This window comes from Mesorhizobium kowhaii (assembly GCF_042431665.1).
Taxonomy (GTDB): domain Bacteria; phylum Pseudomonadota; class Alphaproteobacteria; order Rhizobiales; family Rhizobiaceae; genus Mesorhizobium; species Mesorhizobium kowhaii.
In genome coordinates, this window is the sequence record NZ_JBHLYT010000005.1 from 227,728 (window position 1) to 284,471 (window position 56,744).

Consider the following 56,744-nt stretch of genomic DNA (forward strand, 5'->3'; position numbering starts at 1 on the left):
ACCCTCGGCCGTCAACCCGACGATCCAGGGCCTCTACCAGTCTGTGTTCGACCAATTCATCCCGCAGAAGCCGGACCTTTCCTTCGCGCCCGGCCTGCTCACCGAATGGGGCTGGAACGACGACCGCACGAAGATCATGATGACGGTGCGCGAAGGCGTGACCTGGCATGACGGCTCGCCGTTCACGGCCGAAGACGTGGTCTGGTCGCTGCAGCGGGCGGGTGACGAAAAGACCGGCAACCCGATCCAGTTCGTCTGGAAAAACGTCAGCAATTTCAAGATCGACGGCAACAAGATCACCGGTGATGTCGTGCAGTTCGACCCGGTGTATTTCAAATGGATGTCGTTCCTGACCGGCTACATCATGCCGAAGGCCTATTACGAGAAAGTCGGCGCCGAAGGTTTTGAGAAGGCGCCGATCGGCACCGGCCCCTATATGGTGGAAAAATTCGAACGCAACGCCTTCCTGCGGCTGAAAGCCAATCCGAACTACTGGGGCGGCAAGCCGGCCTTCGAGAATGTGACGATCAAGTTCGTCGCCGATGCGGCGAGCCGCGTCGCCGAAATCGAGTCCGGCTCCTCGCAGGTGACGCTCGAAATCCCTTATGAGGAGTATGACCGCCTGATCGCCAAGGACGGGCTTGCCGGCACCTGCAAGAACGTCTCCGACATCGGCATGATCTTCTTCAACGACATCGAGGCGATGCTGGACAAGAACGTCCGCCAGGCAGCCGTGATGTCGATCGACAAGAAGCTGCTGGTCGACCGCCTGCTGCGCGGCTATGGCCAGCCGATCGACACGCTGGAGACGCCGGAATACACGGCCTACGATGCGTCGATCAAGGTCGAGCACAATCCGGAAAAGGCCAAGGAACTGCTCGCCGCCTCCGGTTATTCGCCGGAAAAGCCGGTCAAATTCACGATCCAGACGACCAAGGGCTTCAAGCCCAAGGACTATGAGATGATCCAGGCGATCGTCAGCATGTGGCGCAAGGTCGGCATCGAGGCGACGATCGAGGTCTACGAGATCGCCAAGCACTACGAGCTGCGCGCCGCCGACAAGCTGGCGCCGGCCGCCTTCTACAACTGGGGCAACGCGATCGGCGATCCGACCACCTCGACCGGCTTTGCCATGTATGGTCCGAGCCCGCATTCGGTGTGGGACAGCCAGGATTTGATCGACATGATCAACCCGCTGTGGGGCGAGAAGGACGAGGCCAAGCGCATTGCCGGCTGGAAAGCGGTCGACAAATACATCGCCGAGCAGGCCTATGTGCTGCCGCTGATCCAGTATGCGCAGCCGATCGTGCATGCCAAGGGCGTCAACGTCGTCCAGCATGTGTCCGGCGCGTTGCTGCCTGCCCTGATGACCCCGGCCTGAGAAAGGCAAGAAGGCACGCTGCCGCAAGGCGGCGTGTCGCGTTCAACTGCGCAGGCCCCCTCATCCGGCCCTTCGGGCCACCTTCTCCCCGCTGGGGAGAAGGTAATGGCTCAGCCATCAGCGGCCGGATGAGGGGGCAGTTCGTTCCATCCGTCATTGAAACGCATTAGGCTTACGCCACAATGCTTCTGCAAAGATTCCTGATCCGTCTTCTGACGATGCTGGTGACGCTGTTCGGCGTGGCCGTCGTCGTCTTTGTCGTGATCCGCGTTGCGCCGGGCGATCCGATCGCGATGATGCTGCCGCCTGGCGCCACGGATGCCGACATCGCCCGGCTGCGCGCACTCTACGGTCTCGACAAGACCATTGTGCAGCAGTTCTTCATCTGGCTGTCCGGCGTTGCCAGGGGTGATTTCGGCACCTCGATCTCGCTGCGGCAGGACGTGCTCGGTCTTGTCTTCAACCGGCTGCCGGCAACGCTGGAACTTGCCATCGTCGCGCTCATCATGGCGGTGACGATCGGCGGCACGACGGCGATCCTGGGCGCACGCGAGCGCGGCACGGCGGTCGAGGCCGGCATCGACATCGCCAGCGGGGCGGCGCTTTCCATTCCCGATTTCCTGTGGGGCCTGGTGCTGATTCTTTTGTTTGGCGTGCTGGTGCCGATCTTCGACATTTCCGGCCGGGTGTCGCCGCAGCTCGAACTGCCCTTCGTCACCCAGTTCTATCTGTTCGAGAGTATATTGCGGCTGCGCTTCAATCTCACCTGGGATCTCTTGAAGCACATGCTGATGCCGGCGGTTGCGCTGGCGCTGCCGCTCGCCGCGATCATCTCGCAGCTGTTGAAACAATCACTGAAGGAAGTGCTCGACCTCGACTATGTCGTGCTGGCGCGGGTCAAGGGTTTTTCGGAAACGCAGGTCATCCTGCGCGAGGCGCTGAAGAATGCCGCCCTGCCGACACTGACCCTGATTGGCGTGCAGTTCACCTTCCTCATCGGCGGCACGGTCATCGTCGAGCGGCTGTTTTCCTATGAAGGCCTCGGCAATATGGCGATCGATGCCGTCATCAACCGCGACCTGCCGCTGATCCAGGGCATCGTGCTGGTCTTTGCGCTGCTGTTCGTGCTGATCAACCTCACCGTCGACATGATGTCTGCGCTGCTCAATCCGAGGCTGCGCCATGGATGAAGGACGTGCTCCGAGGCGTCGTGTGTCGCCACGCTTGTGGCTGGCCGGCGGCTGGCTGCTGCTGGCGCTGCTGGCCGCGATCTTCGCGCCGCTGGTCGCGCCGCAGGATCCGCTGGCGCAGGACCTGATGCTGGAACGGCTGCCGCCATTCTGGATGAGCGGCGCCGAGCCCGGCTATTGGCTCGGCACCGACAGCCTCGGCCGCGATCTCCTGTCGCGGCTGATCTTCGGCGCCCGCATCGCATTTGTCGTCGCTTTCGCCGCTTCTATCGCGGCGTGCCTGGTCGGCTCGACACTTGGGCTGATATCAGGCTATTTCGGCGGCTGGGCCGACCGCGTCATCTCGCGCGTCGTCGACGTCTGGATGGCGTTTCCACCGGTGCTGTTCGCCATCCTTTTGGTCGCCGTGCTCGGCACCGGGCTCAGCTCCGTCATCATCGCCATCGCCGTCATCGACTGGACGCGTTTCTGCCGGGTGATCCGGGCCGAGACTATGGGCCAGTCGCGCATGGACTATGTCGAGAATGCCCGCATCGCCGGCTATGGCCGCATCGGCATCATGCTGCGCGAAGTGCTGCCCAATGTGGTGCCGTCGATCGTCGCCCTGCTGTCGCTGGAAATGGGCATCGCCGTCATCGTCGAGGCGATCCTGTCCTTCGTCAATTTGTCGATCTCGACCGACGATCCGACCTGGGGCGGCATCATCGCCGAGGGCCGGCTGTCCATCCACCAGGCCTGGTGGGTGCTGGTGTTCCCGCTGATCACGCTGATCCTCACCGTGCTGTCGTTCAGCCAGTTCGGCGAGGCGCTGAAGACGCGTTTCGACCCGGTGCTGCGATGAGCGCCTGCCTCGACATCAGCGGCTTGAGTGCCGTGCTGCCGAACGGCCAGCGCGTGCTGCGCTCGGTGTCGCTGTGCGTTCAGCCAGGCGAGGTCCGCGCGCTGGTCGGCGAGAGCGGCGCCGGCAAGACGATGATCGGCAAGGCGGTGCTCGGTGTCCTGCCGTCGAGCGTGCGCATTGTCGAAGGCGATATAAGGCTTGAGGGCGAAGACCTCGGCAGACTGCAGCCGAAGGCAAGGCGCACGCTGATCGGCGCACGCACCGCGCTGATCCCGCAGGATCCGCTGACCGCGCTTAACCCGTCACGCCGCATCGGTTCGCAGATGACCGACCGGCTGGTGCGCATCCTGGGCTGGAGTGGCGAGAGGGCCGATACCCGAATTCGCCAATTGCTGGACGAGGTGCAGATTCGCGACCCCGACCGCGTGCTGAAAAGCTATCCGCACGAGCTTTCCGGCGGCATGCGCCAACGGGTGCTGATCGCCGCCGCCTTCGCCGCCGAACCACGGCTGATCGTCGCCGACGAACCGACGACTGCGCTCGATGTGACGGTGCAGAAGCAGATCCTGCGGCTGATCGTGCAGCTGCAGCGCGAGCACGGCACAGCGATCCTGTTCGTTACCCACGATCTCGGCGTCGTCGCCAAGATCAGCCAGAAGGTCTCGGTGCTCTATGCCGGCAAGGTGGTCGAAGAGGCCGAAACTGCTGCTCTCTTCGCCGCGCCGCAGCACTCCTACACACGGGCGCTGATGGCCGCCACGCCGCGCTACACCGATCCCTTCGCCTCACTGAAGCCGGTGGACGAGGCGGTGCTGGCCGGGCTTGCCGCCGAGATCGCCGCCGCCGATCAGGCCTGGAGGCGGCCCCATGGCTGAGCCGCTGTTTTCCGTGCGCGGGCTCAAGGTCGCGCTGCCCGACATGACGCGCAAGCCGCTGATCGGTCGCGCGCCCTTGGCTGAGATCCTGAAGGGCCTGGATTTCGACCTGCCCAGGGGCTCGGTGACCGGCATCGTCGGTGAATCCGGATCGGGCAAGTCGACGCTCGGCCGCGCCCTGGTGCGTCTCCTGGAACCCAGCGCCGGCAGCATCAGCTTCGATGGCCGCGACATCACGCATCTGCCGGAGGCGGAGCTCAGACCACTGCGCCGCAACCTGCAGATGATCTTCCAGGATCCGATGTCGTCGCTCAACCCGCGCCGCACCATTGCCAGCATCATCGCCGCGCCGCTGAAGCAGAATGGCCTTGGCGACAATCTCAAGGCGCGCGTCGCCGAAGCGCTGCAGCGGGTCGGCCTGCCGCAAAGCTTCGCCAGCCGCTACCGCCACGAACTGTCGGGCGGCCAGCGCCAGCGCGTCGGCATTGCCCGCGCGCTGGCGCTGTCGCCGAAATTCGTGCTGGCCGATGAGATCGTCTCTGGCCTCGACGTGTCGACCCAGGCACAGATCCTGACCTTGCTGGAAAGACTGGCGGCCGAGATGGGCCTGACCGTCGCCTTCATCAGCCACGATCTGTCGGTGATCCGGCGGCTGTGCCGGCAAGTGATCGTCATGCGCGAAGGTGTGATCGTCGAAGCGAGCGCCACCGATGCCTTGTTCGACAAGCCACGGCAGGCCTACACGCGCGACTTGATCTCGGCGATCCCGCTGCCCGAAATCGATGCCGGCTGGCTGGACATCCCTTCCGCTGCAAAGGCGCCGACATGAACGCATATGCACGCCGAAAAGCGGGCCTCGGACGTGCGACCGGCAAATGACCAGCACCCGCCAATGGAGGAGGACTGACATGAAGATGGTACTTCGAAATGCAACGCTCGCTGTGGCGATGTTGGGCGGCGCCGGCATGGCCACCGCAAGCTCGATACCCGGCATGCGCGGCCACGACCACACCGGCATCACGGTTCCCGATATGAAGCAGGCGGTCGACTTCTTCACCGAGGTGGTCGGCTGCAAGAAGGCGATGTCGTTCGGTCCGTTCGCCGACGACAAGGGCACCTTCATGCAGGATGTTCTGGGCGTCGACCCGAAGGCTGTGATCGAGCAGATCACCATGGTTCGCTGCGGCACCGGATCGAACATCGAATTGTTCAAATACACCGCGCCCGACCAGAAGGATCTGACGCCGCGCAACAGCGACATAGGCGGCTTCCACATCGCCTTCTATGTCGATGACGTCGCCGCCGCCAAAGCCTATCTCGACGCCAAGGGCGTCAAGACGCGCATGGGGCCGATACCGGTTTCCGAAGGGCCGGCCGCCGGCCAGACCATTCTCTACTTCCAGGCACCTTGGGGTCTGCAGCTGGAAGCGATCAGTTACCCCTCGGGAATGGCTTACGAGAAAGGCGCCGAGACCGTGCTGTGGAGCCCGAAGAACCCGGAAAAATGATTGGAAGACGCGCTTGCGCCACAACACGCAAGCGCGCCTTCGTGCTATCCGGATAATCATTTCGATATGAAACTTTAAGCTTGAAATAATTTGCCTCCGGCGCGATACTAAAAACCAGCAAGCGAAGAGGAGATCGCACAAATGAAGGTTGCGGTTCTCGGCGGCGGACCAGCCGGCCTCTACTTTGCCATCTCCATGAAGCTGAGGGACGCCGCGCACGAGGTGACGGTGTTCGAACGCAACCGCGCCGACGACACGTTCGGCTGGGGCGTCGTGCTGTCGGCCGAGACGCTCGACAATTTGTCGAAGAACGATCCGGTCAGCGCCGTCTGGATCAAGAAGCATTTCGCCTATTGGGACGACATCGCCGTCATCCATGACGGCGTGCGCACGGTTTCGACCGGACACGGTTTCTGCGGCATCGGCCGCAAGCGGCTGCTGGTCCTGCTGCAGCGGCGCGCGCGCGAACTCGGCGTCAGGCTGATGTTCGAGACCGACATCGCCGACCCCAAACCCTACATGGCGACGCATGACCTGGTCGTCGCCGCCGATGGGTTGAATTCCAAAGCGCGCAACACCTTCGTCGACATCTTCAAGCCCGACATCGACACCCGCAAATGCAAGTTCGTCTGGCTCGGCACCAACCAGAAATTCGACGACGCTTTCACCTTCATCTTCGAGAAGACCGAGCATGGCTGGGTGTGGGCACACGCCTACCAGTTCGACAGCGACACGGCGACGTTCATCGTCGAGTGCAGCGAACAGACTTGGGCTGCCTTCGGCTTCGGCGCGATGTCGCAACAGGAATCGATCGCGGTCTGCGAGCGCATCTTCGCCAAGCATCTTGGCGGCCATGCGCTGATGACCAATGCCAACCACATCCGTGGCTCGGCCTGGATCAATTTCCCGCGCGTGCTGTGCGAGCGCTGGTCCTACAAGAATCTGGCGCTGATGGGCGATGCGGCGGCATCGGCGCATTTCTCGATCGGCTCGGGCACCAAACTGGCGCTGGAGAGCGCGGTGGCGCTGGCCGAGTATGTCGAGTCGGAGCCGGATCTCGACGCCGCGTTTCGCAAATATGAGGATGCCCGCCGCACCGAAGTGCTGAAGCTGCAATCGGCGGCGCGCAATTCGCTCGAATGGTTCGAGGAGGTCGAGCGCTATCTCGGCCTCGATCCGGTGCAGTTCAACTATTCGCTGCTGACCCGCTCCCAACGCATCAGCCACGAGAATTTGCGGCTGCGCGATGCCGCATGGCTGGGCGGCGCGGAGGAATGGTTCCAGCGCCAGGCGGGCGCCGGCGGCAACAGCCTGCGCCGCGCGCCGATGTTCGCACCCTTCAAGCTGCGCGACATGACACTGCAGAACCGCATCGTCGTCTCGCCGATGGCGCAGTACAAGGCTATCGACGGCTGTCCGACCGACTGGCATTTCACCCACTACGCCGAACGCGCCAAGGGTGGCGCCGGCCTTATCTATATCGAGATGACCTGCGTCAGTCCCGAGGGGCGCATCACACCAGGCTGTCCCGGGTTCTATGCGCCAGAGCATGAGGTGGCGTGGAAGCGGCTGGTCGATTTCGTCCACACCGAGACCGAGGCGAAGATCTGCGCCCAGATCGGCCATTCCGGCGCCAAGGGCTCGACCCGGCTCGGCTGGGAGGGCACGGATGTACCGCTTAGCTCAGGCAACTGGCCGGTGATGGCTGCATCGGCCGTGGCGTGGTCGCCGCAGAACCAGGTGCCGAAGGCGATGGACAGCGCCGACATGGACAAAGTGCGCGACGAATTCGTGGCCTCGGCCGAAATGGGTGATCGCTGCGGCTTCGACATGCTCGAGATCCATGCCGCGCACGGCTATCTCCTGTCGTCCTTCATCACGCCAGTCACCAACCGGCGCACCGACGCCTATGGCGGTTCGCTCGAGAACCGCATGCGCTACCCCCTCGAGATCTTCCATGCGGTGCGCGCCGCCTGGCCGGCGGAGAAGCCGATCTCGATGCGCATTTCGGCCAATGACTGGGTCGGCATCGAGGGCGTGACGCCGGCCGACGCGGTCGAGATCGCGCGGCTGCTGCATGAGGCCGGGGTCGACATCTGCGACGTCTCGGCCGGCCAGACCTCGGCATTGGCAAAGCCGGTCTACGGCCGCATGTTCCAGACGCCGTTTTCCGACCGCATCCGCAACGAGGTCGGCATGGCGACGATGGCAGTCGGCAACATCTACGAACCAGACCATGTCAATTCGATCCTGATGGCCGGCCGCGCCGATCTCGTGGCGCTGGCACGGCCGCACCTCGCCGATCCCTACTGGACGCTGCATGCCGCCGTGACACTCGGCGACCGTGGCGTCAAATGGCCAGACCCCTATCTGCCTGGGCGCGACCAGCTCTACCGGCTGGCCGAGCGCGACGCCGCGGCGGGGCTGAAAGTATGACGGCCGCCACGACGATTGCGGGCAAGCACGCGCTGGTCACCGGCGGTGGCTCCGGCGTCGGCCGGGCCATCGCGCTGGCGCTCGCAGGCGCGGGCATCGACGTGACTATCTGCGGCCGCCGCCAGGCGGAACTCGCCAAGGTGGCTGGCGAAAGCGACCGCATCTTCGGCATTGCCGCCGACGTCACCAACGAGGCGGCCATGGCGTCGCTCTATGAGACGGCGGAAGCCGCGCGCGGGCCGATCGACATCGTCGTCGCCAATGCCGGGATGGCAGGCAGCGTAGCGGCGCACAAGACCACGCTTGCCGACTGGCAGCGGACCCTCGACGTCAACCTGACCGGAGCCTTCCTGACGGTGAAGCCGGCGCTGGCCGGCATGGCGGCGCGAAAGGCGGGGCGGATCGTCTTCATCGCTTCCACGGCCGGCCTGAAAGGCTACGCCTATGTCGCGCCCTATGTCGCCGCCAAGCATGGCGTCGTCGGCCTGATGCGGGCGCTGGCGGCTGAGACGGCGAAATCCGGCGTCACCGTCAACGCGGTGTGCCCGGGTTTTGTGGAAACCGAGATGCTGGAGGAGTCCATTCAGCGTATCATCGAAAAGACCGGCCGCTCAGTCGAGCAGGCACGGTCGAGCCTCGCCTCGACCAACCCGCAAGGCCGCTTCATCCAGCCGCAAGAAATTGCCGCCGCCGTGCTGTGGCTGTGTGGCGATGCTGCGGCGTCGATCACCGGACAGGCGATTTCCATTTCAGGAGGCGAAACATGGTAGCCGGCCCCCTGCCCGCGCCGTCGGGACCCGGCAAGGACCGCTTGCGCCTCTGGATAAGGCTGCTGCGTGCCTCGCGCACGATCGAGGCCGAATTGCGCGAGCGCCTGAAGAAGGAGTTCAACACGACGCTGCCGCGCTTCGACGTGATGGCCGCACTCTATCGCGCGCCGGAAGGCATGCTGATGAGCGACCTGTCGCGCTTCCTGCTGGTGTCCAACGGCAATGTCACTGGCATTGTCGACCGGCTCGTATCGGAGGGACTTGTCGCCCGCGCGAGGCGCAATGGCGACCGCCGCACCTCGATGGTGCGGCTGACCGAGGAAGGTGTGAGGTCTTTCGGCATCATCGCCGCGGCGCATGAAGGCTGGATCGGTGAATTGCTGGGCAAGGTAAGCGAGGACGACGCGCGCCGGCTGACCGGCATGCTGACCTCGTTCCGCAGCAACTGGGAGGGACGCGAATGACCGGGATGGCCGGCCTCATGCCGAAGCATTTCCTCTGGCAGGTCGAGGGCAGGATCGCAAAGGTCCGGCTCGACCGGCCCGAGCGCAAGAACCCGCTGACCTTCGACAGCTATGCCGAGTTGCGCGACACGTTCCGCGACCTCGTCTATGCCGACGACGTCGACGCCGTGGTGTTCCTCTCCAATGGCGGCAATTTCTGCTCCGGCGGCGATGTCCACGACATCATCGGGCCGCTGGTCAAGATGGACATGAAGCAGCTTCTCGCCTTCACCCGCATGACCGGCGATTTCGTCAAGGCAATGCTGAATTGCGGCAAGCCGATCATTGCGGCGGTCGACGGTGTCGCCGTCGGCGCCGGCGCCATCATCGCCATGAGCTCCGATATCCGTATCGCCACGCCGGAAGCCAAGACGGCCTTCCTGTTCACCCGCGTCGGCCTCGCTGGCTGCGACATGGGCGCCTGCGCGATCCTGCCGCGCATCATCGGCCAGGGCCGCGCCGCTGAACTGCTCTACACCGGCCGCACCATGACGGCGGCGGAAGGCGAGCGCTGGGGTTTCTACAACCGGCTGGTCGATGCCGCCTCGCTGGAGGCCGACGCGCTCGACATGGCGGCGCGCATCGTCTCCGGCCCGACCTTCGCCCACGGCATCACCAAGACGCAGCTCAACCAGGAATGGTCGATGGGTCTCGAACAGGCGATCGAGGCGGAAGCGCAGGCGCAAGCGATCTGCATGCAGACGCGCGATTTCGAGCGCGCCTACAAGGCGTTCGTGGCCAAGGACAAGCCGGTGTTCGAGGGCAATTGATGGCTGACAAGAGTTTCCTCAACTGGCCGTTCTTTGAAGATCGTCATCGCGAACTGGCCGAACGGCTGGACGAATGGTGTGCGAAAAACCTGCCGGTCGATCACCATGAGGTCGATGCCGCCTGCCGCGAGCTGGTGGGCAAGCTCGGCAGGGACGGCTGGCTGAAGCCGACGGCTGTAGACACGGACAATCCCGGCCCCCTCGACGTGCGCACTCTGTGCATCACGCGCGAGACGCTCGCCCGCCATGATGGGCTCGCCGATTTCGCCTTCGCCATGCAAGGGCTGGGCACCGGCGCGCTCAGCCTGTTCGGCACGCCCGAACAGCAGCAATGGCTGGCAAAGACACGGGCCGGCGAGGCGATTTCCGCCTTCGCCTTGTCGGAACCGCGCTCGGGATCGGATGTCGCCAACACCGAGATGACGGCGAGCCGCGACGGCGATAGCTACATTTTGTCCGGCGAAAAGACTTGGATCTCCAATGGCGGCATCGCCGATCTCTATGTCGTCTTTGCCCGCACCGGCGAAGCACCGGGCGCCAAGGGGCTCTCCGCCTTTCTGGTGCCGGGTGACGCCAAAGGCCTTGGCATCGCTGAACGCCTCGAAGTGATCGCGCCGCATCCGCTGGCGCGGCTGTCGTTCGACCAGGTCCGCCTGCCCGCCTCGGCGCTGATCGGCAAGCCCGGCGACGGCTTCCGCATCGCCATGTCGGTGCTCGACGTGTTCCGCTCGACTGTGGGTGCGGCAGCGCTCGGCTTTGCCCGCCGCGCACTGGATGAAAGCATCAAAAGGGTGGCCGAACGCAAACTGTTCGGCGCACCGATGGCCGAACTGCAAATGGTGCAGGGCCATATCGCCGACATGGCGCTGGACGTCGATGCGGCAGCGCTTCTGGTCTGCCGCGCCGCCTGGACCAAGGACATGGGTGCCGCACGCGTCACCCGCGAGGCGGCGATGGCCAAACTGTTCGCCACCGACAAGGCGCAAGAGGTGATCGACAAGGCCGTACAGCTGCATGGCGGCGACGGCGTTCGCAAAGGCCATATCGTCGAAAGCCTGTATCGCGAGATCCGCGCGCTGCGCATCTATGAGGGCGCTTCCGACGTGCAGAAAGTGGTGATTGCGCGACAGGTGATGGGCGCGGCCTGACGGCAGGAAATTGACGGGCATTCGATTTTGAGAATTGGTTTTTGGACTACCGGGAGGTTTTGAATGCACGAGATTCTGCAGCCGGAAGGCTGGGCAAAACCTGTCGGCTACGCCAACGGCGTCGCGGCGCACGGCAAGCTCATTTTCGTTGGCGGACAGGTCGGCTGGAACGGCCAGTGCCAGTTCGAGACCGATGATTTCGTCGGCCAGGTGCGGCAGACGCTTGAGAACATCGTGGCGGTGCTGGCGGAAGCCGGGGCCGGGCCGCAGCACATCACCTCGATGACCTGGTATTTCACCGACAAGGCCGAATACCTGGCCAACCTCAGGGGTATCGGCGAGGCCTATCGCGAGGTGATCGGCCGGCATTTTCCGGCGATGGCCGCCATGCAGGTGATGGCGCTGGTCGAGGACCGAGCCAAGGTCGAGATCCAGGCCACAGCCGTCATTCCAGAGTAAGGTGCGTCGATATTCAGGTGAGGCCGGCCTGCAAACGGCAGCTTCCTGCGCTTCCGGTGCTCACGTACTTCAAGTACGCTCCGCTCCGGTTCTCGGAAGCCACCATTCTCGACACGGCCTGACCTGAATCTCAACGCACCTTGGGCTATCCGCGAAGGCCCGCCTGCTTCAAAATGGGCAGCACGTGATCGCAGAAATAGGGCAGTTCCTGCGTGTAGTTGACAAAGGACATAGCGATCCCTTGATAGCCCTGCTCGGCAATGGCGATCATGTCGGCGGCGATCGTTTCCGGCGTGCCAATCAAAGGGTAAGTGCCGGCGCCGCCGGCGAAACGCTGCCGGTAGCGGTCATAGGCGTGCGGGTCGTGCGATTGCGAGAATTCCTTCTTGCCGGCCATGTGGGCATCGACCGCATCATGGTCGGCCATATCAACGGCATAGCGCGTGTAGTAGGCCCGCGCCTCTTCCATCGTCGGGCGGCAGACAACATGCGCCACCGTGTAGACGCCGACATCGCGGCCCGCCTTGTCGGCGCGCTCGCGAATGTCGGCGACGTGCTTGCCGGCGTCAGACATTTCCGAAAAGGTCGTGAACAGATAGTCGCATCTGGCGGCGGCGAAATCCCGGCCCGGCCCGCCGAAAGCGGCGTTCATCGTCACCGGGCGCGGAACCTGCAGACTGGCCGGACGGCTCACCGCCTCCTTGAGGCGATAATAGGTGCCTTCATAATCGAGAGGCTCGCCCGACGCATAAAGCCTTTCGAGGATCTCGATCCATTCGGCCGCCTGGTCGTAGCCCTTTTCCACCAGGGGCGTGCCGAACATGCCGAATTCCTTCGGGTTCCAGCCGCAGACGATGTTGAGCCCGGCGCGGCCATGGCTGATGTGGTCGACCGTCGCCAGCGCCTTGGCGGCGTAGAGCGGATGCACGAGCGGCACATGCACGGTCATGAACAGGCCGATCTGCTCGGTGGCCGTGGCAAGTGCCGCCGCCCAGGTGAAGGTCTCGAACGACCACTCGCGCACCTTGTTGCGGCCGCCAAAGCCGCGCCAGCGCGCGATCGGCAGCATGAATTCCAGCCCGGCGCGGTCGGCGACCTGCGCCGCCGTCAGATTGTCCTGCCAGCTTGCCATCCAGCGTTCCGGCACATCGGTGATGGCAAGCCCGCCATCGGCATTGGTCGAAAAGACGCCGAGCTTCAGTTTGTTCGGGCCGTGCAGGGGATACGTTTTCATCATGTCTCGAACTCGCGGCGGGAGAGCACACGCTAGGCCCGCGCGAAAATATTTCAAGCATGAAATAGCTTCGCCTCGCGATGGTTTGCGGATATGGATTCTGGCAAAGCGAGAAAGGGATGGGCATGAGCGAGTTCCGTCAGAAATGCATCGGCAAGACGAACCTCGTCGGTTCCTTTGTCGCCATTCCCCATCCCGTCGCGGTCGAAGTGATGGCGCAGTCCGGTCTCGATTTTCTCTGCATCGACTGGGAACATGCCCAGATATCGCGCGACATGATCGAGACCATGGTGCGTGCGGCCGACTTGCATCGCGTGCCAGCGATGGTGCGCGTTCCCGGCCATGCGCCGGAAGCGATCCAGACCGCGCTGGACAGCGGCGCGCAAGGCGTGCTGATCCCACGCGTCTCGACTGCCGCCCAGGCGGCGATGGCCGTCAAAGCCTCGCGCTATCCGCCGCGGGGCGAGCGCGGCGTCGGACCCGGCCGGGCCGCAGGCTACGGCTATCGCATTCCCGAATATCTCGCCGGCGCCAATGACAGGATCGTCGTCGCGGTCCAGGTCGAGACCGCCGAAGGGCTGGCCAACATCGAAGCGATCGCGGCCGTCGACGGCGTCGACGTGATCTTCGTCGGACCCGGCGATCTTTCGGTGTCGATCGATGCGATCGGACCGAAAGGCACCGACAAGCTCACCGAGGCGATCCGCAGGATCATCGGCGTGACGGTTGCTCACGGCAGGACATCAGGCATCTTCTGCGCAAAGCCGCAGGACGTGGTCCAGTGGGCAGCCATCGGCGCCAGCTTCTTCGTGCTGGTCAGCGACACGATGTTTCTCGGCGCGGGCGCTGCTGCCGGCACCTCCGCCGCCCGCGCCGAGCTGACCTGAGACGGCCGCAGCTAGGCAAAAAGGCGTATCGGCCGAGCAACAGGCCGGTCAAACTTTTTAAGCTTAAAACTTTCGCCTTGAAAAGCGCCGCGCTTTGGATAAGCATTCCAAGATCGATGGCGACTGCCGTGCCGGATGGGCTTGCCGGCCAATCCATCGTGGTGCTCCGGGTGGGAGGGGTTTCAGTCCTTGTCGTTCATACTGCCCCAATCATCGTCCAGCGCGCGCTATGCTTTCGATGGCGTGCGCGCCCAAATTCGTGATCTTCACACCGAAAACATCGCCAACCTTGCCGTGCGGGCGCGCGAGCTCGGCGACGTCATCGCGCTCTGGTATGGCGAAGGCGACATGGTGACGCCCGCCTTCATCCGCGATGCGGCCAAGGCGGCCTTCGATGAAGGCCTGACTTTCTACATTCCCAACATGCGCGGCCATGGCCCCCTGAATGAGGCACTGTCGGAGTACCAGACGCGCATCCATGGCCGGCCGATCCCGGTCGCGTGCACCACGGTCACGCCGGGCGGCATGCAGGCGCTGTATCTGGCGCTGGAACTGCTGGTCGATACCGGCACCAACGTCGTCTATGTCGCGCCGCAATGGCCCAACATCCACAACGCCATCCACCTGATCGGCGGCGAGCCGCGGCCGTTTTCACTCGACTTCAACGGCGACTGGCATCTGGACCTCGACCGGTTGTTTGCGACCTGCGATGCGCGCACGCGGGCGATCTTCCTGTCGACGCCGTCCAACCCGACCGGCTGGACCGCCTCAGATGAAGAAATGCGCGCGCTGCTCGACTTCAGCCGGCGCACCGGCATCTGGATCATCTCCGACGAGGTCTACGGCCGGCTCTATTTCGACGGCGACGTTGCTCCCTCGATCCTGCAGATCGCCGAGGACGGCGACCGGGTGCTGTCGGTCAACAGCTTCTCCAAGGCCTGGGCGATGACCGGCTGGCGCATCGGCTGGCTGACGCATCCGTCCGGGGTGGCCGACCAGCTCGGCGCCATGACGCAATATGTCAACAGCGGCACCGCCGCGCCAATCCAGGCCGGTGCGGTTGCAGCGATCCGCCAGGGCGAGCCGCTGGTCGAGGAGATCAGGCAACGGATCAGGACCGGCCTTGACCTCGCCTATGACAGGCTGGCGCAGATTCCGGGCGTCATTCTGCCGACGAAACCGCGCGGCGGCATGTATGCCTTCTTTGCCATGGAAGGCGAGAGCGATGCACGTCGCGCCTGCGCCAGGATTCTTGAGACGGCGCGCGTCGGGCTGGCACCCGGCCATCTCTTTGGAAGTTCGGCAACGGCCTTCCTGCGGATGTGCGTGTGCCGAGAACGCGAAGAGATAGCGACCGCACTCGACCGCATGGTCGCGGCCATGAATTGACGCCCTGCCGAAAAGTGGGGCGGCAAGAAACCGTGCGGGGCCAACCCCGCCCGATCAACAACCAGAGGGAACACCCCAGAGGGAACACCAATGAACCTGAACCGTCGCAATCTCATTCTTCTCGCCGCCGCCATCGGCATCGCCGCTGGTCCTGCCGCCGCTTATGCCGCCGACGTGCTCAATGTCGGCGCCTACCCGACCAATCCGCCCTTCGAGTACAAGAACGAGAGCGGCACCTTCGAGGGCTTTGAAGTCGACATCGTCAACGAAGCGGCAAAGCGCGTCGGCATGACCACCGATATCGCCGACCTCGGCTTCCAGGCGCTGTTCGCCGCCACCACCTCGAAGCGCATCGATGTCGCCATCTCGTCGATCACCATCACGCCGGAGCGGCTGAAGTCGCAGTCGTTCACGCAGCCCTATTATGATTCCGACATGGGCATCGCCACCAAGACCGACAGCCCGATCAAGGCCGAAGCCGACCTCAAGGGCAAGATCGTCGGCGTGCTGTCCGGCTCGACCGGCGAAAGCTGGGTCAAGGCGCATCAGGAAGCCGACGGCTTCAGCGACGTGAAGGGCTACGACACGCAGCAGAACCTGCTGCTCGATCTCAGCGCCGGTCGCGTCGATGCGGCTGTCAGCGACATTCCGGGCATGCAGTATTCCTTCACCAAGATGAAGGACCTGACGGTCAAGGAGCGCATCAAGACTGGTGAGCAGTACGGCCTGATGATGACCAAGGACCACCCGCTGCTCGGCAAGCTGAACGACGCGCTGACCGCGATGAAGAAGGACGGCACGCTGGCCGCCATCCACAAGAAGTGGTTCGGCAGCGACGCGCCGGCCGATTCCTCGACCGTCAAGGAAATGCCATTGCCGAAGGCCTGAGCGGCGACTGACAGAACGCAGGCGTGCCGGCTCGAAAGGCCGGCACGTCCCGTTTTCATCGATGATCCTTCCCGGAGCCGCAGCCGATGCGGCGAAACCGATTTCGGTGTTCGGGTCTTGCTCTCGCGTCACGGGACGCAAAACGGTTCGGGAACGCTCCCATGTCGCTGCTGGACACCTTCTTCAACCCCGATGTCATCATGTCCAGCCTGCCGGCGCTGCTGCGCGGCTTCCTGAACACGCTGCTGCTCGGCATCCTGAGCATCGGCATCGGCATCCCCATCGGCCTGGGAATCAGCCTGGTGCGGCTCTACGCGCCAAAGCCGCTGCGGTGGCTCGCAGTCGGCTACACCGACATCTTCCGTGCCTTACCGGTGCTGGTCGTGCTGATCCTGATCTACTACGCGCTGCCGTTCCTCGGCATCCGCCTGTCGTCCTGGGCCTCCGCGGTGACGGCGTTCGCCTTCATCATGTCGGCCTATTCGGCCGAGGTGTTCCGCTCCGGCATCGAGAGCATCCCGCGCGGCCAGTTCGAGGCGTCGCAGGCGCTTGGCCTGCCGTTCCTGCTGACCTTGCGCAAGGTGGTGCTGCCGCAAGCGATCCGCGTGGTCATCCCGCCGATGACAAGCAACTGCGTCTCGATGTTCAAGGACACCTCGCTCGCCTCGACCGTGGCGCTGCCGGAACTCCTGAAGGAAGCGACCAATGCGCAGTCGCTCTACGCCAACCCGTCGCCGCTGATCGGCGCAGCACTTGTCTATCTCATCTTCCTCTGGCCGATGGTCCGCCTCGTCAGCCTGCTTGAGGAACGCTTCAAGACCGAGAAGACGCGCTGACCTCGCCAACCGATCCCACCCGCCAAGCACTTCGCAGGAGCCTGCCCGTGAACAAGCATCAAACCGACAATGCGAACGCCACCGCGTTCCCCGTCGACACCATCCGCGCCATGTTTCCAGCCCTGCAGCGGGCCGGCGATTTCATCTTCATGGACAATGCCGCCGGTGCGCAGATCCCGCAAAGCGTGCTCGACGCGGTGACCAACCATCTGGTTTCGCATAATGTGCAGCGCGGCGGCCGCTATGGCCGCAGCGTCACCGTCGACCAGTCGGTCGCCGATGCGCGCGAGAGCGTGGCGCTGCTGATCAATGCCACCAGCCCGGCCGAAATCTGCTTCGGCATGAACGCCACCTCGTTCATCCGCCTGGTCAGCCTCGGCATCGGTCAGATGCTTTCCAAACATCCAGATGAGGGGCGCGACGAGATTGTCATCACCGACATGGACCACGATGCCAACATCGCCACCTGGCTGGCGCTGGAGTCCGCCGGCGCCAAGTTCAAATGGTGGCGGATGCGCGAGGACGGCAATCTGCATGTCGACGATCTGCGGCCGCTGGTTTCCGACCGCACCCGCCTCGTCGCCTGCACGGTCACGGCGCATTCGATCGGCTCGATCGTCGACGTCGCTTCCGTTGCCAGGATCGCCCACGCGGCCGGCGCGGAGGTATTCCTCGACTGCGTGCACTACGGGCCGCACGGGCTGATCGACGTGCAGGCCTGGGACTGCGACTACCTCGTCTGTTCCGGTTACAAGAATTTCTCGCCGCATATGGGCTTCCTGTGGGGCCGCTTCGAAACGCTGAAGCGGCTGCCGACCTTCCGCGAGGATTTCATCCCCGACGAGCCACCCTACAAGGTTGAGGCCGGCACCTTCATCTACGAGAACGTCTCGGGCATGGATGCGGCCGTGCAGTATCTCGAACTGATCGGCCGCAATCTCGCGCCATCCAACAACCGCTCGCGCCGCGACAACATCGTCGCCGGCATGGGCGCCATCCGCGACTATGAGCTGCTGCTGGCGCGCGAGATGCTCGCCGTGCTCAAGGATTGCGGCGCGACGATCTACGGCGTTGCCGACGAAGCCCGCATCACCGAACGCGTACCGACCTTCTGCTTCAACATCGGCAAGCTGTCCCCGCAAAGGATCGTCGAGGAAATGGCCGACATGCAGATCGGCATCCGCGACGGCCACATGTACGCGCCGCGGCTGATGAAGCGGCTCAACCTCTCGATGGACAGCGGCGCCATCCGCGCCTCGCTGGTCCATTACAACACTGTCGAAGAGGTCAGGCGCTTCGGCGAGGCGCTGCGCGCCATCATCGCCAAGCTGTCGTAAGCGGCTTGGCCTAAAGCGCGTCGCGTCGAAACGGATTCATGCGACGCGCTTTAAGTCTTTGTTTCCATGCATGTCGTTGCCTCAAAACCGGGGCCACTTTTGAGCGACATGCATTAGGGTGTGTTGAGAGTCAGGTCAGGCCGAGTCGAGAATGTTGGCTTCCGAGAACCGGGGCGGAGCGTACTTAAAGTACGTGAGCACCGGAAGCGCAGGAAGCCGCCATTCGCAGGCCGGCCTCACCTGAATATCGGCACGCCCGGTCAGGCGGCCTTCTTTTTGGCCAGCCTCGCCTTGATCGAGGCGACGTCGGCGCGCGGCGTCGCCGCGAAAAGCGTCCTGGTGTAGCTGTGCTTGGGGTCGGCGAAGACCTCCTCGCGCGAGCCGTATTCGACCGCCTCGCCGAAATACATCACCATCACATCGTCGGCGATATAGCGCACCACGGACAGGTCGTGGCTGATGAAGACATAGGTCAGCTGGAACTCGTCCTGCAGGTCGGCGAGCAGGTTCAGCACCTGCGCCTGCACCGACAGATCGAGCGCCGAGACCGGCTCGTCGAGCACCAGCAGGCTTGGGTTGAGCATCAGCGCGCGGGCAATGGCGATGCGCTGCCGCTGGCCACCCGAGAACATGTGCGGATAGCGGTTGTAGTGCTCGGGTCCGAGACCGACCTTCTTCAGCATCTTCATGGCCAGGTCGCGCCGCTCGGCGGCCGGCTTGTCGGTGTTGATCAGCAGCGGTTCGCCGAGCACGTCGCCGATCTTCTGGCGCGGATTGAGCGACCCGTAGGGGTTCTGGAAGACGATCTGCACCTTGCGGCGCATTTCCTTCGTCAATCCGTTCTTGGCGATGTCGACCTTGTTGCCGTCGATGAACAACTCGCCCGATGTTGCCGGATCGATCAGCGTGATGATGCGGGCAAGCGTCGACTTGCCACAGCCGCTTTCGCCGACGATGGCCAGCGTCTTGCCCTTGTCAACGCTGAAGGAGACGCCCTTGACCGCGTGCACCGTGCGCTGGCCGCGGAACAGGCCGCCACCGATATGGTAGTCGCGCACGATGTTCTTGCCTTCTACGACCTTGATGCTCATGCGGCGGCTCCCGAGGGCGCCGGCTCGAAGAGCATGTCGGACACGGTTGGTAGCCGGTCGCCGACGGCATTCTCCGGCAGTGCCGACAAAAGCGCGCGCGTGTAGTTGCTTTTCGGCGATTCAAACAGCGACAACACGTCGGCCTCTTCCATCTTGCGGCCCTTGTATTGGACGATGACACGGTCGGCGGTCTCGGCCACCACGCCCATATTGTGGGTGATCATGATCAGGCCCATGCCGTATTTAGCCTGCAGCGAGACCAGCAGATCGAGGATCTGTTTCTGGATGGTGACGTCGAGCGCGGTCGTCGGCTCGTCGGCAATCAGCAGCTTCGGATTGCAGGCAATGGCGATGGCGATCATGACGCGCTGGCACTGGCCGCCCGACATCTGGTGCGGGAACGAATTCAGCCGGTCGGCCGGCTCAGAAATGCCGACCTGCTGCAGAAGTTCGATGGCGCGGGCCCGGCGCTGCGCACCGTCCATACCCATATGGAAACGCAGCACCTCCTCGATCTGGAAGCCGATGGTGAAGCAGGGATTGAGGCTGGCCATCGGCTCCTGGAAGATCATCGACATGTCCTTACCGACGATCTTGCGGCGGTCGGCCGGGCTCATCTTCAGAAGATCGCGGCCATTGAAGCTCATGCGGTCGGCGGTGACCGTGGCCGTCCACGGCAGCAGGCCCATCACCGCCAGCATCGAGACCGACTTGCCGGAGCCGGATTCACCGACGATGGCCAGCACTTCGCGCTCGTCGACATGCAGCGAGACGCCGTCGACCGCCCGGAACGAACCTGACGCGGTCTGGAATTCGACGACGAGATTCTGGATCTCGAGCAGCGCCATCACGATCTCCTCAGTTTCGGATCGAGCGCGTCGCGCAGACCGTCGCCGATCAGATTGATGGCGAGCACGGTGATCAGGATCGCAAGGCCGGGGAAGGTCACCACCCACCAGGCGCGCAGGATGAATTCACGCGCCGAAGCGAGCATCGTGCCCCATTCCGGCGTCGGCGGCTGGGCACCGAGGCCGAGGAAGCCGAGGGCAGCCGCTTCGAGAATGGCGTTGGAGAACGACAAGGTGCCCTGGACGATCAGCGGTCCCAGGCAATTCGGCAGGATGGTGCGAAGCATCAGCCTGATATGGCCGGCGCCGGCAACCTTTGCCGCCACGACATATTCGCGGCTCTTCTCCGCCATCACGGCAGCGCGCACCAGCCGTGCGAAATGCGGCTGCAGGACAAGCGCAATAGCCAGCATCGCATTGAACAGGCCGGGGCCAAGGATGGTGACCAGGACGAGCGCCAGGAGCAGCGACGGGAACGCCAGGATGAGGTCCATCAAGCGCATGATCGCCACGTCGACCCAGCCGCGAAAATAGCCGGCCAGCAGACCGAGCGTGATGCCGCCGGTGAGCGCCAGCGTGACCACGACCGCGCCGATGAGCAGCGAAAAGCGCGCGCCGTAGAGCAGGCGCGAAAGGATGTCGCGGCCGACCGGATCGGTGCCGAGCAGATATTGCGCGCTGCCGCCGGCCTGCCAGGCCGGAGGCCTGAGAAACGCGGTCTTGTCCTGAATGTCGGGAGCATGGGGCGCGAGCAGCGGCGCAAACAGCGCCGCCAGCACCAGCAGGATGAAGACGAACAGGCCGATTACGGCGCCACGATTGACCGAGAAATAGTGCCAGAAGGTCCTGAAGCCGGTCAGGCGGTCAGGGTTGCCGGCGGCCATTGGGGCGATTTCGGTCGACTGGCTCATCACGCGGCCCGTATGCGCGGGTTGATGACGGCGTAGAGCACGTCGACGATGAGGTTCACGGCCATGACGATGAGGGCGATCAAAAGCAAACCTGACTGCACGACGACATAGTCGCGCTTGAAGATGGAATCGACCATCCACTTGCCGATGCCCGGCCAGGCAAAGATGGTTTCGGTGAGGATGGCGCCGGCAAGCAGCGTGCCGACCTGCAGGCCGATGGTGGTGACCACAGGGATGAGCGCATTGCGCAACGCATGCAGGCCGACCACCCTCGACGGCGACAGGCCCTTGGCGCGCGCCGTGCGGACATAGTCCTCACCGAGAACTTCCAGCATGGCCGAACGCGTCTGGCGGGCGATCACCGCCAGCGGAATGGTGCCGAGCACGATCGCCGGCAGCACCAGGTGGCTCAACGCCGAGCGGAACGCATCCCATTTGCCATAGAGTAAGGTATCAATGGTCATGAAGCCGGTGATCGGCTTGAAGAAGAACTGCAGGCCGATGCGGCCCGAAACCGGTGTCCAGCCGAGGTAGCCGGAGAAGAAGATGATCAGCAGCAGGCCCCACCAGAAGATCGGCATGGAATAGCCGACGAGCGCCGTGCCCATGAGCGACTGATCGAACCACGAGCCGCGCTTGACCGCCGCGAAGATGCCGGCTGGAATGCCGAGCACCATGGCGAAAATCATGGCGAAGAACGACAGTTCCATCGTTGCCGGAAAGAGGATCTTGAACTCTTCCATCACCGGGCGCTTGGACGAGATCGAGACCCCGAAATCACCGGTCACGACCTCACCGACATAGCGTGCATATTGCTGCCAGATTGGCAGATTGTAGCCGAACTGTTCCTTGAGCTCCTCGTAACGCGCCGGCGCCACGCCGTGTTCGCCGGCCATGGCAAGGATGGGATCGCCAGGCAGCAGCCTGACGAAGGCGAAGGCACAGATGGTGATGCCGACAAGCGTCGGGATCAAAAGTGCAATTCTGTGGAGTATATATTTGAGCATGGCGAAGGGGGCGGCGCTCTATGGCGCCGCCCCACTCAATTTCTTATTCGGCTTTGTCGACGCCGTCGAAGCGGTGAATGCCGAGCGGGTCCATCATGAACCCGCTGACATTCTTGCGCACGACTGCGTAGACTTGGCTATGTGCCAGCAGGAAGGCCGGAGCCTGCTTCTGGAAGACCACCTGCGCCTGTTCGTAAAGCTTGGTGCGTTCAGCCTGGTCACTGGTCTTCTTGGCCTTCTGGATCAGGTCCTCGAAGTCCTTGTCGCACCAGCTCGAGTAGTTGGAGACACCGATGGCGGAGCAGGCGAACAGGGTGGCGAAGAAGTTGTCCGGATCGCCATTGTCGCCGGTCCAGCCGATCTGGAAGGCGCCGGGACGGTCCTTCTTCTTGCCCTCAGAGCGATACTTGGTCCACTCGTAGTTGACGATCTCAGCCTTGACGCCGACCTTGGCCCAGTCGGCCTGGATCAATTCGGCGGCACGCTGGAAGTTCGGGTTGTAGGGACGAACGCGATCGGAAGCCCAAAGCTGGATTTCCGTCAGCCCGGCAGCGGCCAGCACCTTCTTGGCCGCTTCCGGATCGTAGGAATCGGACTTCACATCCTTGTCCCACGACCACATGGTCGGCGGGATCAGGTTTACGGCCGGCGTGGCGCCCGCATCCTGGAACAGCGACTTGATCAGCGATTCCCGATCGATGGCCTGATTGAGTGCATGGCGCACCTCAGGCTTGTCGAGTGGCGGGATGGTGGTGTTGTAGCTCATGTAGCCGATGTTCAGGCCGGCCTGATCCATCAGGGTCACGTCCTGGCTGGCCTTGATCGTGCCGATGTCGGCAGGATTCGGATAGGGCGCGATGTCGCATTCGCCGGCAAGCACCTTCTGGATGCGCGCGGTCGCGTCAGGGGTGATGGCGAAGACGAGATCGTCGATCTTCTCCTTGCCCTTGAAATAGTCCGGGTTGGCCGCATAGCGGATGACCGAATCCAGCTGGTAATCGACGAACTGGAACGGACCGGTGCCGATCGGCTTGGTGGAGAAATCGGCCATCTTGCCGGACTTCTCGAGTTGGTCGGCATATTCCTTCGACACGATCGAGGCGAAGTCCATGCCGAGATTGGCCAACATCGGTGCATTCGGCTCGGTCAGCGTCAGCTTGACGGTCAGGTCGTCGACCTTTTCCCATTTGGCGACGTATTTCGGCATGTCCATGCCGGTGTAGTAGTCCCAGGTCAGGTTGGGCAGATACTTGTCACCGTTCCAGGGATTCGCCTTGTTGAACTGACGATCGAAAGAGAAGACCACGTCATCCGCATTGAGGTCGCGGGTCGGCTTGAAAAAATCGGTGGTCTGGAACTTCACGCCCGGATGCAGGTGGAAGGTATAGACCAAGCCGTCGTCGGAGATTTCCCACTTGTCGGCGAGACCGGGCTCGACCTCGGTACCGCCATGCTTGAATTCGACCAAGCGCGAATAGACGGTACGCGACGAGGCATCGAAGTCGTTGCCGCCCGTCGTCGTACCCGGATCAAAATTGGCCGGCGACGCTTCCGAGCAATAGACAAGCGTCTTTGCATTGGCCATGCCGCCCAGGACGCTTGCGGCCAGCAACGCGGCCGCAAAAGCGAGTTTCTTTTTCATTGAGCACTCCCTGATGTTCTTCCAAGCCCCTCTATCAGGCTCGCGAAGCGCGCATATAAGCACCGTTTTTCCGGCTTTGGAACACCCCGTTTGCTTACCCCGCGGGAAGCAGGAAAAAAATCCGCGATTTTGCTAAATGGCAGAAAAAATTAGCAGTTTTTTCCATTCACGGGATTATTAACGACCGCATTTTTTTATTGATCGCCGATCTGGCGATATCGACGCCGCGCCGGCCTTCGCCCGGCCGAGGGTGCGGCAGGATACCGGCTCGCAATGTCGTCGGCAGGAAAGATTTTCGGCGGCAAATCTTTCGCCGCCTTGCCGCAAGGGCAAGACTTGCACCGCCGCCGATAGAGGCAATACATAGATGATAATCCAGGCAGCAGTGGAGGACGTCTCTGTCAATTCGGGGGCGAGCGCGGCACGGACGAACAAGAATTATCCAGGGAGGAACGGGTGGCAAAAGCATCAAAGACGATGGCGCCGGTGAAAGCGGGAGCCAAGGCGGCTCCCAAGGCAGCCGCCGCCGCGGTCAAGCCGAAAGCGCCCGTTGCCAAAGCCGCCGCGGCCAAGCCGAAGGCGGCCACCGTACCCGTGAAGGCAAGCACAAAGCCGGCGGTCAAAGCCCCGGCCAAGCCTGCCGCCGGAAAGACGACGTCCGCGGCAAAGCGCGCCACTGCCAAGCCCGTCACTGCCAAGCCCGCCGCCGCCGAGCCAGTGGCGGCGGCTGCAGCGGCGAAGGCCCCACCGGCAGCGAAGCCGGCCGTGGCCTCGCGATTGCCGAAGGTGCTGACGGCGCTTGCAGCCGGCCTGCCGGAAAAGCCATGGCTCAAAAGCTATCCGAAAAGCGTACCAGCTGAAATCGGCGCCTTGCCCTACAGCTCGATCGGCGATTTCCTGGTCGCCGCCTGCAAGCAATTTTCCGCCCAGCCCGCCTTCACCTGCATGGACAAGTCTATCAGCTATGCCGATGTCGAACGGCTGTCGGCGGCCTTCGGCGCATTTCTGCAATCGAAGGGACTGAAAAAGGGCGCACGCGTTGCCCTGATGATGCCCAACGTGCTGCAATACCCGGTGGCGATGATGGCCGTCTTGCGCGCCGGCTATGTCGTGGTGAACATCAATCCGCTCTACACGCCGCGTGAATTGGAACATCAGCTCAAGGATTCCGGCGCACAAGCCATCGTCATCCTGGAGAATTTCGCCAACACCTTGCAGGCGGTGATCGCCAGGACGGCGGTCAAGCATGTCGTGATCGCCGCGATGGGCGACATGCTCGGCGGACTGAAGGGCACGATCGTCAATTTCGTCGTGCGCCGGGTGAAGAAAATGGTGCCGGCATGGTCGCTGCCCGGCCATGTCAAGTTCAACGCCGCCGTGAAGGCCGGCGGCGGCGTGGGCTTCAAGCCAGCCAAGGTGGCGGCCGACGATGTCGCCTTCCTGCAATATACGGGCGGCACCACGGGCGTCTCGAAGGGTGCAACGCTGCTGCACAGCAACGTGCTGGCCAATGTCGTGCAGAACGCGCAGTGGATGGAAGACGCCTATACGATCAAGCCGAAACCGGCGCATCCGAACTTTATCTGCGCCCTGCCGCTCTATCATATCTTCGCGCTGACGGTGAACGCGCTGATGGGCATGCAGCAAGGCGCGCGCAATGTGCTCATTCCCAACCCGCGCGATATTCCCGGCTTCGTCAAGGAACTGCAGAAATATCCGATCCACATCTTTCCGGGCTTGAACACGCTGTTCAACGCACTGCTCAACAATGAGGACTTCCGCAAGCTCGACTTCAAGCCGCTGGTGCTGACGCTGGGCGGCGGCATGGCGGTGCAGAAGGGCGTCGCCGAACGCTGGAAGGCGCTGACGGGCTGTCCGGTGACCGAAGGCTACGGGCTGTCGGAAACCTCGCCGGTGGCCACCGCCAACAAGTTCAGCGCCAGCGACTTCACCGGCACCATCGGCCTGCCGCTGCCGTCGACGGAGATCGCCATCCGCGACGACGACGGCAACAATCTGCCGCTCGGCGAGGTCGGCGAAATCTGCATCCGGGGGCCGCAAGTGATGGCGGGCTACTGGAACCGGCCGGACGAGACCGCCAAGGTGATGACCAAGGACGGCTATTTCAAATCCGGCGACATGGGCTTCATGGACGAGCGCGGCTACACCAAGATCGTCGACCGCAAGAAGGACATGATCCTGGTCTCGGGCTTCAACGTCTATCCGAACGAGCTCGAGGAAGTGGTGGCGATGCATCCGGGCGTGCTCGAAGTGGCGGCGATCGGCGTGCCGGACGAGCATTCGGGCGAAGTGCCGAAGCTGTTCGTCGTCAAGAAGGATCCGGCGCTGACCGCAGAGGCGCTTATCGCCTTTTGCCGCGAGAACCTGACCGGCTACAAGCGGCCCAAATACATCGAATTCAGGACCGAACTGCCGAAGACGCCGGTCGGCAAGATCCTGCGGCGGGCGCTGCGCGAATGACGGCAGCCGACGGCGTGGGCGCCGTAGATGCACCTTGCCGTCCTGACCCGACTGAGTTCATCAGGGCGAACATGCGTATCGCCCCGGTGCCGTCGCTTCCCGAGATCAGGCTTTATACGGCTCATCCGGCGAGCGGCCTGAGGCGGCTTACCGATTCGAAGCAAAGCTCCGACGCTGACGACGACACGGTCGAGGCGGACGAAGATGGACCCGAGCCGCAGCCGCCCTACTGGGCCTATACCTGGGCCGGCGGCGCCGTGCTTGCGCGCTATATACTCGACCATCCGCAAACCGTGGCCGGTCGCCGCGTGCTCGACCTCGGCGCCGGTTCCGGCCTTGTCGGCATTGCTGCGGCCAAGGCCGGGGCGAGCGCGGTGATCGCCGCCGAGATAGACCGCAACGGCGTTGCCGCTCTCGCTCTCAACGCGGCGGCGAACGGCGTCGCGATGTCGGTCATGGCGCAGGATATTACCGGCGGACCGCCGCCCACGGTCGATGTCGTGACCGCCGGCGACGTCTTTTATGGACAGGACGTCGCCGACCGCGTCATGCCTTTCCTCGAGCGCTGCCTTGGCGCCGGTATCGAGGTTCTGGTCGGCGACCCGGGCCGCGCCTATCTGCCACGCCAGCGGCTGCGCCTGCTTGCCGAATACCAGGTGCCGGATTTCGGCCAGACGAAAGACAGCGCGCCGAAGAGCGGTGTCTTTCGTTTCGAGGGTATATCCGGCCGCTAGATCGTTTCCTTGACCCGTGCCGAAAGGAAGTCCGGCAGATCGGCAACGGAGTCCAGGATGACGTCAGCGATCCCGGCCAGCGATTCGCGGGTGCCGGTGCCGGAGAGCACGCCGATCGCCAGCCCGCAGCCGCCGGCCCTTGCCATTTCGAGATCATGGCGGTTGTCGCCGACCATGGCGATCGCCGATGGCGGCAAGCCGGTGAGATCGCTGAAGGCCAGGATGGTGTCGGGCGCCGGCTTCGGATTGGCGACCGCGTCGTAGCCATAGGCTGCGTCGAACAGCTGGGCGACGCCGAGCGTCACCAGCGTCTTTTCCGCGCCGCTGGTCGAATCGTTGGTGGCGACGCCAAGCCGGTAGGATTTCCTGTGCAGGGCAGTGAGCGTCTCGACGACGCCCGGCAGCGCCACCGCCATCGCCGAACCCTGCACCGAGGTGATCTCGTTGAAGCGGGCGACGGCAAGCATCTGGTCTTCGTCGGACAGGCGCGGAAACCACAGCTCGACGACATCCATATTGGTGCCCGAGGCAAAGATCGAATCGGGCTTGAAGCGTCTGTTGGCGAAATCGAAGCCGGCCGCGGCCAGCAGCCTATCGGCTTTCCAGCGATCGCCGTCGGACGCATCCATGGCCATGAAATCGGCAATGCCAAGCCAGGTCGCGTTGAAGTCGACAAGTGTCCCGTCCTTGTCGAACAATATTCCCTTGATGTCTGCCAAACTCTTCACTCCGATCCACGCAAATGCTGGATGTATCCCACCAGGCCAGCGGTCGAGGCATCCCGCTTCGCGGCACTTTCCTTGCCCTCCACGACAGGCAAGAGGCCGGTGGCCAGTTCCTTGCCGAGCTCGACGCCCCACTGGTCGAAGGAGTTGATTTTGAACAGCGTTCCCTCGACGAAGACGCGATGCTCGTAGAGCGCGATCAGCCGACCGAAGGTGCTCGGGTCGAGCTTGCGGTAAAGGATGGTCATCGAGGGCCGGTTGCCGGAGAAGACGCGGTGCGGGGCGATCTTGTCGACCTCGGCCGGCTTCATGCCCTTGGCCAGCATCTGGGCGCGTGCCTCCTCCAGCGTGCGGCCCTTCATCAACGCTTCCGACTGCGCCAGGCAGTTGGCGAGCAGCAGATCATGCTGATGCTTGAGGTCCGGCTCGTGGCCGACGGCCGCGGCGAGGAATTCGACCGGGATGAAATCGGTGCCCTGGTGCAGCAGCTGGAAGAAGGCATGCTGGCCGTTGGTGCCGGGCTCGCCCCAGACCAGCGGACCGGTGGGCGTTGTCACCGCCGTGCCTTCGAGGGTGACGCTCTTGCCGTTCGATTCCATGTCGAGCTGCTGCAGATAGGCCGGCAGCCGGGACAGGCGCTGGTCATAGGGGATGACGGCGCGCGCCGGGTATCCGCAGATCACGCGATGCCACCAGCCGACCAGCCCCAGCAGCACCGGCAGGTTCTCCTGCACGGGCGCGGTGCGGAAATGCTCGTCCATCTCGTGCGCGCCATCGAGGAAGGCGCGAAAATTCCTCGGGCCGACGGCGATCATCACCGGCAGGCCGATAGCACCCCAGAGCGAATAGCGGCCGCCGACCCAGTCCCAGAAGCCGAAGACGCGGTCGGCCGCGATGCCGAACCTGGCCACCAGGTCGAGCGCGGTCGAGACGGCGGCAAAATGCTTGCCGACCGCTTCCTTGCCGAGTGCTTCCTGGACCCATTTGCGCGCCGTCTCGGCATTGGTCATCGTCTCGACGGTGGTGAAGGTCTTGGAGGCGATGATGAAAAGCGTGGTTTCGGCCGACAGGCCCTTAAGCGTGTCGTGGATATGGGCGCCGTCGATGTTGGAGACGTAATGCGCGCGCGGCCCATCGTGATAGGGCGCCAGCGCCAGCGTCGCCATGGCCGGGCCGAGATCGGAGCCGCCGATGCCGATGTTGACGATATCGGTGATCTTCTTGCCGGTGGCGCCGGCCGCCTTGCCGGAGCGCACGGCATCGGCAAAGGCGCCCATCGCGTCGAGCACGGCAGTGACGTCCGCCTTGACGTCCTGGCCATCGACGGTGACGCCCTTGCCGGTCAGGTTGCGCAGCGCCGTGTGCAGCACGGCACGGTCTTCGGTGACGTTGATCTTCTTGCCGGCGAACATCGCCGCCCGGCGGCCTTCGAGATCGGCGGCCTTGGCGAGCTTCTCCAGCAGATCCATGGTGACCGCGTCGACCGCGCATTTCGACCAGTCGAGCAAAAGGTCGCCGTCGGTGGCGGAGAACGTCTTGAACCGCTGCGGATCGGCGGCGAAGGCCTGGCGCATGCTGGCTGGCGCCGCGGCGCGATGATCGCGCAAGGCGGCGAGCTGTTTCTGGAAGGCTGACTGATCCACTGGCGGGACTCCTGGCGTTTTCGACGCACCATATCAGACCGGATGTTTCCGGCGCGTGTCGTCGCGCCAAAACTAGTGAGCCGAATTCTGTCCGGTCAATACGGGGCGATGACGCGAATCGTCACGCGGGCGATGACGCAATCGTCACGCGGCGATGACGCAATCGCCACGCTGCGATGACGTACCTGCGTCATGCGGTGGGCGCAGTGCTGGATTTTCCGCCGAAGGATCACTGGCATAAATCCCAACGATCAGAAAAATTGATTGGCGCAACCCCTTGTGCCACCGTTACATTCGACTGGTCCAGCCAAGCGAAAAAAGCTGGCCATCGAGGAACATCTTCCATGCCACAGCGAAACGACACGGCGATATGGTCCGGCCTGTTCCGGATTTCGGCCGAATCCGGCCAGACCCTGCAGGCACAGATCCGCCAAGCCATCGTGGCCGCCATTCTCGACCGCCAGATCGCCGCTTCGATGCCGCTTCCCTCATGCCGGATCCTGGCCGAAAAACTCGGCGTGGCGCGCGGAACCGTGGTGCTGGCCTTCCAGCAGCTCGTCGACCAGGGCTTCCTGGTGGCACGCGAGCGGCGCGGCCATTTCGTCAATCCCGATGTGCTGGCGACACCGGCCAAGCCGCACCAGAAGGCGCCCGACCAGGCCAACGAGATCGACTGGAAGGCACGCCGCAAGATCGCCGCCAGCGACATGCCGCCACCGGCCAAGCACGAGAACTGGATCAAGTCGTCCTACCCCTTCGTCTACGGCCAGTTCGACCCGGCGCTGTTCCCGACCGCCGAGTGGCGCGAGTGCAACCGCATGGCGCTTGCCGTGCTCGAAATCCGTAACTGGGCGTCCGACATGGTCGATCGCGACGATCCGCTGCTGATCGAGCAGATCCAGGCGCGGCTGTTGCCCAGGCGCGGCATCTTCGCCAATCCCGACGAGATCATCGTCACGCTGGGCGCCCAGAACGCGCTCTATATGCTGGCGACGCTGCTGATGAGCAAGGGTTCCAAGGTGGCGATGGAGGACCCCGGCTACCCCGACGCACGCTCGATCTTCCGCCTTGCGGGCGCCGACATACAGCCGGTGCCGGTAGACCAGTCCGGCATCGTAACCGCTTCTATTGCTAATGATTCCGGGTTCGTCTTCGTCACGCCCAGCCATCATTGCCCGACCATGGTGCCATTGTCGGCGGAACGAAGGCAGGATCTCCTGGCGCGGGCCAACCGCTACAACCAGATCATCATCGAGGACGGCTATGACAGCCAGCTTCTCGACGAGGCGCCGCAGCAGGCGCTGAAGAGCCTCGACCGCTCCGGCCGCGTCGTCTATGTCGGCTCGATGTCGAAGACGCTGGCTCCGGGCCTGCGGCTCGGCTACATCGTCGCTTCGGCTGGACTAATCTCCGAACTCAGGGCGCTGCGCCGCTTCATGCTGCGTCATCCGCCGGCCAACAACCAGCGCGCCGTCGCGCTGTTCCTGTCGCTTGGCCACCACGAGGCACTGGTGCGGCGGCTGTCGAGTGCCTTCGACGAGCGGCGCAAGCGCCTGGTCCATGCGATTTCCGCTTTCCTGCCGGAATGGCGTTCGACCGATTCGGCCGGCGGCACATCGCTGTGGCTCGAAGGGCCGCGCGGCACCGATGCGCGCGGACTGGCCGAGGCCGCCGCCTCGCGCAGCGTCATCATCGAGCCGGGCGACCGTTTCTTCGATCGCACTGAAAAGCCTTCACGTTTCATGCGGCTGGGCATTTCCTCGATCGCGTTGCAGCACATCGAGCCAGGCATCCGCGAACTGGCTACCGCCGCCGGACGCAGGCCGGCCGCCGCCTGATCCATCGCCCGACCCCTTGGTCGGAGCCGCACAGCGTGGCTCCGACTCCATTAGCCCTGGCATATGCAACCGGACCGTCTGGCTCATAGGCTGGGCCAATGCCGGCGGCATAGTCGGGGCACAAAGGGGAAGAAGCAGCCGATGGTGGACCAACCGCCGCGCCCTGCTTCTCGGAAAGGTGGAGTGTCTTCCATGTCAGTTCTTGAAAAGCAGGAAGCGGCGGCGGATCAGCGTTCGCGCCGCTCCGGCGGGCGCGAAGCGCGCCGCGCCATGCGGGCGGCACCGTTGGCCGACGACATCAAGCCGGTGCGCGCCGGCCTCGAAGGCGGCAGCTACGGACCGCTGACGCAGAACGACCAGGAACGCATCCACGAAGCGGTGCTGACACTGTTGGAAACGGTTGGTTTCGCCAACGCCATTCCCTCCTGCATCGAGGCGCTAACCGAGGCCGGCGCCAGCTATGGCGACGATGGCCGCGTTCGCTTCCCCCGCGCTCTCGTGCTCGACACGATCAAGAAAGCGGCACGACATTTCACGCTGCACGGCCAGGACCCCAAGCACGACATGCTGATCAAGGGCAAGCGCGTGCATTACGGCACGGCGGGCGCTGCCGTGCATCTGGTCGATGTCGAGAAGCGCGAATACCGCGAGTCGCTGCTGCAGGACATCTATGACGCCGCCCGCCTCGTCGAAGGGCTCGACAACATCCACTTCTTCCAGCGGCCGATGGTGCCGCGCGACATTCCCGATCCGCTCGATATGGATTTCAACACGCTCTATGCCTGCGTGATGGGCACATCGAAGCATGTCGGCACCTCCTTCACGGTGCGCGAGAACGTGCAGCCGGCGCTCGAAATGCTCTATGCCATTGCCGGCGGCGAGGAGAATTTCCGCGCCCGGCCGTTCGTCTCGAACTCCAACTGCTTCGTCGTGCCGCCGATGAAATTCGCCGAGGACGCCTGCGGCGTGCTCGAAGCCTGCGTCGAAGGCGGCATCCCGATCCTCTTGCTGTCAGCCGGACAGGCCGGTGCCACGGCCCCTGCGGCGATTGCCGGCGCGGTGGTGCAGGCGGTGGCCGAAGTGCTGGCCGGTCTCGTCTATGTCAACGCCATCAAGCCGGGGCATCCGGCGATCTTCGGCACCTGGCCGTTCGTGTCGGATCTCAGGACCGGCGCCATGTCGGGCGGTTCGGCCGAGCAGGCGGTGCTGACCTCGGCCTGCGCGCAGATGGCGCAGTTCTACGACCTGCCGGGCGGCTCGGCCGCCGGCATGACGGATTCGAAACTGCCCGACATCCAGTCCGGCTATGAAAAGGGCATCACCGATGTGATGGCCGGCCTTGCCGGGCTCAACCTGGTCTACGAATCGGCCGGCATGCACGCCTCGCTGCTCGGTTTCTGCCTGGAAAGCCTGATCATCGACAATGACATGCTCGGCCACTGCCTGCGCTGCGTGCGCGGCATCGAGGTGACCGACGAGGCATTGTCGATCGACACCATCACCGATGTCTGCCTGAAGGGTCCGGGCCATTATCTCGGTAATGAGCAGACGCTGCGGCTGATGCAGACCGAATATTTCTATCCGGCCGTCGGCGACCGCTTTTCGCCCAAGGAATGGAACGAGAAGGGCCGGCCCGACATCCTGCAGCGGGCGATCATCGAGAAGAAACGCGTGCTTGCCGAGCGCTTTCCGCGCCATGTGCCCAAGCTGATCGACGACAGACTGCGCGCCCGCTTTGGCGAGATGATCAAGCTGCCGCGCGGCAGCATGGGCGGGTAGGCCTTCGCAAAACAATCAGTCCGCGTTGAGCCCATAGCGCTCGACGACTGCGGCACTGATCAGCTTGGCGTGCAGTGTCATCAGCACGATTTGCGCATCGAAACTGTCGCCGGTTTCAAGGGCGGCCTCGATCCGGCGCTCTGCATCCAGCCTGTTCTGAAGACCATTGGATCGCTCGAAGGCTTCCGGTCCGGCGATGCAATAGCTGAACAGTCGCGCCACGTCTGGATAGGCTTGGGCTGGCGGGTCGTCGGGCCAGCGATCCTTCATCAGATTGACGATGGTGAGTTTTACGCCCTCCGGCACAAGGGCGGGATGAAGGTCAGCGCCGCGCAATGCCGCATCGAGCTGTCTCAAGTCGCCCGAGCGGCCGAACATTCCGAGGAAGCCGAGGGAAGAGCGCCGTCCCGCCATGATGTTCCAATCCGTTTCCAACCACTTAGGTGGTTGGCAGGCGGAATACAAAGCAGTGACTTAACGTGCGTCGCGTTGAAACGCATTCACGCGACGTGCTTTAAGTCTTTGTCGTTGTGCCTGTCAGCCACTCGCCGCCAGCAGCAAGACACCGGCAAGAGCAGACCCGGCAAGCGTCGGCAGCATGCCGATTTTCAGCTTCAGGACGGCGATCATGGTGGCGCAGGAAAGCAGCGCAGCGCGCCAGTCGATCGACGAAAACACCGGCACATTCATGCCGAGGCCCAGCGCGTGCACCTCACGGAAAATGACGTGCAAGGCAAACCACAGAGCCAGATTCATGATCACCCCGACAACAGCGGCGGTGATCGCGCCAAGTGCTGCCGACAAGGCCTTGTTGCCGCGCAGGGCCTCGATATAGGGCGCGCCGAGGAATATCCAGAAGAAGCAGGGCGTGAACGTAACCCACAGGGTCAGCAACGCCCCCAGCGATCCGGCAAGCAACGGGTCCAGCGAGCCGGCGTGGCGGAAGGCGGCGATGAAGCCAACGAACTGCAACACCAGGATGAGCGGACCCGGCGTCGTTTCGGCAAGCCCAAGACCGTCGACCATTTCACCGGGGGCGAGCCAGCCGAAGGACTGGACGGCTGCCTGGGCGACATAGGCAAGCACCGCATAGGCGCCGCCGAAGGTGACGATCGCCATGAGACTGAAGAACCGGCCTATCTCGGTCCAGACGCTTGCAGAGCCGGTAAGCCACCAGATCAGCAGAACAGGCCCAAACCAGATCGGCAGCCAGATCGCAATCGTGCGTGGCGCATGCCATTTCGTCGGCCTGAGGTGGGCCAACTCGCCGCGCTCGAACATCAGGTCGACCGCTCCCTTGATGTCGGCAACATCGTCCTTGCCATGTGCCGAGCCGGAAAACAGCGCCGGAGCAATGCGGTTTCCCAGCCATCCTGTCAGGCCCGCAAGCAGGATGATGAGCGGGAACGGCACATTCAACGCATAGATGGCGATGAACGCCGAGACCGCGATCGACACCATGACCCGGTTCTTCAGGGCACGCCGTCCGATCCGGATCACCGCCTGGATGACAATGGCAAGCACCGCCGCCTTCACCCCGAAAAACAGAGCCTCGACGAGCGGCACGTCGCCATAGAGCACGTAGAGGCTGCTCAGGACGAGCATGACGAGCGCGCCCGGTACGACGAACAGGATGCCGGCGACAAGGCCGCCGATCGTCCTGTGCAGCAGCCAACCGATATAGATGGCGAGTTGCTGGGCCTCGGGGCCAGGCAGCAGCATGCAGTAGTTCAGCGCATGCAGGAAACGCTGCTCGCCGATCCAGCGCCGCTCCTCGACCAGTTCCTTGTGCATCAATGCGATCTGCCCGGCCGGCCCGCCGAAGCTGAGCAGTCCGATTTTTGCCCAGAGCTTCATGGCTTCGGTGAAGGTCGGTGCAGCCGGCGGCTGGACCACCGTATCTTGCGACACAAGCGCGCTCATGACGGTTTACTCGCGCCTGCACTGGGCCAGTTGTGCGTTTCTTCAGTGGCGTCGCGACACCAACGGAAGAACGCATCGTAGAGCAGCATACCCGCTTCCAGTTGTTCCAGATCGTCGCGAAACATGCGCGACAGACCAAGCGAAGCAGCCAGGAAGCCGGCAGCCTGGGGAACAAGGTCGAGGCTTGCGGTATCGGCCGCACGCACGATCAGGGCAAGGCGATCGAGCGCCTCGGATTCCAGCCCGAACTCCTCGATCATCGTATCGAAGGTGCAGCGTTCGCCGCGATGGCTCCAGAACACATTGTCGATGTCGAAAGGCACGGCCTGGAAGCGATCGGCCACGGCAGGCACTTCGGCCGGCTCGACAAACAGAAAGATCGCGTGCGGATCGACGAAACGCCGGATCAGCCAAGGGCAAGCGATGCGGTCGACCTTCGGGCGGGCTCGCGTCACCCACACGGTGCGGCCCTTTTCGTCGCGCGAAGGCAAGGTGTCGGTGCGGACCAGAAGCCCCTTTGCATCGCGCCAGGCTTCGAACCCACCGTCGAGGCTTTCGGCGGAAATGCCCTCATGGCGCAGCCATGCGGCGACACCTTGCGAGAGTTTCAGCCCTTTCTGGCAAACGACCGCCACCGATTGGCCGGCGAACTCGGCCGCCCAGGTCGAAACGGTTTTGAAATCGCGCCGGCTCGAGGCCGGCAGAAGGCGCGGATCGGCGTCGAAGTCTTCATCGATACGGACATCGATGATGACGGGCGCGCCTGGCAGACCGATCAGACGGGCTAGTTGCGATACGGTGATAGCGGTTGTTGACGGCATAGCGTCCACCTCCTGGAAAGAGAAGCTTGGACGCGAACGTTGGGCTGACGCCTCACGGGGTCGTCGCGATGCACCCCTTGCCATCATGGTGGATACATCGCGCGGGCTTGTCAAGGATCGTGAGCGTTTCTCGACCTACCGGTCGGGGCGCGCCATGCTGAATGGAAAAACGACAGGCGGCCTGATTGATCGGGCCGCCTGTCCTCGATGCAGCATCAGGGTTTGTCCCTGAGAGCAATCAGTGATTGTCTCTGGGGACACCGCTGGTGTGGGCGACGTCCTGGTATTTCACCGCCGGCTTCAGCACCATTCCCTCTGAAAACTGCGCGACCATGCCGCGCTGGATCTCCTGCCAGGGCGTCTGGTGCTTGGGATAGTGATAGCCGCCATTGTTCTGCAGTTCGGCACGGCGTCGGGTGATCTCGTCGTCGGTGACGAGGATGTCGGCCGTGCCCTTGCGCAGGTCAATGCGGACACGGTCGCCCGTCTTGAGCAGCGCCAGCCCGCCACCGATCGCGGCTTCCGGCGAGGCGTTGAGGATCGACGGCGAACCCGACGTGCCGGACTGGCGACCATCGCCGATGCAAGCGAGCGCATGGATGCCCTTCTTGATCAGGTATGCCGGCGGCTGCATGTTGACGACCTCGGCGCCACCGGGATAGCCGATCGGGCCGGCGCCGCGCATGAACAGGATTGTATGTTCATCGATGCCTTGCGCCGGATCGTCGATGCGGGCGTGATAGTCTTCAGGCCCGTCGAAGACCATCGCATTGCCTTCGAAAGCCTCGGGATCCTTCGGGTTGGAGAGATAGCGCTCGCGGAATTCCGGCGAGATGCCGCTGGTCTTCATGATCGCGGAATCGAACAGATTGCCCCTGAGGTTGATGAAGCCGGCATTGGCCTTCAGCGGCTCGGCGACGGTGCGGATGACGTCGGTGTTCTCGTTGGCGACCCCCTTGCAGTTGTCGCCGATCGTCTTGCCGTTGACAGTCACGGCTTCGGGGAAAGGCAGCAATCCGGCCTTCATCAATTCCGCAACCACGGCCGGCACGCCGCCGGCATGGTGGTAATCCTCGCCGAGATATTCGCCCGATGGCTGCAGGTTGACGATGAGCGGGATCTTGTGGCCGATCTTCTGCCAGTCGTCATTGTCGAGCGGCACGCCGAGATGGCGGGCAATCGCATTGAGATGGATCGGCGCGTTTGTCGAGCCGCCAATGGCCGAGTTGACGACGATGGCGTTCTCGAAGGCCTTGCGCGTCATGATGTCGGACGGCTTCAAATCCTCATGCACCATTTCGACGATGCGCTTGCCCGTCTCATAAGAAATCTGGCCGCGCTCGCGATAGGGAGCGGGAATGGCAGCCGAGCCCGGCAATTGCATGCCAAGCGCTTCGGCCAGCGAATTCATCGTCGTGGCGGTGCCCATGGTGTTGCAATAACCGGTGGACGGCGCCGAGGAGGCGACGATGTCCATGAACTCGTCATAGTCGATCTCGCCGGCCGACAGGCGCTGGCGCGATTCCCAGACGATGGTGCCGGAGCCGGTGCGCTTGCCCTTGTGCCAGCCGTTGAGCATCGGGCCGACCGACAGCGCGATCGCCGGGATGTTGACGGTGGCTGCGGCCATCAGCAGGGCTGGCGTTGTCTTGTCGCAGCCGATGGTGAGCACGACGCCGTCGAGCGGATAGCCGTAGAGCACCTCGACCAGACTGAGATAGGCAAGGTTGCGGTCAAGAGCCGCGGTTGGACGCTTGCCGGTCTCCTGGATCGGATGGCACGGGAACTCGAACGGAATGCCGCCCATCGAGACAATGCCTTCGCGCACGCGCTTGGCCAGCTCGATGTGATGGCGGTTGCAGGGCGAGAGATCCGAACCGGTCTGGGCGATGCCGATCAGCGGTTTGCCGGACATCAGTTCGGCCCGCGTCAGGCCGTAATTCAGGTAGCGCTCCAGATAAAGCGCCGTCATGCCCGGGTTGTCGGGATTGTCGAACCACTCCTGCGAGCGAAATTTTTTCTTGTCTGTGGGGGCGCCTGCCATCGTGGTCTCCGTATTTGTAAGACAAATCGATATGGCAACGCGCGGGAGCAGGCAAGAGGGCGCACGGTCGCAACCCGACTTTGGTGCGATAGACATGCACCCAGCCGTGCGTTACGGCTTCGATCAATCTTGTCAGGGAGGTTTTCATGGCTTTGGTGATCGAAGGCGAGGAGCGCATTGCCGCGCCCCTGCAAAAGGTGTGGGAAGCGCTGAACGATCCCGAGGTCTTGAAGGCGACGATTCCCGGCTGCCAGAGCCTGGAGATGAAGTCGCCGACCGAGATGGCAGCGACCGTCGTGGTGAAGATCGGGCCGATCAAGGCGACGTTCAACGGTGAGGTGACGCTCAAGAATCTCAAGCCGCCGCATTCCTACACCATCCAGGGCGAAGGCAAGGGCGGCATAGCCGGCTTCGCCAAGGGCGGTGCCGATGTGACGCTTACCGAAGATGGGCCGGGTACCACGGTGCTGAAATACGCGGCAAAGGCCGATGTCGGCGGCAAGATCGCCCAGCTTGGCAGCCGGCTGATCGAATCGACCTCAAAGAAACTGGCCGGGCAGTTTTTTTCCAGCTTCGGCGAGAAGGTCGGCGCGGCTTAGCTTACTTCCTCGCTTGAACGACGCCTGGCTTCTCTGGGGCTAGCGCCGCCTACCGAACGAAAAAAACTACTCGAACACGATGCTCGGCACGGCATCCGCGGCCGCACCACGCTCTTCATTGATCCGGTCCCAAACCTTCGAAGCGATATCCCGGTAGATCTTTGCCTCGGCACCGTCAGGCTTCGAGACAACCACCGGCGTGCCGGCATCCGAGCTCTCGCGAATGCCCATCTCGAGCGGCACTTCGCCAAGGAAGGTGACGCCCAGACGCTCGGCCTCGCGGCGGGCGCCGCCATGGCCGAAGATGTCGTAGCGCTTTCCCGTATCCGGAGCGATGAAATAACTCATGTTCTCGACGATGCCGAGCAGCGGCACATCGACCTTCTTGAACATGTTGAGGCCCTTGCGGGCGTCAATCAGCGCCAGATCCTGCGGCGTCGAGACGATGACGGCGCCAGCCAATGGCACCTGCTGGGCCATGGTCAGTTGCGCGTCGCCGGTGCCGGGCGGCATATCGACGACGAGCACGTCGAGCCGGCCCCATTCGACCTCGCGCAGCATCTGCGTCAGCGCCGACATCACCATCGGCCCGCGCCAGATCATCGGCGTCTCCTCATCAACGAGGAAACCCATCGACATCACCTTCAACCCATAATTCTCCATGGGTTTGAGTATCTTGCCGTCGACGGTCTGCGGCCGACCGTGGATGTTGAGCAACCGCGGCATGGACGGGCCATAGATGTCGGCGTCGAGCACGCCGACGCGCAAACCATTGGCGGCGAGGCCAAGAGCGATGTTGACGGCAGTGGTCGACTTGCCGACACCGCCCTTGCCGGAAGCGACGGCGATGATCGCCTCGATGCCGGGCACGCCACGCTTGCCCTGGCTGTGCGAAGCAGGAGCGTGCGGAGCGGCACGCGGCGGAGCCGGCGGCGCTGGCCTGGGTGCCGGGCGCGATGGAACCGGCGCCTCCATGCCGCCGCCTTTCTTTTCCGCCGTCAGCGCCACGACGGCGCCGGCGACACCGGGGATAGCCTTGACGACGCGCTCGGCAGCCGCGCGCAGCGGTTCCATCTCCTGGGCGCGGGCAGCGGGAACGGTAATCGAGAAGAAGACCTTGGAATCGGCGATGAAAATCTCGGAAACCATACCAAGGTCGACGATGTTGCCGGTGAAATCCGGCCCATTGACCGTCTTCAGGCGCTCGGTGACGATTTCCTTGGTAACGGACATCAGTTCTTCCTTATGCAGGCTTTCGCTTGAGATAGTGCAGTTTCCGGACAGAACCAAGCCGTGGAGCAATAGCTGCCTTGGTGTGCCCGCAAAAACGACGGGCGGTGTCGGAGCAGTCGGCATTTTGCAGACCGGCGGTCGCCATTGAGCCCTCCTGATCTATTTCAAGGATCGACATGAGCAATCAGGGAAGGAGACGATCATGCTCGCAAACAGCAATGCAACGGCCAATGTCGCGGTGAAAGACCTGGCGAGGGCAAAGGCCTTTTATGAAGGGACCCTGGGCCTCAAGCAGGTGGATGATATGGGTGGCGAACTGATCGTCTACAAAAGCGGCGACACGCTGATCAATGTCTATCATTCGCAGTTCGCAGGCACCAACAAGGCGACGGCGGTGACCTGGACGGTCGGTGACGGGATCGAGTCCATCGTCAAGTCGTTGAAGTCGAAGGGTGTCGCCTTCGAGCACTATGAGATGCCCGGCCTGACGCTGGAGGGCGACGTCCATGTCGGCTACGGCATGAAGGTCGCATGGTTCAAGGATCCCGACGGCAACATCCTCAATCTCGTGAGCCGGTAGACAGTAGCCGCGATTGCCGGCGCTCCACGCGCCGCGAGGTTCACCTCACCCCACCAGGCCAACCGCGAGGTAGGTGAGCGCGGAAATGGCGGCGGTGGCCGGCAAAGTGACAATCCAGGCAACAACGATGTTGCCGGCAAGACCCCAGCGCACGGCCGAGACGCGGCGAGCGGCGCCAACGCCGATGATGGCGCCGGTGATGGTGTGGGTGGTCGAAACGGGAACGCCGAGCCATGTGGCGGCGAACAGCGTGATGGCGCCACCGGTTTCGGCACAGAAGCCCTGCATCGGGTTCAGCCGGGTGATCTTCGAGCCCATCGTGTGGACGATGCGCCAGCCGCCAAACAAGGTGCCGAGCGCCAGCGCCGACTGGCAGGTGAGGACGACCCAAAGCGGTACGTAGAATTTCTCGCCGAGCATGCCTTGCGAATAGAGCAGCACGGCGATGATGCCCATGGTCTTCTGGGCGTCGTTGCCGCCGTGCCCGAGGGAATAGAGCGAGGCGGAAAAGAACTGCATGACGCGGAAAGTGCTGTCGACCGCGAACGGTGTCTGGCGCACGAACAGCCAAGAAACGGCAAGAATCAGGACAAGCGCCAGGACAAACCCGGTCGCCGGCGACAGGACGATTGCGGCGACCGTCTTGCCAAGGCCCGTCCAGACGATGGCGCCCGCGCCCGCCTTCGCAACGCCGGCGCCGACCAGCCCACCGATCAGCGCATGCGAGCTGCTCGACGGGATGCCGGCAATCCAGGTGACGACATTCCAGACAATGGCGCCGACGAGCGCTGAAAAGATCACCGCCGGCGTGACGATGCTGACGTCGACAATGCCTTTTCCCACTGTCTCCGCGACATGGAGGCCGAAGAACATGAAGGCGATGAAATTGAAGAAGGCCGCCCATAGCACCGCGTATTGCGGCCTGAGCACGCGCGTGGAGACGATGGTGGCAATGGAATTGGCGGCATCGTGCAGGCCGTTGAGAAAATCGAAGAACAGCGCGACGGCAACAAGGCCGACCAGCACGGGAAAGGCGATGGTTGCTTCCATCGCCTATACATTCTCGATGACGATGCCGCTGATCTCATTGGCGACGTCTTCGAAGCGGTCGACCACCTTTTCCAGCTCACCATAGATCTCGCTGCCGATCAGGTAGGCCATCGGGTCGCTGCGGCCATGCTTTTTGAAGAGATCCTTCAGCCCTTGCTCGTGCAGATCGTCGGCCCGGCCTTCGGCGCGCATGACCTCCTCGGCGATGGCGTTGAGGCGTACGCTGTTGGCGCCAACCTTGCCGAGCAGCGGGATCGCTTCCGCGACCAGCTTGGCGGCAGCGACGATGACGCCGCCCATTTCCTGCATCAGCGGGTCGAATTCCTTCTTCTCGAACAGCTTCACGGTCTTGACGGTCTTGTGCATCATGTCGATGGCGTCATCCATCGACTGGATCAGGTCCTTGATGTCACCGCGATCGAAAGGCGTGATGAAGGAGCGTCGCACCGCCAGCAGGACTTCCGCGGTGATATGGTCGGCCTCGTCTTCGAGATCGATGATTTTCTGACACCAGCGATCGATGTCCTTCCCCTGGAGAAGCTGCTCCAGCGCCTCGGCGCCACCGACCACGGTGCGGGAATGTCGTTCGAACAGCTCAAAGAAGCGATCTTCGCGCGGCAAAAGCTTGCGGAACCAGCCCAGCATGGTCGACCTCCCGTTTCATCCACATAACGCCGCATTGCGTCGCAGGGAACAGTAAGCCGGCTGAAAGATGTGGATGCGACGCGATTGCGCATACCGCTTGCGGCGAAAGACGATTTCCCCGACCTTGCGCGGAACGAGCGGAAGGATGGCATGATCGACAAGCTGGAATTCTTCATCGCACTGGCCCGGGAGGAACATTTCGGCCGGGCAGCGGAAGTGTGCGGCGTCACCCAGCCGACGCTGTCGGCCGGCATCAAGCAGCTCGAGGGCCAGCTCGGCGTGATGCTGGTGCTGCGCGGCTCGCGCTTCCAGGGGCTGACGCCGGAAGGCAAGCAGGTGCTGGTCTGGGCGCGCCGCATCGTTGGCGATACCCGCACCATGCGCGAGGAGATGCGGGCAGCGCGCCACGGTCTTTCCGGCCGCATCCGCATCGCCGCCATCCCGACGGCGCTGGCCATGGTGGCGCGGCTGACGACGCCGTTTCGGGCAAAACATCCCGGCGTCACCTTCTCGGTGCTGTCGCGGACCTCGATCGAAGTGCTGTCCCTGCTCGGCAATTTCGACATCGATGCCGGCATCACCTATCTCGACAACGAGCCGCTGGGGCGGGTGACCAGCGTGCCGCTCTATGATGAGCGCTATCAACTGATCACCGCGATGGGAAATCCCTATTCCGACCGCGACAAAGTGACATGGGCGGAACTCAGCAGCTTGCCGCTCTGCCTGCTGACGCCGGATATGCAGAACCGCCGCATCATCGACCAGCACCTGGCCGAGGCCGGCGTGCAGGTGCGGCCGACGCTCGAATCCAATTCGATGATCGTGCTGTTTTCGCACATCCGCACCGGCAAATGGTCGTCGATCATGCCGCTCAACCTTGCGGAAACGTTCGGCTTTTCCGAACCGATCCGGGCCATTCCGATCGTCGAGCCGGACGCCAGCCACACGGTCGGGCTGGTGGCGGCGCGGCGCGAGCCACACACGCCGCTGGTTTCGGCGCTGCTGGACGAGGCGATGGCGCTGGCGGACGATTTCCACGCCCGCCGCTAGGCTACACAATGCTGGAAGACCAAGCTCGATAGAAGATTTCTATCGAGCAACGAAACAGCTTTATTGATTCCGAGGGTTTCCTCTGATTTTGTAAAGACTTAGCGATAAAAGCTATCGACCAGGGAGGGCGCTGCATGACGATGCAGCCTGCAAGTACCGAGATCACATCGCGCACGGCCGCGATCGTCCAGGAGCTGAAAGGCCTCGAAGGCCCGCTGCTGCCGATCTTGCACGGCATCCAGGAAGAGTTCGGCCATGTGCCGCAGGATGCACTGCTTGTCATCGCCGAAGCGCTGAACATCTCTCGGGCCGAGGTGCATGGTGTCGTCACCTTCTATCACGATTACCGCAGCCGTCCGGCCGGCCGGCATGTTCTGAAGGTCTGCCAGGCAGAATCCTGCCAGTCGATGGGTTCTGACGCCATCGCCGCCAAGCTCAAGCAGTTGCTGGGCATCGGCTTCCATGAGACGACCCGAGACGGTTCGGTGACGCTGGAGCCGGTCTATTGTCTCGGCCTGTGCGCCTGTTCGCCCGCCGCCATGCTCGATGGCGAGGTGATCGGGCGGCTCGATGACGAAAAGCTCGACGAGATCGTTGCCGAGGTGCGCTCATGATCCCGCGTATCTACATTCCCGCCGATTCCGGCGCACTGGCACTTGGCGCCGAAAAGGTCGCCAAGGCGATCGCCAGTGAACTGGCAGAGCGCGGCATCGAGGCCAAGATCGTGCGCAACGGTTCGCGCGGCGCCTATTTCCTCGAACCGATGGTCGAAGTTGCGACAGCCAATGGCCGCGTTGCCTATGGCCCGGTCAAGCCATCCGACGTCAAAAGCCTGTTCGACAGCGGCTTCCTCACCGGCGGCCCTCACAAGCGCTGGCTCGGCGCCCCGGACAAAATTCCCTTCCTGGCCAAGCAGACGCGGCTGACCTTCGCGCGCTGCGGCGTCATAGATCCGCTGTCACTCGAATCCTACAAGAAGCATGGCGGGTTGAACGGACTGAAGAACGCGTTGGAATTGACGCCCGCCGCCATTGTCGCCCAAGTGACCGAGTCCGGACTGCGCGGGCGCGGTGGCGCGGGCTTCCCGACCGGCATCAAGTGGAAGACGGTGCTCGATACCGCTGCCGACCGCAAATACATCGTCTGCAACGCCGACGAAGGCGACTCGGGCACCTTCGCCGACCGCATGATCATGGAGGGTGACCCCTTCGTGCTGATCGAAGGCATGACGATCGCCGGAATCGCCACGGCTGCGACCAAAGGCTTTGTCTATATCCGCTCGGAATATCCGCATGCGGTGGCGATGATGCAGAAAGCCGTCGAAGTCGCCCGCAAGGCCGGTGTGCTTGGCGCCAGTGTGCTGGGTTCGCCCTACGCTTTCGACATGGAGATCCGGGTCGGCGCGGGCGCCTATGTCTGCGGCGAGGAGACGGCGCTGCTCGACTCGCTCGAAGGCAAGCGCGGCATGGTACGGGCAAAGCCGCCGCTGCCGGCTCACAAGGGGCTGTTCGGCAAGCCGACGGTGATCAACAACGTCATCTCGCTGGCCTCGGTGCCTGTCATCATGGACAGGGGTGCGGCCTTCTACAAGGATTTCGGCATGGGTCGCTCGCGTGGCACCATCCCGATCCAGATCGCCGGCAACGTCAGATATGCCGGCCTGTTCGAAGCGGCCTTCGGCATGACGCTGGGCGAGATCGTCGACGAGATCGGCGGCGGCACGGCGACAGGACGTCCGGTAAAGGCGGTGCAGGTCGGCGGACCGCTCGGCGCCTATTTCCCGCGCGCGCTGTTCGACACGCCATTCGATTATGAAGCCTTCGCGGCCAAGGACGGGCTGATCGGCCATGCCGGCATCGTGGTGTTCGACGACACTGCCGACATGCTGAAACAGGCGCGCTTTGCCATGGAGTTCTGCGCCATCGAAAGTTGCGGCAAGTGCACGCCCTGCCGCATTGGCTCGACGCGCGGTGTCGAGACCATCGACAAGCTCGCCGCGGGCATCGAGCCGGAGAAGAACCTCGCTCTGGTCACCGACCTCTGCAACACGATGAAATTCGGCTCGCTCTGTGCGCTGGGTGGCTTCACGCCTTATCCTGTTATGAGCTCGATCACCCATTTCCCCGACGACTTCAAGCCTGCGCCCGTGCGCGTGGCTGCTGAATAGGAGCTGGCAGATGAACATCAAGGCCGACTTCCCATCACTCGTCGAAGAGATCGACTACGGAACCCCGCAATCGAAGGCGCAGAAGCAGGTCACGCTGAGCGTCGACGGCCGCAGCATCAGCGTACCGGAAGGCACCTCGATCATGCGTGCCGCGATGGAAGGCGGGGTCGAGATCCCGAAGCTTTGCGCCACCGACATGCTGGACTCTTTCGGTTCGTGTCGTGTCTGCCTTGTCGAGATCGAAGGGCGTGGCGGCACGCCAGCGTCCTGTACCACACCTGTCGGCGAGGGTATGGTGGTGCGCACGCAGTCCGAGCGGCTCGACGCCATTCGCCGTGGCGTCATGGAGCTTTACGTCTCCGACCATCCGACCGGCTGGAATGAGAAAGCCGGAACCGGCGCCAGCGAGTTCGACGCGGTGGCAAAGTCGATCGGCTTGACCGAGAACCGCTACGGCATCGAGGGCCGCAACCACGTCAAGCAGGAAAACGGCGTAGCGCCCGGCCATGGCTCGCTGACGGTCGATTACATCGCACGCGACGAATCCAATCCCTATTTCACCTACGATCCCACGCAATGCATCGTCTGCTCGCGCTGCGTGAGGGCCTGCGAAGAGGTGCAGGGCACCTTCGCGCTGACTATCGAAGGACGTGGCTTCGAATCCAGGGTCTCGGCGGGAATGCACGAGGCGTTCATCGATTCGGAATGCGTGTCCTGCGGCGCCTGCGTGCAGGCCTGTCCGACCGATGCGCTGCGCGAGAAAGCGGTCCTTGCCAAGGGTCTGCCGGAGCGCTCGGTCGTCACCACCTGCGCTTATTGCGGCGTCGGCTGCTCGTTCAAGGCCGAAGCGAAGGATGACGAGGTCATTCGCATGATGCCCTACAAGGAGGGCAAGGCGAACCACGGTCATTCCTGTGTGAAGGGCCGTTTCGCTTATGGCTACGCCACCCACAAGGACCGTATCCTGTCGCCGATGATCCGGGAAAAGATCACCGACCCATGGCGCGAGGTGACCTGGGAAGAGGCTATCTCCCACACGGCCCAGGAATTCCGCCGTATCCAGTATCAGTACGGTCGCACCGCGATTGGCGGCATCACTTCGTCGCGCTGCACCAACGAGGAAACCTACCTCGTCCAGAAGATGGTGCGGCAGGGCTTCCGCAACAACAATGTCGACACCTGCGCGCGCGTCTGCCACTCGCCGACGGGCTACGGGCTCGGCCAGACCTATGGCACCTCGGCTGGCACCCAGGATTTCGACTCCGTCGATTACACCGACGTTGCCGTCATTATCGGTGCCAATCCCGTTTCAGCCCATCCGGTGTTCGCCTCGCGGCTGAAGAAGCGGCTGCGTCAGGGCGCCAAGCTGATCGTGCTCGATCCACGTCGCACCGAGATGGTCAAGTCGACGCATGTCGAAGCGGATTATCACCTGCCGCTGAAGCCCGGCACCAACGTGGCTGTGCTGACGGCGCTGGCGCATGTGATCGTCACCGAGGGTCTTTTCAACGAAGCCTTCATCCGCGAACGCTGCGACTGGGCGGAGTTCCAGGATTGGGCATCGTTCGTCGCCTTGCCGGAAAACAGCCCCGAAACCGTCGGCAAGTTGTCCGGCGTCGATCCCGAGCTGATCCGCGGCGCGGCGCGGCTCTACGCTACCGGGGGCAACGGCGCGATCTATTACGGCCTCGGGGTAACGGAACACAGCCAGGGTTCGACCACGGTGATGGCGATCGCCAATCTCGCCATGGCCACCGGCAATATCGGCCGGCCAGGCGTCGGCGTGAATCCGCTGCGTGGCCAGAACAATGTGCAGGGTTCCTGCGACATGGGTTCGTTCCCGCACGAACTGCCCGGCTACCGCCATATCTCAGGCGAAGCCGTGCGCGACATCTATGAGAGCCTGTGGGGCGTGAAGCTGGACGACGAACCCGGCCTGCGCATTCCCAACATGCTGGATGCCGCGGTCGACGGCACTTTCAAGGGCATCTACATCCAGGGCGAGGACATTCTGCAGTCCGATCCCGACACCAAGCATGTCGCCGCCGGTCTGGCCGCCATGGAATGCGTCGTCGTGCATGACCTCTTCCTCAACGAGACGGCAAACTACGCGCATGTCTTCCTGCCGGGCTCGACCTTCCTGGAGAAAGACGGCACCTTCACCAACGCAGAGCGCCGCATCAACATGGTGCGCAAGGTTCTGAAGCCGAAGGCGCGCTACGCCGATTGGGAAGCGACGCAGGAGCTTGCCCGCGCGATCGGGCTGGACTGGAACTACCAGCATCCCTCCGAGATCATGGACGAGATCGCCCAGACGACGCCGAGCTTCGCCGGCGTTTCCTTCGAGTTGCTCGACCGTGTCGGATCCGTGCAATGGCCCTGCAACGAGAAGGCACCGCTCGGCACCCCGATCATGCATGTCGATGGTTTCGTGCGCGGCAAGGGCAAGTTCATCCGCACCGAATATGTGGCGACGGACGAGAGGACCGGGCCGCGCTTCCCGCTGCTGCTCACCACCGGCCGCATCCTGTCGCAATACAATGTCGGCGCTCAGACCAGGCGCACCGACAACGTCATGTGGCACAGCGAGGACCGGCTGGAGATCCACCCGCACGATGCGGAGAATCGCGGACTGCGCGACGGCGACTGGGTCCGTCTGACCAGCCGCTCGGGCGAGACGACGCTGCGCGCGCTGATCACCGATCGGGTGTCACCCGGCGTGGTCTATACGACCTTCCATCATCCGGACACGCAGGCCAACGTGATCACGACCGACTTCTCCGACTGGGCGACCAATTGTCCGGAATACAAGGTGACGGCGGTGCAGGTCGGCGCCTCCAACGGCCCGTCGGAATGGCAGCGCGACTATGACGAGCAGGCCAAGCAGAGCCGGCGCATCGCGAAATTGGAAGCGGCGGAGTAGTCTTGAGCGAGCGCCGCAAAGCCACGACGCAGGTATCGCGGCTGGCGCGTCGCGCAGGCGGGACGACGGCTGCCAACCGGATGGTGCCGGAAGAGACGCCGGTGGCGTTTTCCTTCGCCGGCACCACGCATGCGGTGATGATGGCAAGCCCGGCCGATTTTGAGGATTTCGCGCTCGGCTTCTCGCTGACCGAAGGCATCATTGCCTTGCCTGACGAGATCGAGGCCATCGAGGTCGAGGATCATGGCGCCGGCATCGACATCCAGATCCGGCTGAAGGACAGCGCCAACACGCGCTTCGAAGCGCGGCGCCGACGACTGGCCGGACCGGTCGGTTGCGGATTGTGCGGCATCGAATCGATCGAGGAAGCGATGCGCTCGGTCGATGCAGTTGGTGCGTCAAAGCTTACGCTTGAGGCCGACGATATCGTCCGCTCGGTCAAGCTGTTGTCGAAAGTTCAGCCGCTTCACACCGAGACCGGAGCCGTGCACGCCGCCGGCTTCTATACCCCGGGCAAGGGCATCGTCATGGCGCGCGAGGATGTCGGCCGCCACAATGCGCTCGACAAGCTGGCGGGCGCGCTGGCCAAGGCCGACATCGATGGCGCATCTGGTGCTGTCGTGGTGACATCGCGGGTCTCGGTCGAGATGGTGCAGAAGTCGGCGGCGATCGGGTCGGCTTTCATCATTGCCGTTTCGGCGCCGACGGCACTGGCCATCCGAACGGCGCAAGAGGCTGGCATGACGCTGGTGGCGCTGGTGCGCGGCGATGATTTCGATATTTTCACCCACCCCGACCGGGTGGTTTGCGGAGTTACCAAGCATGTCGCATGACGAAGAACACATCATGAGCACGAGTGAGAAGCTGGTGCGCATGGCAAACCAGATCGCCGATTTTTTCCATTCCAAGCCGCGCGAGGAAGGCATTGCCGGCGTCGCCGAGCATATCAACAAGTTCTGGGAGCCGAGGATGCGGCGGCAGTTGTTCGATATGCTGGACGGCGGCACGGAGAACTTCAACGAGTTGGTGGTGGCCGCCTCGGCCAAGATCAGGCGACCGATCACGCCGGCTGAGGCCGACCTCCGACTCGGGCTCGAGGCTTCCCCGGCCGACGTCGCCGCTTCGCAAAAATAGCGCCGAGGCACCGCGCCTTATATTTTCCATCGCTAAAGTTTGAACTGCCGCGATCAGGCTGTTCTGCTATGGTTTGACGATCAGAAATCGTCAGGCCGGGGCGGAACCTCGTGAGGCCGATCGAGACCCGATATGCCCGTAGCGGCGATGTGCGGATCGCCTATCAGGTGGTCGGGCAGGGGTCGTTCGACCTCGTCTTCGTGCCGGGCTTCATTTCCAATCTCGACCTGCACTGGGAAGACCAAGGCTACAGCCGGCTCCTGAAGCGGCTTTCGGCGTTCTCGCGGCTGATCCTGTTCGACAAGCGCGGCACGGGTCTGTCCGACCGTGTCGACGCGCACCACCTGCCCAGCCTTGAAACGCGCATGGACGATGTGCGTGCGGTGATGGACGCCGCCGGCAGCGGCCGCGCGGCACTGCTTGGCGCCTCGGAAGGCGCGCCGATGGCGATGCTGTTCGCCGCCACCTATCCGGAACGGACACGGGCGCTGGCGCTCTATGGCGGCTATGCGCATTTCCACAAATGGGTGATGTCGCCCGAACGCCTCGACGCCTTCATCGAGATGGCGGAGACGGCCTGGGGTACCGGCGCCACCCTGCCCCATTTCGCGCCTAGCCGGGTCGACGACGCGCATTTCGCCCAGTGGTGGGCACGTTTCGAACGATTGTCGGCCAGCCCGACGGCGGCGGCGGCACTGGCGCGCATGAACGCCGGCATCGACGTGCGCGGCGTGCTGGCCGCGATCAGCGCACCGACGCTGCTCATTCATCGCCATAACGACGCACGGGTCGACCCGGACGCCAGCCGCTTCCTGGCCAGGAAGATTCCCAATTCACGACTGGTCGAGATTCCCGGACGCGACCACCCGATCTGGACCGGCGACGTCGACCGGGTGGCCGACCTGATCGAGGAGTTCCTGACCGGCGAGCGTGCCGTGGCCGAGGTGGACCGCGTGCTGGCGGCACTCCTGGCGACACGCATCTACGACACGGCGCGGATGGGCGACCGCATGTGGAGCGAACGCAGCCAGCGCTTCCAGGAAACCTGGCGGCTGCTGGTCGGTCGCCATGGCGGCCGCGCGGTGGGTACGCATGGCGAGATGATGATTTCGCGCTTCGATGGGCCTGCGCGCGCCATACGCTGCGCTGCGGCGCTGCGCGAGGCGGCAAAAGGCATTGGCGTGGCCAGCGCGCAGGGCGCGCATGTCGGCGAGATCGAACTGCGTGGGCCGCCGGTGGGGCTGACGGCGCGGGTGACGATGCAGCTTGCCGCGCACGCCAGCCGCGGCGACATAATCGCTTCGCGGCTGGTCGCCGACCTCGCAACCGGCTCGGGCCTGCATTTCACTGACGCCAGCCGGATCACGCTGGACGATCTGGACGAGCCGCTGGCGCTGGTGCGGGCGATGTCTGAACAGCATCTGGAGCCCGATTGCCGCGCCAGGACCCGAACGGCCGAACCGGCCGTGCTGACGGCACGCGAAAGCGAAGTGGTGAGCCTGATTGCGGACGGCAAGAGCAATGCCGCGATTGCCGCCGAGCTCAGGCTGAGCGAACACACGGTCAAGCGTCACGTCGCCAACATACTGCTCAAGCTGGATCTGCCGTCGCGAGCGGCGGCAGCGGCATTTTCCGCCAGGCATACTGGCCCGGACGGGCCATAGCAGCCATGGCGCTTTCGGGCGAAGCGGCGCGAGACATGCAAGCGCTATCAATTCTCTCCATGCAGGCCGGGCGGATGTCGCCGGGAAAAGGCGCTGCGAGGGAGGATGAAATGCTGAAGTCAAACCGGACACTCAAAGTGTTGGTGATAGCGGCGAGTGTTGGAGCGTTGTTCGCTATCGCTCCCGCAAAGGCCGAGGACGCGTCTGCGACGGCTGCCTACAAGGACATCCAGGCGACACTCGGCTCAGTACCAGACATGTTCAAGACTTTGCCGGATGTGGCCGTTGCCGGCGCCTGGGCCGAGATCAAGGGCGTGCAGCTCAACCCAAAGACCGCGCTCGACGGCAAGACCAAGGAACTGTTGGGGCTCGCCGTCGCGGCGCAGATCCCATGCCAATACTGCATCTATTTCCATACCGAGGCGGCCAAGCTCAACGGCGCCAGCGACGAGGAGATCAAGGAGGCGGTGGCGATGGCCGCGATCGTGCGCCACTGGTCGACGATGCTCAACGGCAGCCAGATCGATCTCGCGACCTTCAAGAAGCAGACCGACGACGTGTTCGCGGCCGTCAAGGCGAAGTCGCAGTGAAGAAATCCCTGCCCGGCGATGAGCGCCGGGCAGCACTCATGATCATCAATCGCCCGAACGCGAAGACGGGCATATGGAGGATAAAATGCTGACCAAGACACAGACCGTGGACGGCGCGGCGATCAAGAAGGCAATCGAAACCCGTGATGGAAAGATGCTGTCTAGCTTCTATGCCGACGACGCGCTGGTGCGGGTGATCGACCGCAACAACCCACCGAGCAAGCCGCGCGAAATCCGCGGGCGCGCAGCGATCGCCACCTTCTGGGACGACATCTGCAGCCGGGCGATGACCCACAAGGTCGACACCACGATCGCCGACGGCGACAGCTTGGCCTTCACTCAGGCCTGCGCCTATCCGGACGGCACGAAAGTGTTCGCCGCGGCGATGCTGGAGCTGAAGAACGGGCGGATCGCACGGCAGACCGTCGTGCAGGCCTGGGACGAGTGAGGCGGCCATGTTCAGCGCCAGATGGCAGATCGACGCCAAGTTCGGGCACAAGCAGACCGTGCTCGAACTGCTGAAGAAATGGGAACGCGAGATCGGCTCGCAGGTCGGTATCGCCGACCTGAAGTTCCAGATCATGACCGGATCGATCGGCGCGCGGGAGGCGACGGTCGAATCGCATCACGAGGTCGAAAAGCCTGGCCCAGTTGGAGGCGTTCTTCGCCAAGATCGGCAAGATCGACGCCCACGCCAAATGGGGCAAGGAGATGGAGCCCTATGTCGTGTCGGGCACCAGCCTGTGGAACATCTATCGCATCGTGGAGTAGTGGCCGACGCCCTTCTCCCCTGCAACGGGGAGAAGGGAAGCAGACGGCGCTGCTACATCAGGCCAAGCTGCTTGTAGAAGCCGAGCGCATCGTAATAGTCGCTCTGGGTGGCGATCTTGCCGTCCTTGATCGAGAACATCGAGGCGCCGGTGAAGGAGAACTTCTTGCCAGTAGCGGCGGTGCCGTCAGCCCAGGGGCCGGTATTGGTGCCGGAAAATTCCCATTCGAACGAGACACGGTCGCCCTCTACGACGGGCGCGCCCTTCATCGTCCACACCGCGTCGGGGACTGCTTTCAGGAAATTGTCGATGACTCCGGTTTTGGCGGCTTCCTTGCCCTTGACCGGTTTGCCGACAGAAGCGTCGTAGTAGGTAACGTCGTCGGCGAAGTAGCCGGCCGCCTTGGCCGAGTCATGGGCGTTCCAGGCGGCGACATAGGCTTCGACCACCGATTGCGCGGTGTCGGCAGCAAAGGACGGCGCCGCGACGAAGAGCGCGGCGGCGACAGCTGCGGATGTCAGAAATTGGCGGCGATGCATGGTTCTTTCCTCCCTTGTTGAATGCTTGCCTTCCTTCCGCGCGCTAGCCGTGAGCAACCATCACATGGCGCACGGCGGTGTAGTCTTCCAGCGCATAGAGCGACATGTCCTTGCCGTAGCCGGATTGCTTCAACCCGCCATGCGGCATCTCATTGGTCAGCATGAAATGGGTGTTGATCCAGGTGCAGCCATATTGCAGGCGGGCGGCCGTCGCCATGGCGCGCGAGACATCCTTGGTCCACACGGATGACGCCAGGCCATAGTCGCTGTCGTTGGCCCAGTTCACCGCTTCGTCGACCTCGGAAAAACGGGTGACCGAGACGACCGGGCCGAACACTTCGCGGCGCACGATCTCGTCTTCCTGCAACGCGCCGGCAACGACGGTCGGCTGGTAATAGAAGCCCGAGCCCTCGCCCGGCTTGCCGCCGGTGGTGATTTCGATGTGCTTCAATTCTGAGGCCCGCTCGACGAAGCTCGAGACGCGGTCGCGCTGGCGGCGGGAGATCAGCGGCCCGATCTCGTTTTCGGTGTCGTCGGGGCGATTGTATTTGATGGTCGAGACAGCCGATGAAAGGTCAGCGACGAGCTTGTCGTAGATCTTCTTGCCGGCATAGATGCGGCAGGCGGCGGTGCAGTCCTGCCCGGCATTGTAATAGCCGAAGGCGCGCAGGCCGTTCACCACCGTGCCTAGGTCGGCGTCGTCGAAGACGATGACCGGCGCCTTGCCGCCGAGTTCGAGATGCGTGCGCTTGACCGACTTGGCGGCTGCCTGCAGCACCTTCTTGCCGGTGGCGACATCGCCGGTGATCGAGATCATGTTGACCTTTGGATGGTTGATCAGCGTGTTGCCGACGCTGTCGCCGCGGCCGAGCACGACGTTGACGACGCCTTCCGGCAGGATTTCGGCAAGGATCTTGGCCAGCTTCAGCGCCGTCAGCGGCGTCTGTTCCGACGGCTTGAAGACCACGGTGTTGCCACCGGCGATCGCCGGCGCCAGCTTCCAGGCCATCATCATCAGCGGATAATTCCACGGCGCGATCGAGGCGACGATGCCGATGGCGTCGCGGCGCACCATCGAGGTGTGGCCGGGAATGTATTCGCCTGCGACCACGCCTGGCATCGAGCGAACGGCGCCGGCAAAGAAGCGGTAGCAGTCGACGATCGCCGGGATCTCGTCGTTGAGCACCGCTTTGATCGGCTTGCCGCAGTTCAGTGCCTCGAGTGTCGCGAACTCCTTCGCCTCGGCCTCGATGCGGTCGGCGATCTTCAGGAGATAGCCGGAACGCTGCGCCGGCGTGGTGCGCGACCAGGTGACGAACGCCTTTTCGGCCGCCAGCACCGCCGCCTCGATCTGCGCCTGGCTGGCTTCGGGCAGGTTGAGGATGGTCGCCCCGGTCTTTGGATTGAGGATCGGCTCCTCGGTTTCGGTGCCCTTCTCGAATTTCGAGCCGATCAGCATCTGGGTGTCCATGGAAGTCTCTCCCTTATGAACTCTTTGAATTTATTTGCCCGAACCGGCGATCTGGTCGCCGTCGCGGGTCAGGTAATAGGCAGCAAGGATCGGCAGCAGCGTCACCAGCACGACGACCATCGCGACAACATTGGTGACCGGGCGCTGGCGCGGTCGGATCAGCTCTTCCAACATCCAGATCGGCAGCGTCTGCTGCTGGCCGGCGGTGAAGGTGGTGACGATGACCTCGTCAAACGAGAGCGCGAAGGCCAGCATGCCGCCGGCGAGCAGCGCGGTGGCGATGTTGGGCAGCACGACATGGCGGAAGGTCTGGAAACCGTCGGCGCCGAGATCCATCGATGCCTCGATCATCGAACCCGAGGTGCGGCGGAAACGGGCGACGGCATTGTTGTAGACGACGACGACGCAGAAGGTGGCGTGGCCGAGCACGATCGTCCAGAACGAGAACGGGATGTCGGCCAGCGAAAAGGCCGAGCGCAGCGCGATGCCGGTGATGATGCCGGGCAGCGCGATCGGCAGGATGACCAGCAGCGAGATGGTCTCGCGGCCGAAGAATTTGGTCCGCGACACCGCCGCCGAACACAGCGTGCCGAGGATCAGCGCGATCGCCGTCGAGATCGCGGCAACCCTGACGGACAGCGACAGCGCCTGCCAGACATCGGGCCGGTTCCAGGTGACGGCGAACCACTGCGTCGTCAGGCCGGGCGGCGGCCAAACAAAACTCTTCTCCTCCGTCGTGAAGGCGTAGACGAAGATCAGCAGGATCGGCAAATGCAGGAACAGCAGCCCGCAAGCGGCGGCGACCTTCAGGCCGAGCGGAGCCGACTGGGAGCCATCAGAGCGCATCGAATGCCCCCATGCGCTTGGCGCCCCAGAGATAGAAGCCCATGATGACGATCGGCACGATGGTGAAGGCGGCGGCGAGCGGGATGTTGCCGGCGGTGCCTTGCTGCGAATAGACGGCCTGGCCGATGAACAGGCGCGAGGTGCCGATGATCTGCGGGATGATGTAGTCGCCGAGCGTCAGCGAGAAGGTGAAGATCGAGCCGGCGACGATGCCCGGCAGGGCCAGCGGAAACAGCACGTTGCGGAAGGTCTGTCCCGGCGAAGCTCCCAAATCGGACGAGGCCTCGACCAGATTGCCTGGGACGCGCTCGAGCGCCGCCTGTACCGGCAGGATCATGAACGGCAGCCAGACATAGACGAAGACAATGAAGGTGCCGGTGAACGACACCGACAGCGAATTGCCGCCGACGACCGGCAGTGACAGCCAGGCGTCGAGCACCCACAACAGATGCAGCTTGGCGAGCAGCCAGGTGAGGATGCCTTCCTTGGCTAGGATCAGCTTCCAGGCGTAGATCTTGACCAGGTAGCTCGACCACAGCGGCAGCATGATGCCGAGATAGAACAGCGCCTTCCAGCGGCCGCGGGCATAGCGCGCCGCATAATAGGCGATCGGGAAGGCGACGGCGACCGAGGCCAGCGTGACCAGAGCCGCCATCGTCACCGTGCGCAGGATGATGTCGAGATTGGCCGCCTGGAACAGGTCGCCATAAGTCTTCAACGTGAACTGGCGGTTGATGAGGCCGGAAAACTCGTCGATGGAGAAAAAACTCTGTGCCAGCAGCGCGAACAGCGAGCCGATATAGACGATGCCGAGCCACAGCACCGGCGGCAGCAGCATGAGGAGCAGCAGCACCTTGGGTCTGCGCCAGAAAAGGTCCGACAGCGTACCGCGGAGCCCGCCGCTGCCCGGCAGGATGGCGGGGGCTGTGGCGCGTGGCATGGCGGCGTCGAGGCTCATACCGGTTCGTCCATCAGATGCAGGTACTCGCGGTTGAAGGTGAGCATGACTGTCTCGCCTTCCACGGGCAGGGCGGTGCCGGCCGGCACGATGGCGTGCAGCTTCAATCCGTCGGCATCGAGCGCCAGCTTTGTCGTGGCGCCGAGATAGTTGGTCGAGACGAGGCGGGCGGAAACGCCTTCGCCACTCGCCGTGCGGCCGACGCGAATGGATTCAGGGCGCAGGCTGCCCCAGCGATGCTGGCCGGAATAGCGCTGGACAAAGTCCGGCGGCAGCACGTTGGACGAGCCAACGAAATCGGCGACGAAGCGGGTCTTTGGCCGCTGATAGATATCCTCCGGCGTGCCGATCTGCATGATCCTTCCGTCGTTGAAGACGGCGACGCGGTCGGCCATCGACAGCGCCTCGCCCTGGTCGTGGGTGACGAAGACGAAGGTGATGCCGAGCGCCTTCTGCAGCGACTTCAGCTCCTCCTGCATGTTTTCACGCAGTTTCAGATCGAGCGCGCCGAGCGGCTCGTCGAGCAACAGCACCTTGGGCTGGTTGACCAGCGCACGGGCGAGCGCGACGCGCTGACGCTGGCCGC

At 63.5% G+C, this 56,744-nt stretch carries 52 protein-coding genes and 1 pseudogene (2 of these 53 only partly in view); 33 read left to right on the plus strand and 20 right to left on the minus strand.

Features of this window, described 5'->3' with window-relative positions; translation table 11 throughout:
- The 12 genes from ACFFNA_RS04615 to ACFFNA_RS04670 form a co-directional block, all read left to right on the plus strand.
- Positions 1-1,381: the 3' portion of an ABC transporter substrate-binding protein gene (locus tag ACFFNA_RS04615; protein ID WP_378915962.1), read on the plus strand. 149 nt of this gene lie to the left of the window's left edge; the window shows 1,381 of its 1,530 coding nt (coding positions 150-1,530); its start codon lies off the left edge, out of view; the stop codon is at positions 1,379-1,381.
- Between the two features lie 182 nt (positions 1,382-1,563).
- Positions 1,564-2,571 (plus strand): ABC transporter permease, encoded by a 1,008-nt coding sequence (locus tag ACFFNA_RS04620; protein WP_378915964.1) that lies wholly within the window; start codon positions 1,564-1,566, stop codon positions 2,569-2,571.
- The gene (locus tag ACFFNA_RS04625) at positions 2,564-3,412 is read left to right on the plus strand and encodes an ABC transporter permease (protein ID WP_378915967.1); all 849 of its coding nucleotides are present in this window, start codon (positions 2,564-2,566) and stop codon (positions 3,410-3,412) included. The genes ACFFNA_RS04620 and ACFFNA_RS04625 overlap by 8 nt, the downstream gene beginning before the upstream one ends.
- The gene (locus ACFFNA_RS04630) at positions 3,409-4,287 is read left to right on the plus strand and encodes an ABC transporter ATP-binding protein (protein ID WP_378915969.1); all 879 of its coding nucleotides are present in this window, start codon (positions 3,409-3,411) and stop codon (positions 4,285-4,287) included. The genes ACFFNA_RS04625 and ACFFNA_RS04630 overlap by 4 nt, the downstream gene beginning before the upstream one ends.
- Entirely contained in the window at positions 4,280-5,116 is an 837-nt protein-coding gene (locus tag ACFFNA_RS04635) for an ATP-binding cassette domain-containing protein (protein WP_378915971.1), read from the plus strand. The genes ACFFNA_RS04630 and ACFFNA_RS04635 overlap by 8 nt, the downstream gene beginning before the upstream one ends.
- 85 nt (positions 5,117-5,201) lie before the next feature.
- Positions 5,202-5,795, plus strand: a complete 594-nt coding sequence (locus tag ACFFNA_RS04640) for a VOC family protein (RefSeq protein ID WP_378916389.1) — start codon at positions 5,202-5,204, stop codon at positions 5,793-5,795.
- Positions 5,796-5,936: 141 nt separating this feature from the next.
- Entirely contained in the window at positions 5,937-8,231 is a 2,295-nt protein-coding gene (locus tag ACFFNA_RS04645; RefSeq protein ID WP_378915974.1) for a bifunctional salicylyl-CoA 5-hydroxylase/oxidoreductase, read from the plus strand.
- Positions 8,228-9,001 carry an SDR family NAD(P)-dependent oxidoreductase gene (locus tag ACFFNA_RS04650; protein ID WP_111544751.1) on the plus strand — a complete coding sequence of 258 codons (774 nt, stop codon included), beginning with the start codon at positions 8,228-8,230 and terminating at the stop codon, positions 8,999-9,001. Before ACFFNA_RS04645 ends, ACFFNA_RS04650 begins: the two co-directional genes overlap by 4 nt.
- Entirely contained in the window at positions 8,995-9,465 is a 471-nt protein-coding gene (locus ACFFNA_RS04655; RefSeq protein WP_378915977.1) for a MarR family winged helix-turn-helix transcriptional regulator, read from the plus strand. The genes ACFFNA_RS04650 and ACFFNA_RS04655 overlap by 7 nt, the downstream gene beginning before the upstream one ends.
- Positions 9,462-10,274: an enoyl-CoA hydratase family protein gene (locus ACFFNA_RS04660; RefSeq protein ID WP_111544753.1), complete on the plus strand. Its 813-nt coding sequence runs from the start codon at positions 9,462-9,464 to the stop codon at positions 10,272-10,274. The genes ACFFNA_RS04655 and ACFFNA_RS04660 overlap by 4 nt, the downstream gene beginning before the upstream one ends.
- Positions 10,274-11,422 (plus strand): acyl-CoA dehydrogenase family protein, encoded by a 1,149-nt coding sequence (locus tag ACFFNA_RS04665; RefSeq protein WP_378915980.1) that lies wholly within the window; start codon positions 10,274-10,276, stop codon positions 11,420-11,422. The genes ACFFNA_RS04660 and ACFFNA_RS04665 overlap by 1 nt, the downstream gene beginning before the upstream one ends.
- 63 nt (positions 11,423-11,485) lie before the next feature.
- Positions 11,486-11,881, plus strand: coding sequence for a RidA family protein (locus ACFFNA_RS04670; RefSeq protein ID WP_111544755.1), 396 nt, complete (start codon positions 11,486-11,488; stop codon positions 11,879-11,881).
- Positions 11,882-12,026: 145 nt separating this feature from the next.
- Here ACFFNA_RS04670 and ACFFNA_RS04675 read toward each other — a convergent pair whose 3' ends face one another.
- Complete coding sequence (locus ACFFNA_RS04675) at positions 12,027-13,118, minus strand: LLM class flavin-dependent oxidoreductase (protein ID WP_378915982.1); 1,092 nt, start codon at positions 13,116-13,118, stop codon at positions 12,027-12,029.
- Between the two features lie 122 nt (positions 13,119-13,240).
- Here ACFFNA_RS04675 and ACFFNA_RS04680 point away from each other — a divergent pair, with 122 nt between their 5' ends.
- The 5 genes from ACFFNA_RS04680 (at position 13,241) to ACFFNA_RS04700 (ending at position 18,452) form a co-directional block, all read left to right on the plus strand.
- Positions 13,241-14,002, plus strand: a complete 762-nt coding sequence (locus ACFFNA_RS04680; RefSeq protein ID WP_378915984.1) for an HpcH/HpaI aldolase family protein — start codon at positions 13,241-13,243, stop codon at positions 14,000-14,002.
- 189 nt (positions 14,003-14,191) lie between these two features.
- Positions 14,192-15,391 carry a pyridoxal phosphate-dependent aminotransferase gene (locus ACFFNA_RS04685; protein ID WP_378915987.1) on the plus strand — a complete coding sequence of 400 codons (1,200 nt, stop codon included), beginning with the start codon at positions 14,192-14,194 and terminating at the stop codon, positions 15,389-15,391.
- Positions 15,392-15,481: 90 nt separating this feature from the next.
- Positions 15,482-16,279, plus strand: a complete 798-nt coding sequence (locus ACFFNA_RS04690; RefSeq protein ID WP_111544757.1) for an ABC transporter substrate-binding protein — start codon at positions 15,482-15,484, stop codon at positions 16,277-16,279.
- A gap of 161 nt (positions 16,280-16,440) precedes the next feature.
- The gene (locus ACFFNA_RS04695; RefSeq protein WP_111544758.1) at positions 16,441-17,115 is read left to right on the plus strand and encodes an amino acid ABC transporter permease; all 675 of its coding nucleotides are present in this window, start codon (positions 16,441-16,443) and stop codon (positions 17,113-17,115) included.
- A gap of 47 nt (positions 17,116-17,162) precedes the next feature.
- Positions 17,163-18,452 carry a cysteine desulfurase-like protein gene (locus ACFFNA_RS04700; protein ID WP_378915992.1) on the plus strand — a complete coding sequence of 430 codons (1,290 nt, stop codon included), beginning with the start codon at positions 17,163-17,165 and terminating at the stop codon, positions 18,450-18,452.
- Positions 18,453-18,712: 260 nt separating this feature from the next.
- Here the strand turns inward: ACFFNA_RS04700 and ACFFNA_RS04705 are convergent, their stop codons facing one another.
- From ACFFNA_RS04705 to ACFFNA_RS04725, 5 genes are read right to left on the minus strand one after another with little or no spacing between them, the layout of a single operon-like run.
- Complete coding sequence (locus tag ACFFNA_RS04705) at positions 18,713-19,543, minus strand: dipeptide ABC transporter ATP-binding protein (RefSeq protein ID WP_111544760.1); 831 nt, start codon at positions 19,541-19,543, stop codon at positions 18,713-18,715.
- On the minus strand, positions 19,540-20,391 hold the full coding sequence (locus tag ACFFNA_RS04710; protein ID WP_111544761.1) for an ABC transporter ATP-binding protein: 852 nt from the start codon (positions 20,389-20,391) through the stop codon (positions 19,540-19,542). The genes ACFFNA_RS04705 and ACFFNA_RS04710 overlap by 4 nt, the downstream gene beginning before the upstream one ends.
- Complete coding sequence (locus tag ACFFNA_RS04715) at positions 20,391-21,275, minus strand: ABC transporter permease subunit (protein WP_245445963.1); 885 nt, start codon at positions 21,273-21,275, stop codon at positions 20,391-20,393. Before ACFFNA_RS04715 ends, ACFFNA_RS04710 begins: the two co-directional genes overlap by 1 nt.
- Before the next feature lie 26 nt (positions 21,276-21,301).
- Positions 21,302-22,309, minus strand: a complete 1,008-nt coding sequence (locus ACFFNA_RS04720; protein WP_111544763.1) for an ABC transporter permease subunit — start codon at positions 22,307-22,309, stop codon at positions 21,302-21,304.
- A gap of 43 nt (positions 22,310-22,352) precedes the next feature.
- Positions 22,353-23,951 (minus strand): ABC transporter substrate-binding protein, encoded by a 1,599-nt coding sequence (locus ACFFNA_RS04725; RefSeq protein ID WP_378915995.1) that lies wholly within the window; start codon positions 23,949-23,951, stop codon positions 22,353-22,355.
- Positions 23,952-24,407: 456 nt separating this feature from the next.
- Here ACFFNA_RS04725 and ACFFNA_RS04730 point away from each other — a divergent pair, with 456 nt between their 5' ends.
- Together ACFFNA_RS04730 and ACFFNA_RS04735 are read left to right on the plus strand one after the other, a co-directional pair.
- On the plus strand, positions 24,408-26,432 hold the full coding sequence (locus ACFFNA_RS04730; protein ID WP_378915997.1) for a long-chain fatty acid--CoA ligase: 2,025 nt from the start codon (positions 24,408-24,410) through the stop codon (positions 26,430-26,432).
- Positions 26,429-27,166 carry a class I SAM-dependent methyltransferase gene (locus ACFFNA_RS04735; RefSeq protein ID WP_378915999.1) on the plus strand — a complete coding sequence of 246 codons (738 nt, stop codon included), beginning with the start codon at positions 26,429-26,431 and terminating at the stop codon, positions 27,164-27,166. The genes ACFFNA_RS04730 and ACFFNA_RS04735 overlap by 4 nt, the downstream gene beginning before the upstream one ends.
- Here ACFFNA_RS04735 and ACFFNA_RS04740 read toward each other — a convergent pair.
- Complete coding sequence (locus ACFFNA_RS04740; protein WP_111545391.1) at positions 27,163-27,885, minus strand: HAD family hydrolase; 723 nt, start codon at positions 27,883-27,885, stop codon at positions 27,163-27,165. The two genes, ACFFNA_RS04735 and ACFFNA_RS04740, sit on opposite strands and share 4 nt — an antisense overlap.
- Positions 27,886-27,890: 5 nt before the next feature.
- Positions 27,891-29,534, minus strand: a complete 1,644-nt coding sequence (gene pgi, locus ACFFNA_RS04745; protein ID WP_378916002.1) for a glucose-6-phosphate isomerase — start codon at positions 29,532-29,534, stop codon at positions 27,891-27,893.
- A gap of 344 nt (positions 29,535-29,878) precedes the next feature.
- Between pgi and pdxR the strand changes: the two genes are divergently transcribed.
- Positions 29,879-31,372 (plus strand): MocR-like pyridoxine biosynthesis transcription factor PdxR, encoded by a 1,494-nt coding sequence (gene pdxR / locus ACFFNA_RS04750; RefSeq protein WP_111544768.1) that lies wholly within the window; start codon positions 29,879-29,881, stop codon positions 31,370-31,372.
- A gap of 192 nt (positions 31,373-31,564) precedes the next feature.
- Positions 31,565-33,151 (plus strand): trimethylamine methyltransferase family protein, encoded by a 1,587-nt coding sequence (locus ACFFNA_RS04755; RefSeq protein WP_111544769.1) that lies wholly within the window; start codon positions 31,565-31,567, stop codon positions 33,149-33,151.
- 15 nt (positions 33,152-33,166) lie between these two features.
- On the opposite strand, the gene ACFFNA_RS04760 is transcribed toward ACFFNA_RS04755, so the two are convergent.
- The 4 genes from ACFFNA_RS04760 to ACFFNA_RS04775 form a co-directional block, all read right to left on the minus strand.
- Positions 33,167-33,565, minus strand: coding sequence for a hypothetical protein (locus ACFFNA_RS04760; RefSeq protein ID WP_378916006.1), 399 nt, complete (start codon positions 33,563-33,565; stop codon positions 33,167-33,169).
- Between the two features lie 123 nt (positions 33,566-33,688).
- Positions 33,689-35,074, minus strand: a complete 1,386-nt coding sequence (chrA, locus tag ACFFNA_RS04765; protein WP_378916008.1) for a chromate efflux transporter — start codon at positions 35,072-35,074, stop codon at positions 33,689-33,691.
- Positions 35,071-35,895, minus strand: coding sequence for a chromate resistance protein ChrB domain-containing protein (locus ACFFNA_RS04770; protein ID WP_378916011.1), 825 nt, complete (start codon positions 35,893-35,895; stop codon positions 35,071-35,073). The genes chrA and ACFFNA_RS04770 overlap by 4 nt, the downstream gene beginning before the upstream one ends.
- Before the next feature lie 238 nt (positions 35,896-36,133).
- Positions 36,134-37,939, minus strand: a complete 1,806-nt coding sequence (locus tag ACFFNA_RS04775; protein WP_111544772.1) for an IlvD/Edd family dehydratase — start codon at positions 37,937-37,939, stop codon at positions 36,134-36,136.
- A 146-nt stretch (positions 37,940-38,085) separates the two neighbouring features.
- Between ACFFNA_RS04775 and ACFFNA_RS04780 the strand changes: the two genes are divergently transcribed.
- Positions 38,086-38,538 carry an SRPBCC family protein gene (locus ACFFNA_RS04780; RefSeq protein WP_378916013.1) on the plus strand — a complete coding sequence of 151 codons (453 nt, stop codon included), beginning with the start codon at positions 38,086-38,088 and terminating at the stop codon, positions 38,536-38,538.
- A 66-nt stretch (positions 38,539-38,604) separates the two neighbouring features.
- Here ACFFNA_RS04780 and ACFFNA_RS04785 read toward each other — a convergent pair whose 3' ends face one another.
- Positions 38,605-39,774 (minus strand): Mrp/NBP35 family ATP-binding protein, encoded by a 1,170-nt coding sequence (locus tag ACFFNA_RS04785; protein ID WP_378916392.1) that lies wholly within the window; start codon positions 39,772-39,774, stop codon positions 38,605-38,607.
- A 199-nt stretch (positions 39,775-39,973) separates the two neighbouring features.
- Here ACFFNA_RS04785 and ACFFNA_RS04790 point away from each other — a divergent pair, with 199 nt between their 5' ends.
- On the plus strand, positions 39,974-40,351 hold the full coding sequence (locus ACFFNA_RS04790) for a VOC family protein (protein WP_111544775.1): 378 nt from the start codon (positions 39,974-39,976) through the stop codon (positions 40,349-40,351).
- 45 nt (positions 40,352-40,396) lie between these two features.
- Here ACFFNA_RS04790 and ACFFNA_RS04795 read toward each other — a convergent pair whose 3' ends face one another.
- Together ACFFNA_RS04795 and ACFFNA_RS04800 are read right to left on the minus strand one after the other, a co-directional pair.
- Complete coding sequence (locus tag ACFFNA_RS04795; protein ID WP_111544776.1) at positions 40,397-41,401, minus strand: inorganic phosphate transporter; 1,005 nt, start codon at positions 41,399-41,401, stop codon at positions 40,397-40,399.
- 3 nt (positions 41,402-41,404) lie between these two features.
- A complete protein-coding gene (locus ACFFNA_RS04800; RefSeq protein ID WP_111544777.1) occupies positions 41,405-42,046 on the minus strand; it encodes a DUF47 domain-containing protein in 642 nt (213 codons plus the stop codon).
- A gap of 150 nt (positions 42,047-42,196) precedes the next feature.
- Between ACFFNA_RS04800 and ACFFNA_RS04805 the strand changes: the two genes are divergently transcribed.
- From ACFFNA_RS04805 to ACFFNA_RS04850, 10 genes and pseudogenes are all read left to right on the plus strand, one after another.
- A complete protein-coding gene (locus ACFFNA_RS04805; RefSeq protein ID WP_111545393.1) occupies positions 42,197-43,096 on the plus strand; it encodes a LysR family transcriptional regulator in 900 nt (299 codons plus the stop codon).
- A 134-nt stretch (positions 43,097-43,230) separates the two neighbouring features.
- Positions 43,231-43,710: a formate dehydrogenase subunit gamma gene (locus tag ACFFNA_RS04810; protein WP_378916017.1), complete on the plus strand. Its 480-nt coding sequence runs from the start codon at positions 43,231-43,233 to the stop codon at positions 43,708-43,710.
- A complete protein-coding gene (locus tag ACFFNA_RS04815) occupies positions 43,707-45,263 on the plus strand; it encodes a formate dehydrogenase beta subunit (RefSeq protein ID WP_111544779.1) in 1,557 nt (518 codons plus the stop codon). The genes ACFFNA_RS04810 and ACFFNA_RS04815 overlap by 4 nt, the downstream gene beginning before the upstream one ends.
- Before the next feature lie 10 nt (positions 45,264-45,273).
- Positions 45,274-48,186 carry a formate dehydrogenase subunit alpha gene (fdhF, locus tag ACFFNA_RS04820; protein WP_378916019.1) on the plus strand — a complete coding sequence of 971 codons (2,913 nt, stop codon included), beginning with the start codon at positions 45,274-45,276 and terminating at the stop codon, positions 48,184-48,186.
- 2 nt (positions 48,187-48,188) lie between these two features.
- Positions 48,189-49,019: a formate dehydrogenase accessory sulfurtransferase FdhD gene (gene fdhD, locus ACFFNA_RS04825; RefSeq protein ID WP_378916022.1), complete on the plus strand. Its 831-nt coding sequence runs from the start codon at positions 48,189-48,191 to the stop codon at positions 49,017-49,019.
- Complete coding sequence (locus tag ACFFNA_RS04830) at positions 49,009-49,320, plus strand: formate dehydrogenase subunit delta (protein ID WP_111544782.1); 312 nt, start codon at positions 49,009-49,011, stop codon at positions 49,318-49,320. The genes fdhD and ACFFNA_RS04830 overlap by 11 nt, the downstream gene beginning before the upstream one ends.
- 110 nt (positions 49,321-49,430) lie before the next feature.
- Entirely contained in the window at positions 49,431-50,984 is a 1,554-nt protein-coding gene (locus tag ACFFNA_RS04835) for an alpha/beta fold hydrolase (protein ID WP_378916025.1), read from the plus strand.
- Positions 50,985-51,094: 110 nt separating this feature from the next.
- Entirely contained in the window at positions 51,095-51,574 is a 480-nt protein-coding gene (locus tag ACFFNA_RS04840; protein ID WP_111545395.1) for a carboxymuconolactone decarboxylase family protein, read from the plus strand.
- A gap of 85 nt (positions 51,575-51,659) precedes the next feature.
- A complete protein-coding gene (locus ACFFNA_RS04845; protein ID WP_111545396.1) occupies positions 51,660-52,022 on the plus strand; it encodes a nuclear transport factor 2 family protein in 363 nt (120 codons plus the stop codon).
- Between the two features lie 7 nt (positions 52,023-52,029).
- Positions 52,030-52,345: pseudogene (locus tag ACFFNA_RS04850) on the plus strand (hypothetical protein).
- A gap of 52 nt (positions 52,346-52,397) precedes the next feature.
- Here the strand turns inward: ACFFNA_RS04850 and ACFFNA_RS04855 are convergent.
- The 5 genes in view from ACFFNA_RS04855 to ACFFNA_RS04875 are tightly spaced (at most 43 nt apart) and all read right to left on the minus strand, a layout consistent with a single transcriptional unit that may run on beyond the window.
- Positions 52,398-52,883, minus strand: coding sequence for an ester cyclase (locus ACFFNA_RS04855; protein ID WP_111544784.1), 486 nt, complete (start codon positions 52,881-52,883; stop codon positions 52,398-52,400).
- A gap of 43 nt (positions 52,884-52,926) precedes the next feature.
- Positions 52,927-54,354: a gamma-aminobutyraldehyde dehydrogenase gene (locus ACFFNA_RS04860; RefSeq protein ID WP_378916029.1), complete on the minus strand. Its 1,428-nt coding sequence runs from the start codon at positions 54,352-54,354 to the stop codon at positions 52,927-52,929.
- A 30-nt stretch (positions 54,355-54,384) separates the two neighbouring features.
- The gene (locus ACFFNA_RS04865) at positions 54,385-55,200 is read right to left on the minus strand and encodes an ABC transporter permease (RefSeq protein ID WP_111544786.1); all 816 of its coding nucleotides are present in this window, start codon (positions 55,198-55,200) and stop codon (positions 54,385-54,387) included.
- Positions 55,190-56,140, minus strand: coding sequence for an ABC transporter permease (locus tag ACFFNA_RS04870; protein ID WP_378916395.1), 951 nt, complete (start codon positions 56,138-56,140; stop codon positions 55,190-55,192). Before ACFFNA_RS04870 ends, ACFFNA_RS04865 begins: the two co-directional genes overlap by 11 nt.
- A gap of 14 nt (positions 56,141-56,154) precedes the next feature.
- Positions 56,155-56,744: the 3' portion of an ABC transporter ATP-binding protein gene (locus ACFFNA_RS04875; RefSeq protein ID WP_378916032.1), read on the minus strand. Its footprint extends 409 nt past the window's final position; the window shows 590 of its 999 coding nt (coding positions 410-999); its start codon lies off the right edge, out of view — the gene reads right to left on this strand; it ends in the stop codon at positions 56,155-56,157.

Bases quoted from the DNA above. Each gene is read 5' to 3' on its own strand.
- ACFFNA_RS04705 (WP_111544760.1), bottom strand. From the start codon at position 19,543: ATGAGCATCAAGGTCGTAGAAGGCAAGAACATCGTGCGCGACTACCAT.
- ACFFNA_RS04865 (WP_111544786.1), bottom strand. From the start codon at position 55,200: ATGCGCTCTGATGGCTCCCAGTCGGCTCCGCTCGGCCTGAAGGTCGCC.
- ACFFNA_RS04690 (WP_111544757.1), top strand. From the start codon at position 15,482: ATGAACCTGAACCGTCGCAATCTCATTCTTCTCGCCGCCGCCATCGGC.
- ACFFNA_RS04780 (WP_378916013.1), top strand. From the start codon at position 38,086: ATGGCTTTGGTGATCGAAGGCGAGGAGCGCATTGCCGCGCCCCTGCAA.
- ACFFNA_RS04625 (WP_378915967.1), top strand. From the start codon at position 2,564: ATGGATGAAGGACGTGCTCCGAGGCGTCGTGTGTCGCCACGCTTGTGG.
- ACFFNA_RS04845 (WP_111545396.1), top strand. From the start codon at position 51,660: ATGCTGACCAAGACACAGACCGTGGACGGCGCGGCGATCAAGAAGGCA.
- ACFFNA_RS04800 (WP_111544777.1), bottom strand. From the start codon at position 42,046: ATGCTGGGCTGGTTCCGCAAGCTTTTGCCGCGCGAAGATCGCTTCTTT.
- ACFFNA_RS04620 (WP_378915964.1), top strand. From the start codon at position 1,564: ATGCTTCTGCAAAGATTCCTGATCCGTCTTCTGACGATGCTGGTGACG.
- ACFFNA_RS04810 (WP_378916017.1), top strand. From the start codon at position 43,231: ATGACGATGCAGCCTGCAAGTACCGAGATCACATCGCGCACGGCCGCG.
- ACFFNA_RS04650 (WP_111544751.1), top strand. From the start codon at position 8,228: ATGACGGCCGCCACGACGATTGCGGGCAAGCACGCGCTGGTCACCGGC.
- ACFFNA_RS04720 (WP_111544763.1), bottom strand. From the start codon at position 22,309: ATGCTCAAATATATACTCCACAGAATTGCACTTTTGATCCCGACGCTT.
- ACFFNA_RS04695 (WP_111544758.1), top strand. From the start codon at position 16,441: ATGTCGCTGCTGGACACCTTCTTCAACCCCGATGTCATCATGTCCAGC.
- ACFFNA_RS04635 (WP_378915971.1), top strand. From the start codon at position 4,280: ATGGCTGAGCCGCTGTTTTCCGTGCGCGGGCTCAAGGTCGCGCTGCCC.
- ACFFNA_RS04710 (WP_111544761.1), bottom strand. From the start codon at position 20,391: ATGGCGCTGCTCGAGATCCAGAATCTCGTCGTCGAATTCCAGACCGCG.
- ACFFNA_RS04655 (WP_378915977.1), top strand. From the start codon at position 8,995: ATGGTAGCCGGCCCCCTGCCCGCGCCGTCGGGACCCGGCAAGGACCGC.
- ACFFNA_RS04860 (WP_378916029.1), bottom strand. From the start codon at position 54,354: ATGGACACCCAGATGCTGATCGGCTCGAAATTCGAGAAGGGCACCGAA.
- ACFFNA_RS04795 (WP_111544776.1), bottom strand. From the start codon at position 41,401: ATGGAAGCAACCATCGCCTTTCCCGTGCTGGTCGGCCTTGTTGCCGTC.
- ACFFNA_RS04675 (WP_378915982.1), bottom strand. From the start codon at position 13,118: ATGATGAAAACGTATCCCCTGCACGGCCCGAACAAACTGAAGCTCGGC.
- ACFFNA_RS04870 (WP_378916395.1), bottom strand. From the start codon at position 56,140: ATGCCACGCGCCACAGCCCCCGCCATCCTGCCGGGCAGCGGCGGGCTC.
- chrA (WP_378916008.1), bottom strand. From the start codon at position 35,074: ATGAGCGCGCTTGTGTCGCAAGATACGGTGGTCCAGCCGCCGGCTGCA.
- ACFFNA_RS04645 (WP_378915974.1), top strand. From the start codon at position 5,937: ATGAAGGTTGCGGTTCTCGGCGGCGGACCAGCCGGCCTCTACTTTGCC.
- ACFFNA_RS04680 (WP_378915984.1), top strand. From the start codon at position 13,241: ATGAGCGAGTTCCGTCAGAAATGCATCGGCAAGACGAACCTCGTCGGT.
- ACFFNA_RS04670 (WP_111544755.1), top strand. From the start codon at position 11,486: ATGCACGAGATTCTGCAGCCGGAAGGCTGGGCAAAACCTGTCGGCTAC.
- ACFFNA_RS04840 (WP_111545395.1), top strand. From the start codon at position 51,095: ATGCTGAAGTCAAACCGGACACTCAAAGTGTTGGTGATAGCGGCGAGT.
- ACFFNA_RS04855 (WP_111544784.1), bottom strand. From the start codon at position 52,883: ATGCATCGCCGCCAATTTCTGACATCCGCAGCTGTCGCCGCCGCGCTC.
- ACFFNA_RS04665 (WP_378915980.1), top strand. From the start codon at position 10,274: ATGGCTGACAAGAGTTTCCTCAACTGGCCGTTCTTTGAAGATCGTCAT.
- ACFFNA_RS04630 (WP_378915969.1), top strand. From the start codon at position 3,409: ATGAGCGCCTGCCTCGACATCAGCGGCTTGAGTGCCGTGCTGCCGAAC.
- ACFFNA_RS04735 (WP_378915999.1), top strand. From the start codon at position 26,429: ATGACGGCAGCCGACGGCGTGGGCGCCGTAGATGCACCTTGCCGTCCT.
- ACFFNA_RS04770 (WP_378916011.1), bottom strand. From the start codon at position 35,895: ATGCCGTCAACAACCGCTATCACCGTATCGCAACTAGCCCGTCTGATC.
- ACFFNA_RS04725 (WP_378915995.1), bottom strand. From the start codon at position 23,951: ATGAAAAAGAAACTCGCTTTTGCGGCCGCGTTGCTGGCCGCAAGCGTC.
- pdxR (WP_111544768.1), top strand. From the start codon at position 29,879: ATGCCACAGCGAAACGACACGGCGATATGGTCCGGCCTGTTCCGGATT.
- ACFFNA_RS04805 (WP_111545393.1), top strand. From the start codon at position 42,197: ATGATCGACAAGCTGGAATTCTTCATCGCACTGGCCCGGGAGGAACAT.
- ACFFNA_RS04760 (WP_378916006.1), bottom strand. From the start codon at position 33,565: ATGGCGGGACGGCGCTCTTCCCTCGGCTTCCTCGGAATGTTCGGCCGC.
- ACFFNA_RS04790 (WP_111544775.1), top strand. From the start codon at position 39,974: ATGCTCGCAAACAGCAATGCAACGGCCAATGTCGCGGTGAAAGACCTG.
- ACFFNA_RS04815 (WP_111544779.1), top strand. From the start codon at position 43,707: ATGATCCCGCGTATCTACATTCCCGCCGATTCCGGCGCACTGGCACTT.
- ACFFNA_RS04830 (WP_111544782.1), top strand. From the start codon at position 49,009: ATGTCGCATGACGAAGAACACATCATGAGCACGAGTGAGAAGCTGGTG.
- ACFFNA_RS04755 (WP_111544769.1), top strand. From the start codon at position 31,565: ATGTCAGTTCTTGAAAAGCAGGAAGCGGCGGCGGATCAGCGTTCGCGC.
- ACFFNA_RS04640 (WP_378916389.1), top strand. From the start codon at position 5,202: ATGGTACTTCGAAATGCAACGCTCGCTGTGGCGATGTTGGGCGGCGCC.
- ACFFNA_RS04660 (WP_111544753.1), top strand. From the start codon at position 9,462: ATGACCGGGATGGCCGGCCTCATGCCGAAGCATTTCCTCTGGCAGGTC.
- ACFFNA_RS04715 (WP_245445963.1), bottom strand. From the start codon at position 21,275: ATGGCCGCCGGCAACCCTGACCGCCTGACCGGCTTCAGGACCTTCTGG.
- ACFFNA_RS04775 (WP_111544772.1), bottom strand. From the start codon at position 37,939: ATGGCAGGCGCCCCCACAGACAAGAAAAAATTTCGCTCGCAGGAGTGG.
- fdhF (WP_378916019.1), top strand. From the start codon at position 45,274: ATGAACATCAAGGCCGACTTCCCATCACTCGTCGAAGAGATCGACTAC.